We start from the raw sequence: 57,671 nt of genomic DNA, 5'->3' as shown, positions 1-57,671 counted from the left end.
AGGTGACTATTTTTATAATGTAAGGTATAATTTTCCTCAATCATATTTTTCTTTATACGTGATGTGAGGTGTTGTAATTCTAAAATAAAAGATGGGAGAGCGTATATCATTGGAAGCCGCCCCTTATGGCTGGAGAGCGAAAATAGGATTAATTTACATTGCTTCCGCTTACGCTATGGAAGTAGAGTTTAACCAGATGGCGCCGCCAGGAGTAACAACCCACACGACAAGAATAGCTTTATGCGAGCAGCCAGAGCAATTTACTGTCAGCGATTTGTCAAAGCTTGGCAAAGACGCCCTAGCAGCAACGAAACTGCTTGCACAAGCTCCGTTAAGCTCCATTGCTTTTGGATGTACGAGTGGAAGCTTTATAAATGGTTTTGCGTATGACAAAGCATTTATTCATCAGATGGAAGCAGTTGCTAATATTCCGTGTACAACGACAGCGAATGCAGCTCTAGAAGCACTTCAATCGCTTCATATCAAAAAAGTAGCCATTGCGACACCTTATGAAAAAGATGTCAATGACTTGGCATATCAGTATTTTACGGATGGTAACTTGCAGATCACCAACATGACAGGCTTAGGTATAACGAATGATTACCAAATCTCAACATTAGATACCAATGCAATATATCAGATGGCTATGAAGGTGAATACAGAGGATGCAGAAGCAGTATTCCTTTCCTGTACGGGTCTTTCGGCAGCCAATATCATTCATATGTTAGAAGAAGACCTTCAAAAACCGGTCATTACTTCTAATCAAGCGACCTTTTGGTATGCATTAAAATTGAGTAAAGTAAATGCCAAGATAAAAAACTTTGGACAGCTGTTTGAAAGCTAATAAGGAATATATTTTTGAAAGCGTATACAAGGGAAGGAGGCATGATGATGCGTATTTTACGCAGGATTGATGAGATTTGGGAGAAGATAGAGGCGGGAATATTAAGTATTACAATCATCTCCATTAGTTTGATGTTAGTAGGTAATACCATAAGTCGTTATTTTTTTAGCAAAAGTTGGCCATTCACGGAAGAATTGGGGAAGGTGGGAATTATTATACTTACATTCATGGGGCTCGGTTATGCTGCGCGGAAAGGGATGCATATCGAGATGTCCGGGTTTTATGATTTAATGTCTGAAAAGGCACAAAGAATTTTGGGAATATTCATTAATTTGATATCTGCTCTTGTATTGGTTTTTTGCACGTATTTAGGTATGAAGTATATTCAACATTTATATACATTAGGTCAAGTATCGACTATTTTAAGAATACCCTTGTATCTCACCATGATGTTTGTTCCAATCGGTTTCTTCTTAGCGAGTATCCGTTATTTTGTTAATTTTGGGAAACGGATGAAAGAAAACGTTCAAGATAGTGTATAACGAAGAGATGCTGAAATACTTTTGAAAAGGAACAATAACGGAGAACGGGGGTATAGAGAACCATGTGGCTTATTATCATCTTATTATTTATTATGTTATTTTTAAATTTCCCCATTATGATTGTTCTGCTCGTGCCTACTTTATTATTGATGCTGTTTTTTACGCCGAATATCGATATGGCTATGTTTGGCCAGGTGATGACAAGCAGTATTGAATCGTATGTATTACTGGCTATACCAATGTTTATATTTGCAGCAGATATCCTTGTTGAAGGGAAAACAGCGAATCGGTTATTAGATTTTGTTAAGGATATGTTCGGGCATATCCGTGGAGGAACGGGCATTGTTGCAGCAGCAACAAGTACGATGTTCGGATCCGTATCTGGTTCTTCACAGGCCACGATTGCTGCCATTGGAAAGCCAATGCGAAAAAGAGCTTTAGAATATGGATATAAAGACTCGCATATCACGGGCTTAATTATTAACTCCGCAGGCATTGCCATTTTAATACCGCCAAGTATCGTCATGATTTATTATGGCATGCTCACAGGAACATCGGTAGGTGATTTGTTCATCGCCGGAATTATTCCGGGTTTCATCATCTTTTTGAGTTTTTCTTTATGGGAGTTCTTTATTGCCATCAAAAAGGACATCCCGGTTGAGCCTAAAGCATCTTGGAGACAGCGCTGGTCTTCTTTCAAAAGCGCCATTTTAACATTTGGGTTCCCGATATTAATTTTGGGAGGCATTTATACCGGGATGTTTAGTCCGACAGAAGCGGCTGCGTTTTCCGTGCTTTATGCAGCTCTTTTAGAACGCGTTATTTACCGATCTATTCAATGGAAAGATATGTACCGAATTGCTGTATCAACTGGAATTGTAACGAGTATTGTATTTATTTTACTAGCAGTTGGCGGCGTTTTTTCTTGGATTATTTCTTATTTAAGAGTTCCGCAAATGTTAACAGAAACCGTATTGAGTTCCAACCCTTCTCAACTGGAAATACTACTCATTATGTCGTTGTTTTTCTTAGTATCTTGTATGTTTGTCGATTCATTGGTAGCCATAGCAATATTGACACCTATCTTTTTTCCAATTGCTGTGACGGCAGGGATTCACCCTGTAGCCATTGGAATCTTAATTACGATGCAAGCAACACTTGGTACAGTAACGCCTCCATTCGGGGTTAATATATTTACCGCTTGTGCTATATTTAAAAAACCTTATTTAGAAGTAGTTAAAGGCGTCATTCCGTATATTATTATCTTTATGGTGACCAACCTATTACTGATTTGTTTTCCGGAAATTATTATGATTTACCAAAATATTTTAGGCTTATCGGAAGGAGGTTCATGATTACCTTATTTACATATGGTGATGTTTTTTTTGAGAGGTATCTCAGTTTTGATGATAAAAGGAATACGTCAAAGGGAGGGGAAGTAATTTGGGTAGGAAAAAGAGATTCTATTTGCTTTTTTTCATCGTTATAACGTTTAGTATTTTAGCGGCATGCAACAAGGACGGAATGCGTAGTGAAGCAAGTTCGGGCGGTGAAGAAATGACATTAAAATTTGCCCATGAAGAAGGCCAGGGAGACGTGCAGGACTTATATGCCAATAAGTTTAAAGAAGTCATCGAGGAAAAAACAAATGGAAGAATAAAAGTGGATGTGTATACAGGAGGTACACTTGGAACAAGTATTGACATCTTACATTCCTTACAAACTGGTGCCATCGATCTAGCAATTACATCCCCTGGTTTCTCTGGAGATGTGATACCTGAATCTCAAATTATGTCTATTCCCTTTTTATTTTCTGATAACTTAGAGGTCAATAAAAAAGTATTAAAGGAAAGTGAAGCATTAAATGGTTTACTCGCAAATAAATATGAAGAAATCGGTATCATCCCTTTTCATTTCTGGCTGGAAGGATTTATGTATTGGTCTGCTAATCAAGCAATTACTGCTCCTGATGATATGAATGGAGTTAAGATGAGAACCATGCCAACAAACTTAATTATAAAGTCATATGAACTGATGGGAGCTACTCCGACAACAACGGATTCTGGTGAGATATATACAATGCTGCAAACAAATGGCATCGACGGACAAGAAAATCCGCTGTTTTATATTGTCAACGGTAATTTCCTGGAAGTGCAAGATTATTTAATGGATACGAAACATCATATTTATACAACGGCAACCGTTTCGAATCAAGCATTTTTTGAAGGCTTACCGGAAGAAGACCAACAGGTTATTCAGGAAGCTATCCATGAAGTGAACGATTGGTCTTTTGATATGCAGGATGAGGAAGCAGAAAAAGCACTTGAAGTAGCGGAGGAAGATGATATCGAAATTATGGAGCTGACATCTGAGCAAAGAGAAGCATTCAAAGAGGTATCATTACCGATTCGTGAGGCATATAAGGAAGAAAGTGATGACGCAAAAGAAATGATTGAATTGCTTGAAAAAGAAATAAAAGAAGCTGAAACGGAGTTGGCAGAATAAATCTATATTGAAAAATAATTGAAAATTATATTTTTTTCACACTTTGATAAGGAGTCTAATCTCATTGACTGCACCATTTGAATTGGGCTTCTTTTTTCGTGATTTGATTTTGTTTTTAGTACTTCTGTGAAATAGAAAATGATAAAAATCTTCATTGGAATTTTAGAAGGGACTGATAATATGTTAAACTTTGCGAAAACAGAATATCAAACAAGATTGAAAAAAACAAAGCAAAGCATGGAAAAGCAGGGAATAAATGTTTTGTTAATCACAGATCCGGCAAATATCAGTTATTTGACTGGGTTTAATGCATGGTCATTTTATGTACATCAATTGCTAATCATTATAGATCAAGAAACAGAACCCATTTGGGCAGGGCGGGGAATTGACGCCAGTGCAGCCAAAATCACTACGTGGTTAAGTGCGGATAATATTCTTCCTTATTCAGATGATCATGTTCAATCCACAGAAAAACATCCAATGGACTTTGTAGCCGGCATTTTAAAAGAAAAGGGCCAATCCAATAAGACGATTGCAGCCGAATTTGATGCATACTATTTTACTGCGAGAAATTATCTCCAACTTACGCAGCAGCTTCCTGACGCTACTTTTGTAGATGGAACAACACTTGTAAATTGGATTCGGATTATTAAGTCTAAACAAGAAATAGAGTATATTAAACGAGCTGCGACAATTGTGACAGAAACAATGTACAAAGGAATTGAGCGAATTAAAGCCGGCGTGAGAGAATGTGACGTCGTGGCAGACATTTTCCATAAACAAATTTCAGGAACAGAAGAATTTGGCGGTGATTATACGTCGATTGTTCCGTTATTACCTTCAGGCGAAAAAACATCTGCATGCCACTTAACGTGGACAGATGAAGTTTATAAAGAGGGCGATCCTGTTGTTTTAGAACTGGCCGGGTGCCATAAACGTTACCATTCTCCGCTTGCAAGAACTCTAGTAATAGGTAAACCGACTTCTGAAATGGAAGAATTAGCAGATGTAACGATAGAAGGGATAGAAGCGGCGCTTGATGTTATTAAACCTGGCGTTACATGTGAAGAAGTAGAACTGGCATGGAAAAGGTCGATTGAAAAAAGAGGCTTTGAAAAAGAGTCACGGCTGGGTTATTCGACCGGACTAAATTATCCGCCGGATTGGGGAGAGCACACAGCAAGTCTGCGATCTGGAGATCAAACGGTGTTACAACCAAACATGGTTTTTCATATGATTCCTGGAATTTGGATGGATACTTACGGGATAGAAATAAGTGAAACATTTCGTGTTACTGAAAACGGGGTAGAGGTGCTCGCGAATGTGGAACGAAAGTTATTTATTAATTAATAGGAAACATTTTCCTTATTGAAATGATCAATTTTAACAGCAAGGTATAAGGAAAGGAATCTTTGAGTGTACTTTCTTCATTCTTCAATCTTAGGAAGATTTTTAACGAATAAAAGAGCTTGCTAAAGATGTTTAGCAAGCTTTTTACATTAATGTATGTATTGATTAATTGGGTCAATAATGGTAAAATATAAAAGTTAAAGAGATGATTAACAATATAAATATATGCAGTATAATTATACACTTTAATAATGAGGTTGTCAATATATTTTTTTGGGGTTAAGGAGGAAGTTGATGGATAAGCAAAGTAATAGTCATGAATTTGAATATCAGCGACTGGAGAAGGTTTTAAATATAATTGATGAGAAACAAAATGCTTTGAAGGAACAATCCTCCAAGGTGAAAGAAGATGTCGTTGAATTACGTAAAACATTCTGGGATGATATTACGGTCAATATGGATGAAATGGACGACATTATTGAGACGCAAGAAAGTATTAAGCAGCAATCCAATATTCTTGCGCAAAAAGAACGCCATTATGGAAAGAATTATCAGCGAATGAAACAGTTGGAGCGGTTAAAAAATCAGCCTTATTTCGGAAGAGTTGATTTCCAGGAAGAGGGCAGTGAAGATATCGAAAAAATTTATATTGGAACTTCCTCTTTAATGGATGAAGAAGATAGAGACTTTTTGATTTATGATTGGCGTGCTCCGATTTCGAGTATCTATTATGATTATGCTCCTGGTCCGGTGGAATATCGGACAGAGGAAGAAACCGTTCAAGGTGACATGCGGTTAAAACGTCAATATATGATTCGTAATGGGAAGATGAAAGGCATTTTTGATACATCGGTTACCATTATTGATGAGATGCTTCAGGAAAGTCTAAGCGAGGCAGCTGATACGCAAATGAAATCGATCGTTTCGACGATTCAGCAGGAACAAAATGCAGTGATCCGTCACCGCGGCAGTAAAATACTTGTTGTACAAGGAGCGGCTGGAAGCGGAAAAACATCAGCAGCATTGCAGCGGATTGCGTATTTACTATATCATCACCGGACTAATCTAACCGCGAACCAGGTATTATTATTATCACCGAATGATTTGTTTACAAGTTATGTATCCAATGTTCTGCCTGAATTGGGAGAGGAGCCTGTGAACCAGCAGACGTTCCATCAATTTGTGGTAAATGGTATGGACAATGCATTGCATGTAGATACACCTTTTGAACAAATCGAAAAACTGATGCGTCTCGAGGAGAATGAGCAGCAAGCACAGATGGAAGCAATTCAGCATTTCTCCAGTGTTACTTTTATGGATGAAATAAAGTGGCATTTAGAGAAAATAAATCAATCCAATCTTACTTTCCGTTCCATCCGTTTTCGGAATGAATTGCTTATCGATAAGACAGAGATTGAAGCTTATTTTGCGTCTTTAGAAAAAGACATGCGGCTTCCCAATAAAATGGAACAGGTCAGAAAATGGCTCTTGCAGCGTGTCCGTGCATTTCAGAAAGAAGAAATGGAAAAAGACTGGGTTCTCGATCAGATGCAGCTGTTAAGTAAAGATGATTATGCGAAAGCTTATCATGAAGCAGAACAAGAACAGGGAGAAAGCAGTATACAGGATGAAGAAAAGGTATTGAGAGAGAAAATTATCCGAAAAGCATTTGCCCCTTTGCAAAACATGATACGTCAAAACCGTTTCGTCAATACGTTTAAAATGTATATGGATCTGATAGCGGAATTGAATGGCAGTGGTGCTGTTCAGGAGTATAAACTGAACGCTATTAAATTGCTCCGGAAAAAACAGCTTCCATGGGAACTGGCTACGGCTTATAACTTTTTCAAAGGGGAAATAATAGGGCATGAAGTCACCCGTCCTGTTCATTTAATTGTCATAGATGAAGCGCAGGATTATACGCCTTTTCAATTTGCTTATTTACGGCATCTTTATCCTTTTGCCAGCTTTACATTGCTTGGGGATGTAAACCAGGCCATTTATTCCTATGCGTCCAAGGAGAACCCTATTCAAGAAAATGTCTCGTTGGAAGAAAGTGTTGAGCGGATTGTATTAACGAAAAGCTATCGTTCTACAAAGCCAATTGCCGATTTCACAGCTTATTTTTCGCCAAGTGATCAACCGATAGAAGCCTTTGAACGCAGTGGTCCGCTTCCAGAGGTTATCCGTCTGACAAAGTCTATTTCTGAAAAAGATGCCTTGCTTCATAAAATAGAGGAGAAGCAGCAGGCAGGGCATGAAACGATTGCTATTATAGCGAAAACAGCCGATGCCTGTCGTAAGATATATCAGCAGCTGAACAAAGAAATAGATGTTAAACAGATTAATGAAAACACCAAAACATATCAAAAAGGTGTTGTCATCGTTCCGATTTATTTGGCGAAAGGAATTGAATTTGATGCGGTGATTCTTGCGGATGCTTCCAGTGAAGTGTACTCGCATCCAGCAGATAAATATTTGCTTTATACAGCATGCACCCGTGCGATGCATGATTTAACCGTGTTTTATACAGCAGAGATGTCGCCGTTCCTGAGCGATGTTCCTAAAGAGAAATATAGGTATGCGACGATTGTGGAACGGTGAGTGGAAGGAAGTAAATGTGTAATTATTATCTTCCTGATCAAAGAACGAAATGGAAAAGATGAACAGCAGAAAGAAGAGGATATGGAATTTATATCTTCTTCTTTTTGCTATTATTAATATTCAGTTTAATTTTTATCAATTTCAATGACTTTTACTGAAGTCTATACAGCATAGATGTACTAATTACCCCATGACAATTAAAGCTACTTCAGATATTTTAACAGTACGATTTTTAGTATTTTATTCAGCATTGAAACTATTTTTTACATTTTTTTAATGCTATTTGTCAAGATAAAAACGATACCGATAATGATACCGGAAATAAAACCACCAAAGTGTGAAGCTACACTAACACCTTTAGCAAAAAAAGTTAGTAAAAAGCCAATAGTAATAAAAACTAATAAAGCAGACCTTGATTGTTTATCTATCAGCTTTTTCTTGAAACAGATAATAGACAGGTATAGCCCAAAAATACCATAACCAAATCCTGAAGCGCCAACAACAGGGCCGCTACTCATTATTATAATTGCTATTGCACTGCCAATAATAGTAAAAAAGAATAATATGACATATTTGAGTTTCCCTACACTTTTCTCAATAGGCGGGTTTAGAATAATAATTGCTACCATATTAAAAGCGAAATGCGCAAATGAAACATGTAAAAATGCATAGCTTAACATACGGTAATATTCGTTTTGATGTATATATTCCAGTGATATTCCACCTAATCTATTGGATACTTCCCCATCTAATAAACCACCGATAAGGGATGTGTATATGAATGCAAGCGTATTTAATAAGACAATAAATGAGGTTATTGGATACTTTGATAAAAATTCTTTAAAACTTTCACTTCTAATGAAGATCATTATATACAATCCCTTACCTTTTGTTTTAAATAACTTTGTTTTAATGCTAATAAAAGGTGTGATATTAGATGCAGTAATTACTATTTCACGTATACATTAATAAAAATATAATCATTAAATAGCATTTTGTCTATATAATCGGAATATTCCGATTATATTTTTGGTAATTTCTCAAAAAATTAACAACCTAATAAAGGTGATTCTATCCATTTGGGAAATATATCATTATACTGAGATTCTTGTAATGAATGTTTGCTGTTATTTTATCAAAAACGGTTTTGTATTTGTAGTTTTCATTTTAAAGAAAAGAGACTGTTTCACAATGAATCACCTGATTGTGAAACAGTCTCTGCTTTTATTGAAAATCATTCGTTTCAAAAAGGTCAATCAACTCAACATCCGGATTTTTGTCCTTAAACCAGTTTAATGCAAATTCATTTCGGAACAGTACAAGCGGCTGATCATAACGGTCGCGGGCCAGTAAGTTCCCGGAATCAAATAGGGAAGGGTCTGCCTGTTCCGGCTTCAGCCATCTGGGTATACGTTCTCCGATAGGTTCCATGGTTACCTCGGCGTTGTACTCATTCTCCATGCGATACGTGAACACCTGATATTGGAGTTCTCCGACAGCGCCTAAAATAAAGGAATCTGTTAAATAATCCCGGAACAACTGAATAGCGCCTTCCTGAACAAGCTGTTCAATCCCTTTACGAAATTGTTTCGACTTCAGGGCATTTTTCGCCATTACTTTTTTGAAGATTTCTGGCGGGAACTGCGGCAATTCATCAAATTCATATTTTTCTTTGCCGGTAAGCAGGGTATCTCCAATTTGATAAGCATTTGGATCATAAATACCAATAATATCGCCGGCATAGGCTTCTTCGAGTGTTTCCCTGGAAGAGGCAATCATCTGCTGTGATTGCGCCAGCTTTAATTCTTTTCCGGTCCGGGCCAGTGTGACACTCATGCCGCGGGTGAATTTTCCCGAACAAACACGTAAAAAGGCAATCCGGTCTCGGTGAGCAGGGTTCATATTAGCCTGAATTTTAAAGATAAAGCCCGAAAAATCTTCTTCTTCCGGTTTCACGGCACCTTTCGTCGACTTACGTGGTGTCGGACTTGGCGCTAAGCGGATAAAAGAATCAAAAAAGGTTTGCACACCGAAAGGCGAAAGGGCGCTTCCGAAGAAAACGGGGGTTAATTCACCGTTTAAGATAGCCTCTTCAGAATACGTATTTCCAGCTTCTGCTACTAATTCGAGTTCATTCATCGCATCTTGGTACGTTGCGCTTTCCGTTAATTCCGGATGATTTTCTAAATCCGTATAAGGGATATAACTTTCTTCTTCACCTGGATGGTGCTGTACAAATTGCTCATTCTCCCGGTCAAAAATGCCGAGGAAGCCTTTGCCCATACCAGCAGGCCAGTTCATTGGGTACGTATCAATCTCCAATACTTCTTCCAGTTCTTCCAATAAAGCAAGCGGCTCTTTTCCTTCACGGTCCAATTTATTCATAAACGTAAAGATAGGAATACCGCGCATACGACAAACTTTGAATAGCTTGATTGTTTGTGCTTCAATCCCTTTCGTTGAATCAATAATCATTACCACACTGTCTACAGCGGTCAGGGTCCGATACGTATCCTCACTGAAATCTTCGTGCCCTGGCGTGTCTAAAATATTGATATGAAACCCTTCATATTGAAAGTTCATCACGCTGGATGTCACGGAAATCCCGCGCTGCTTCTCGATTTCCATCCAGTCAGATGTAGCGAATTTGCCAGATTTTTTTCCTTTTACGGTTCCGGCAGAACGAATAAGATTACCATATAATAGTAACTTCTCCGTCATGGTTGTTTTCCCGGCATCGGGGTGCGAGATAATCGCAAATGTTTTTCTTGTCTGTACTTCTTCTTGAATTGACATGGTGAAATCCTTTCTATAATAGACTGATTCACGATGAATAAACGATCCAGTAAGTTTATTATGGAATCAGGAACTATGTTTAAAATCCGCATTTGTTTATTAGATGTTCATGCGTTCTTGCATTATAATAGACAACAGTTATATCATACTACAAATGCACCTCTTTCGTGAAATGAAAATGGTGTATAAGCTGAAATAAAACAATGGCAGTATGAGAAATGAAAGAAAAGGTCGTGCGAAAAAATGGGATGGATATCCAGACAGGAAATCAAAGAACGATGCGGCGAATTATCGTATAAATATGGAGAACGTCTGTGGGAAAAAGGAAACGTGCAAATCACTTTTTTGGACCAGCAGATAATTGGAACAGTAAGATCAACAGATGATTTTCATATTACGCTGACATATCGGAATAATAAAATAGAGAGTGCTGCATGCAGCTGTCCGAAACTTGGTTCTTATCATTTGGACTGTCAACATATTGCTGCGGTTTTAATCAGTATCCATGAAACGGGAGAACCGGAAACTAATAACCAGGCGTTAACAGGAAAAGCAGATAGAGAATATCGGCATCGCGGCTACTTTGAAACAAGGCAGGCCATTCCGGTGCAATTTTATCTGCACATACCAGCGGAACAAGGGCGGAAAGCAATGCAAATGGCTGTGGAAATAAACGGGACATGGATGGATGACATCACTGTGTTTTTGGAAGCATTGAAGGATGGTACACGTTTTTCGGTTAAGGATGATATATACGATGCAGGTGCCTTTTATTTTGAAGATGACAGTAATCAAGTGTTAGAACAGCTGATTCATATTTATAAGGATCAGCAAATGATTGGAGCGGATTTTACAGAATATACAAGCTGGCTTCCTGTACCGGCAACAGCTTGGGAACGCATGGAAAAGTGGCTGTCTACAAGCGCATTTGTTTCTCTCTATATGGAAACATCTGCGTATCATAAGCAGCCATTATACTTTTATGATGCATTGCCGCCATTTTCGTTTCGAATCGATCAATCCGGAGCTTCTTATTCGATTACCTTTCAAGAAAGAAGTGAGACGATTTTCTTAATGCCCTATCAGTTGATTTATCAGAATGGATCGTTGTATTTATTGACGGAAGAAGAAAAAAAGCTGATAACATTATGTGAACAATTATGGAAAGGCCAAGCGCAAACCATTGATATCAGCAGAGAACAGATGGTTTCTATTTCAGCACTTTTAGAACGTGTTGGGGAAGTAGAAGATACCACTGGCATGCTAAAAGACTTACACCAGCCGCTCAAAGCAAGTATTTATATCGATCGTGTTCATAATCGGCTTTTAGCCGGGGTGGAATTTCAATATGGAGATAAAAAGATAACCCCATTTGAAAAAACAACGATGGTCCGCAGGGACAGAGAGCAGGAAGCAGAAATCGTTGCTTTTTTGGAAAAAAGCGGTTTTGTGAATGCTGAGGGCAGTTTTATCCTGCAAAATGAGCAGCTGGAATATGATTTTTTATACCATCAGTTACCTGCATTGTATCAGATGGCGGATGTTTTTGTTACCAATGCGGTGCGTAACCAAATCAGCAAGAAGCGTTTTCAGCCGACGATCCGTGTCAAACATAAACGGGACAGAACAAATTGGCTTTCTTTTTCCTTTCAGATAAAAGGGTTTTGGGAAGAAGAAGTTCGGCAGATTTTGGAAGCGATGGAAGAAAAACGACCGTATTATCGTTTGAAGGACGGCTCTTTTCTCACGTTAGAAACAGAGGAAATCAAAGAATTGGAAAAGGATCTGCTCTCTGTGTCTATGACGCCCTCTGAAATGCTGGAGGAAATTGAATTATCGCTGAAGGATGGGTTGTCTTTTGCCAACCGAATGGAAGATAACGGTTATATAGCAGATGGAACGGCCGCAAAGAAAATGATTCATGAGATTCAAATGCCGGCCAAGGAGAAATATCCAATCGCAGCGGAGATGGAGTCTGTGTTAAAACCATATCAACAGGATGGTGTCTGCTGGATGTTGGCGGTAGCTGAAGCTGGTCTGGGCGGTGTATTAGCAGATGAAATGGGACTAGGGAAAACCGTGCAGGCTATTGCTTTTTGTATAACAAAACATCGGCAGCAGACAGAGGGAAAAACACCAATTCTTATCGTCTGTCCGACGTCGTTATGTCACCAATGGAAGCAAGAATGGGAATGGTTTGCCCCGTCTTTTTCTGTTGGGATTATGGAAGGGACAGTCAAGGAAAGAAACCAGAAAAAGAAAATATGGCAAGCATGCGATGTATGGATTATTTCTTATGGGGTGTTGAAAAATGAAATCGATTGGTTGAAGAAGAAGGTTGCTTTTCAAACGATTATTTTTGATGAGGCGCAAACCTTTAAAAATCCGGCAACGCAGGTATTTCGTACAGTAAAGAAATTAACTGCCGATTATCAGTTTGCATTAACAGGAACGCCATTAGAAAATAAAATAGAGGATTTATGGTCCGTTTTTCATGTTGTCTTTCCGGAATTACTTGGCGGCTTAAAGGATTTTGCAGAGCTTACTAATCAGCAGGTGTTACGAAGAGTGCACCCATTTATGCTGCGGAGAGAGAAAAAAGATGTGCTGCAAGATATGCCGGCAAAAACAGAATATATTGAACGAGTGCCGTTAACGGAAGAGCAAAAACAACTTTATATCTCCTATTTGTCTAAATTAAAGCATCCGAAATGGAAACACCTGGATCAAGAGACCATTCGTAAAAACCGGATCCGGATACTGGCCGGATTGACAAGATTAAGGCAAATTTGTTGCGATCCGGGACTATTTGTCCGCGATTATCAAGGCGAATCAGCCAAACGCAAACGATTAATGGACATTGTGAAGGACGCTAAACGCTCCGGGAAACGCATGTTGATTTTTTCCCAGTTTACGCAAATGCTGCAGCGTATTGGTGAGGAATTAAGAATAGAAGACATTTCCTATTTCTATTTGGATGGACAAACTCCGGCAGAGGAACGGTTACAAATCTGCCGCTCATTTAATCAGGGGAAAAATGATATTTGTCTTATATCCCTGAAAGCAGGCGGAACTGGACTAAATTTAGTAGGTGCGGATACGGTTGTTTTATATGATACATGGTGGAATCCGGCCGTAGAGGACCAGGCGATTGACCGGGCACACCGGATTGGTCAGACTGAGGATGTTACTGTCATCCGTATGCTGGCAGAGGGAACCATTGAAGACAAAATGTATGAGCTGCAGCAGAAAAAGAGACAACTGATTGGGGAAATGATACAAACCAAAGATTTGTGGAATAATCAGCTCACAGATGAAGATGTCGTGCATTTATTACAGGGGGCGCTGGATTAAGGCTTTTCCTGCATAAAAGGAGATACGCCATCTTCTCCTTTTGTGTATTACAAGCTTGACGTTTTGCTGAATACATGATTATGTTTAAGAAGAAAGATTACATTTTGCATACAAGGGAGGCTGCTTTTAATGGTGACATCTAAAGAAATAATAGAACTCACCTCTGCTTATGGCGCAGATAACTATTATCCATTACCGGTTGTTGTTTCAGAAGCAGAGGGCGTTTGGGTGAAAGATCCTGAAGGAAATAAATACATGGATATGCTAAGTGCTTACTCCGCTGTTAATCAGGGACATAGGCATCCCAAAATCATTCAGGCGCTGAAAGATCAGGCAGATAAAGTCACACTTACTTCAAGAGCTTTTCATAATGAACAATTAGGGCCTTGGACAGAGCGCCTTGCCAAATTAACAAAAAAAGATAAAGTATTACCGATTAATACGGGAGTAGAAGCAGTCGAAACCGCGATAAAAGCTGCCCGCAGATGGGCTTATGAGAAAAAAGATGTTGATGATAACCAAGCAGAGATTATTGCTTGCAAAGGGAATTTTCATGGCAGAACAATGAATGCGATTTCATTATCGGATGATCCTGGTGCAACAACCAATTATGGTCCGTTTGTTCCTGGCATTTATAAAATCGATTATGGAGATATTCAGGTATTAAAAGAAACAATCACACCCAATACAGCAGCAATTATCATCGAACCTATCCAAGGGGAAGCGGGGATTCTGATTCCGCCGGATGGTTATTTGCAGGAAGTGCGGAAATTGTGTGATGAAGAAAACATATTATTTATTGCTGATGAAGTGCAGACTGGATTGGGTCGCACCGGGAAGATGTTTGCATGTGATTGGGAAAATGTGGAACCTGATATATACGTCATGGGAAAAGCGTTAGGCGGAGGCGTCATGCCGATCTCTGCCATTGCAGCGAATAAAGAGATTATGGATGTATTCACACCAGGTTCCCATGGATCGACATTTGGAGGAAACCCACTGGCTTGTGCTGTTTCCATGGCTGCTTTAGATGTGATTGAAGAAGAAGAACTTACTGATAAATCCCTTGAATTAGGCGAGTACTTTGCAATCGAATTAGCTGCCATCAAACACCCTGATTTAAAGGAAGTCCGGTCCAGGGGATTGTTTATCGGTATGGCGTTTCATAAACCTGTCCGGGCAATATGTGAAGCATTGAAAGAAAATGGTATCCTTTGCAAAGAAACACATGAAACCACCATCCGTTTTGCGCCGCCATTAGTTATTACTAAAGCAGAACTGGACTGGGCATTGGATAAAATTAGAAAAGTAATACGAGAAAATTAACAATTCGGAGCTCCAATGAGTATTCATTGGAGCTTTTATCTATGTTGAAAAACTCCTTTTTCACTATACCTCATGAATTCCCAGACAGTGCCAGTATGATAAGCAGGGATGGAGCAAAAGATAAGGTGTGAGGAGGTGAGAAGCAATGAAAACACTACACGCGATTGCAGTTACTTTATTGATTATCGGCGCTATTAACTGGGGATTAATTGGCTTTTTTCAATTTGATCTGGTGTCAGCTATTTTTGGTGGGCAGACCGCAGTCCTTTCTCGAATTATTTATGGGCTTGTTGGGATTAGTGCGATTTATTATCTTACTACGTTATTTTCCGGAATGGGAGACCCTGTGGAGGATACGGATAATTTACGACCAGGCTTCCAGACAGAATTTAGTGAGGAACATGGAATTGAAGAGGAAATTGAAGATAGATCGTAAAAGCAAACAAGGATGTCATTTTCTGCCTGCCAGGGTTTAAATAAAACAGCTGGTACCTGGAAAATACAAACGGCATTTCTGTGGAGGAGGGGAAGACTCCTTAGAAATGCCGTTTTTTCACAATGGGGAAAGGAGAACCCCAAGGAATGCCGTTTCACTTTATTTAAACTGTTATATGCTCTAAATCTGCTTTGGTCTCCACAAATTGTTTGCGTTCCTGAGGCGTAGGGAGACGACAGCTTTGCTTTTTGCCAAACCATTTATGCCTGTTGCGTGCTATAAAATCATACACTGCGTCCCGGATAGAATAAGGCAGCATTTTGCCGGCAGTCAGTAATTTCCAAGGTAGCGGCAGCTTTTGCAGTACGTTTAAAGCTGCATCTGACTTCATGCAAATTTTTTCGCCGTCAATAAACAGCACACTGTCGAGATCATCCGGAACACGGTACTTCTCTCTGATAAATTCCCCGGCTTCGCTTTGCAGGGAAGTAAAAAGAAATTGGTTTTCTTGATCTTTATTCAGGATAAACTGCACGAAACTATCGCATACGTTACATTCACCGTCAAATAAAATCATCTTCATGGTAATCACCTCAAAAAGAATCCTTTAACACCATCATACAACCTCATTTTTTGGAGAACAAGTTATGCGTTTACCTTCAACCTCAAAAGCAATCACAAGTCCTTTCTGTATAATCTGCGGTACGTGTATGATATGATTATCATTGTGTATTTTGAACGTACTGAAAGGGTAGAAACATTTTGGAAGGATTTCAACAGCAGTTTATTATTTCGATATGTATTATTTTACTTGGTTATTGTCTCAAAAGAATAAAGATTTTAAAGGAATCGGATGGACAAACGATCGCAAGAATTGTCTTTAATATCACTTTGCCGGCCTTGGTGATTGTCACCTTTGATCAGATGGAAATGACCTTATCACTGGTATCTCTGATTTTTATTGCTATTTTATTCGGGGTTGCTTTCGCTGTCATCGGTTATTTTTCATTTCGAAATGCCGAACCGGGCGTGAAGGGAATGGCCATCATGCTGGTTCCCGGTGTCAATGTCGGTTTATTCGCCTTCCCGCTGGTGGAAGCAATCTGGGGAAGCGAAGGGATACAGCATTTTGGCATGTTCGATGTCGGTAATGCGGTTATCGTGTTTGGATTATGTTATTTTCTCGCCGGTTATTTCGCCAAAGGAACGTCAACATTTTATCTGCGTGAAGCAATTGGGCCGTTATTCCGTTCCGTTCCGTTTTTAACGTATATGTTCGTTGTCGCATTAAATATATTTGATCTGCACTTGCCGGGATTCGTATTGGATACAGCAGAGATTATATCCGTAGCAAATATGCCCATGGCCTTGCTGCTGCTTGGTCTGTATTTGAATTTTTCGTTGGAAACATCATGGCTTCCATTTATAGGAAAGTATCTGATGGTCAAATATGGAGCAGGCTTAATACTCGGATTCACGCTTTTTTGGCTGTTTTCGGATTATCCGATGCTTGCTAATACGGCGTTAATTGGTTTTATTCTGCCGTCTTCCACAACAGCAGTGGTATATGCTATCCGATACAAGTATCAAACGCAAATCGTTGGGACGATTGTCAATATCACCATTATTATCAGTTTCATTTTGATATGGGTGCTGGCCAGTTTCGTGGCGTATCATTAGGGTATTATAGCGCTTTGACATCCAATGTCTGCACAAAATCAACAAATGCGCGGACGACATTCATCTGTAAGGTATCTTCCTGATAATACATCCAGGTTTGTCTTTTTAAAGGTTTCCCATCTGAATCTGTAATCGGCTTGATAAATAACGCAGGGTAGGGGCGGACAACCAGATTAGCAACAATGGCGTAACCGAGCCCGTGAATAACCATCTCTTTGCAGGTCTCTACCTGATTGACATGGATGGTAATATTCGGCTGCTCGATATAATTTTGGTGCCACCAGTCATCTAATAATATCCGCATATGTTCATCTGTGAAGTAGTCCACTCTGGGAAGATGAGGAAGTTGATCCCATGTAAAATCCCAAGGGGAGGCAACGCAGATTTCTTCTTCGTATAACAGCGCTTTCTTTTCTTTCCAGGCATAATTTCCTTTAATAAAACTGATATGCACGTCATGATTTAACAACAGACGATGCATGTCGCTGCTCCATCCCGTCACAACTTGACATTCTACATCTGGATATTTTTCCTTAAAACGCTGCAACAACTTCGGCATTTTATTAGCAGCAAAGAAGTTTGAAACGCCTACCCGTAGTGTTCCTCTTACTTCATCGCGCATATTGCTGAGTTTTTCTTCCATATGACGCTGTTCCTGTAGCATTCTTTTTGCATGTTTGGCCAATTCTTCCCCTTCTGGAGTAAATGTAATTCCCCGCTGTTTTCTTAAAATAATGGAAACGCCATAATGATTTTCGAGTTTTTGAATTCTTGCCGTTAAGGTAGGCTGTGATAAAAAAAGGCGATGGGCAGCCAATGTAATATTTTCGGTTTCATAAAGTGTTGAAAGCATTTTCCAATCCTGTAGATTCAAGGCTTTTCCTCCTGTATGTTAGATATAGAAAAAATCTATTGTTATTTATTAAAATTATATATTTTTCTAATTTTCGATGCAAGGTTATACTGAATATAGGAAAACATCCCACCACAATCTTATTTTGGGGAATACATCACGGAGGAAAATCACTTTTATTTTCGGAGATTAAATGATTGCGCTTTCATTTTAAAGGGGGAGATAGCATGCATACAAGTAAAAATTTTGTTCCTGGCTTGGATGGTGTGATTGCGGCTGAGACAGAAATATCGTTTTTGGATGTTGAAAAAGAAAAAATCGTTATCCGTGGAGAGAATTTAATAGCATTAGCGAAAGATAGAACGTACTTTGATGTTGTTCATTTATTACTGGAAGAGCGGATTCCAAGCGAAGAAGAAAGAAGCAGCCTGGAGGATTATATTAAACATTTTTATCGCTTGCCTGACGATATTTTGCCTTTATTTCAACTGTTGCCAAAAGGAATGCATCCAATGGATGGGATGCGTACGGTCATTTCTTTATTAGCCGGGTACGACAAGGATATAGAAAACCGTTCCATGCAGAAGAATAAGCAGCGTGCTTACCAACTGCTGGGACAGTTGCCTTTTATTACGGTGAACAGCTATTTTGCGACAGAAGGCAAAGCGATTGCCCGTCCGGATGAAAACCTCGGTTATAGTGCAAATTTTTTGTATATGATTACAGGGAAAAAGCCATCTGAATTGGAAGTGGCTATATTTGATCAATTATTATTACTCTATATTGAGCATGAGATGCCTAATTCAACTTTTGCTGGTCGTGTGATTGCTTCTACCAATGCAGATATGTATGGCGCTTTGTCAGGTGCTATTTCTTCCTTAAAAGGAAACTTGCACGGCGGAGCCAATGAAGCGGTGATGCATATGCTTCGTGAAGTAGATACCGTGGACGGCTTTGAAGCATTGATTCGTCATAAGCTCCAAAATAAAGAAAAAATCATGGGATTTGGACATCGGGTATATATGAAGAAGATGGACCCCCGGGCAACGATTATGAAAGAAGCATTGCGGAAACTATGTGAAAGAGATAAGGACTATACGCTTTTGGAAATGTGTGAAGCAGGAGAAGAAATCATGCGCGAGGAAAAAGGTCTATATCCGAATCTGGATTATTATGCTGCACCCGTTTATTGGAAGCTTGGTATTCCAATACCACTTTATACACCCATTTTCTTTAGTGCCAGAACGGCAGGACTTGCGGCACATATTATGGAGCAGCATGATAATAATCGCATTTTTAGACCAAGAGTGGCTTATACAGGGAAAAGTTATTCATAGGGAGGAAGAGGATAAATGGAATCTGTAAAAACAAATCAAACAGACCAACTTTTAGAAGATATTGCTGATTATGTATTAAATAAAAAAATAACGAATGAAGAAGCTTACCAAACAGCACATCATGTATTAATTGATACGATTGGCTGCGGTATTCTAGCGTTAAATTATCCAGAGTGTACGAAACTATTAGGGCCTATTGTGCCTGGTACAGTTGTTCCGAATGGAGTGAGAGTACCGGGAACATCCCATGTCTTAGATCCGGTACAAGGGGCGTTTAATATCGGTACGATGATACGCTGGCTGGATTATAATGATACATGGCTTGCGGCGGAATGGGGACATCCTTCTGATAATCTGGGCGGTATTTTAGCTGTTGCTGATTATGTAAGTCAGTTACGTCAGCAAAAAGGAGAAGCTCCTTTAACCGTGGAAGAAATGTTAGAAATGTCGATTAAAGCACATGAAATTCAAGGTATTCTTGCTTTAGAAAATAGCATGAACCGTGTCGGTCTGGACCATGTATTATATGTAAAAGTGGCAACGACGGCTGTCGTTACTAAAATGCTGGGCGGCGGCAAAGAAGAGATTATCAATGCGCTGTCTAATGCCTGGATTGATAATTCCAGTTTGCGGACGTACCGTCATTTCCCGAATACCGGGTCCAGAAAGTCCTGGGCAGCAGGAGATGCCACAAGCCGGGCCGTTCGTCTGGCACTCATGGCCATCAAGGGAGAGATGGGCTATGCTACTGCTTTAAGTGCAGAAGGATGGGGATTCCAGGATGTTCTATTCAATGGGAAAAAATTAGAATTAAGCCGGCCGCTTGATAGCTATGTGATGGAAAATGTCTTATTCAAAGTTTCTTATCCGGCAGAATTTCATGCGCAGACGGCAGCAGAAGCAGCTGTTCAATTACATCCAGAGGTGGTTGACCGTATCGATGAAATAAAAGAAGTGACAATATCTACACACGAATCGGCTATTCGTATTATTGATAAAAAAGGGCCGTTGTATAACCCGGCAGATAGAGATCATTGCCTGCAGTATATTACAGCGATTGGCCTATTAAAAGGAAATATTGTTGCGGAGGATTATGAAGATGATGTGGCAACAGACCCGCGAATTGATCAACTCCGTGATAAAATGATTGTAACGGAAAACAAGCGTTACACGGAGGATTATTTAGATCCTGAAAAACGTTCTATTGCGAATGCTGTGCAGGTCCATTTTAATGATGGCACAGCAACCGATTGGGTAGACTGCGAATATCCTTTAGGACACCGGTTCCGCAGAGAGGAAGCATTTCCGCAAATAATAAAAAAGTATGAAGCCAATTTGGCAACGCAATTTACAGTAAAACAATCTGCTCATATCAAGAAACAAAGTGTGGATTATGATAAGATAAAGGAAATGCCGATTACGGATTTTATCGAATTATTTTTAGGTTAGAGGAGTGAAAGAAAAATGGCTTGGATTGTAGACACGCCGGTACCGCAGCATGAACTAGCTGAGAAATTCCGGGAAATGGCAGCAGAAGAGGGGATTTTGCAAATTCCCGGGGCACATGATGCGATGGCCGGATTAGTAGCAAAACAGGCTGGGTTTCAGTCGTTATATCTATCAGGAGCTGCTTTTACCGCGAGCAGGGGGTTACCTGATTTAGGAATTATTAACTCTGATGAAGTGGCAGACCGGGCGAAGGAAATTACCAGAGCAACCAATTTACCATTACTTGTAGATATTGATACAGGCTTTGGCGGTGTTTTAAATGTTGCCCGGACAGCGAGAGAGATGATGGAAGCCAATGTGGCTGCCGTTCAGCTGGAAGACCAGCAGCTTCCTAAAAAATGCGGACATTTAAATGGGAAAAATGTTGTCAGCAAGGAAGAAATGATGCAGAAAATCGCTGCTATCAAAAAGGCAGCACCGACACTTTATGTGGTAGCGAGGACCGATGCCAGGGCAGTGGAAAGTTTGGACAGCGCTGTCGAACGCGCCAAAGGTTATGTGGAAGCCGGAGCAGATGCCATTTTCCCGGAAGCATTGCAAAACAATGAAGAATTCCAGACCGTGGCAAAAGCAATTGATGTCCCGTTATTAGCGAATATGACAGAGTTCGGAAAGACGCCTTATTATACAGCAAAGGAATTTGAAGACTTAGGATATAGAATGGTTATTTATCCGGTGACTTCTTTACGTGCCGCTGCAAAAGCTTATGAGCGTGTTTTTGGTCTGATTCGGGATGAAGGTACACAAAAAAATGCTCTAGCAGATATGCAAACACGAAAAGAACTCTATGAAACCATTCAATATGAAGAATTTGAGGAATTGGATCAGGGAATAGCGAAAACAGTAATAGAAGATTATTTTAAATAGGGAAGATACAAAGAATGCCGATGGTTATAAATTTTAAACCATCGGCATCCTTTTTTATCCATACCATTTTGTTTACGGGAATTATCCCAAAGCAACATCAAGCACCATCATAAGGGCAAAACCAATCATCAAGCTGATGGTTGCTAAATCTCTATTGTTATTTTCCTGGGAGCTTGGTATGACTTCTTCTGCAACCACAAAGATCATAGCACCTGCTGCAAAGCTTAGTGCATAGGGGAGCAGTGGTTCGATATGAGCGACTGCTAATGCGCCGATAACAGCAGCAATAGGTTCTACTAATCCTGAAAACTGGCCATACATAAAGCTTCTTGCGCGGGACATTCCTTCTCCGCGTAATGGCATCGCAACAGCAACACCTTCTGGGAAGTTTTGAATCCCAATCCCGAGAGCAAGCGTGATGGCACCGGCTAAAGCAGCTTCTGTACTGTGATTCGCCAATGCGCCAAAGGCGATACCGACAGCCAGTCCTTCTGGAATATTATGAATGGTGATCGCAAGCACCAGTAAGGTACTGCGTTTTCTTTTCGTTGGTGCGAGGCCTTCTGCATGTTTCTTTTCTGTATTCGGATGAAGGTGGGGGAGAATTTTATCAATAGCCCATAAAAATCCGCCTCCTGCTAAGAAACCAATCAACGCTGGAAACCAGGGACCAATTGCGTTATCTGTAGATGCTTCAATGGATGGTCCGAGCAACGACCAGTAGCTGGCAGCTATCATTACACCGCCTGCAAAACCCAACATGCTGTCTAACAGCTTTTGATGTACCGTTTTCGTAGCAAATACAATCGCAGCTCCTAATGCAGTCATTCCCCATGTGAAAAGTGTTGCTATCAATGCCTGCATGACAGGACTTAGGTTCTGAAAAAACTCTAACATAATGTATATACCTTCTCTTTCAATCTATTATTATCTATCGTATGCTAACTTCATTACTTTATCATTAAAAGGTGAAAAATTTCAACAATATACATTTGTAAGGAACTCAATTTTCAGTAACTTCCTTTCCATCGAAACAGGTGGTTGATTGTTTCTTCTGTACAGATGTGGGTAAAGAATAGAAGGTAAGGTGTAAGGCGACCGCTGATCCTTTGTCCAGCTACAAGCGTCAAAAACTAGACAACTTCCCGAAAGCGCCCTACGATACAGAAGACTTAGCGATTGGCAAGCCGACAGGCGCAGACAGAGCTAAAGTCGCGCTTATGCCCCGCGGGTGAAAGTCATCATCCGTTCGTAAACTCACGGTGATTCCTTTATCTCAGTTGCTTCGGTCCAGTTATTACGTTTTTAAACGACGCTTTCCGCTTTCCTCACAGGAGTCAAAACGGTCCGCCTCCGCTAGAAGAACGTTCTATGCGGTTGAAATAGCTGAACAAATAAAAGGTCGATCAGACAGAAAACATTTTTCGTGGTACATCGTAAAAATGTTCAGCTATCCTGTTCATCCTGGAACAACAAGGCAAGGGTTATATGCTTCTTCTTAGGTGCGATAGTTGAGTAAGGGGATATATAGAATCCGTTATGAATTTTAGGTGAAAAGCTGCATGTAATAGGTGTTTTCTCTTTGTTATTCGTTTTACTTAATTATTCCACACCTTACATGCATTTAGAAGGTATAATAGGGTTTAGAAAATGAAAGAACGATAAGGTTGGTGAGTTAAAATGTACGTCATTAGTCTTTTAGGAATGAGTAAAGTGATCCAAGCACCTATATATAAAATTTGGGAATGGCTAGACATCTTTAATGGGTATATACCAACAAAAACAATGGATCAAATAACCTATTTTGAAATTGAAGCAGTTGAAGTTTTGACATTTATAAAAGAAAAAATAGAAGAAGAATATGATTTGCTGGAGATAAGAGAATTATTGGGGAAAAAAACGGTGCATCCTTTCTAGTTAATAAACAGATGAATCGAATCAGCAATGTCATTGAACCAAAAGAAACATGGAGGAGGAAAACGTAGATAAACAATCTGTTTTCCTCCTCCATATTTCTTAAAAATACTTTATAAATCCATTAATGCTTCTGTTATGACAATCGAAATCATCGTATAAATATCAATAACCGGATCATCTGTTAAAAAAGACGTATCAAACATGTCTGCAGTGATATCGGTATTCGTATTCCAGATATCCTCTTCCTGTCCGGAATCTGCTTCCTCCTCGAGATCAATCTCTGAATCGGAACTTTCATCCGTCGATACATAATATTCCGCTGCATTTTCTACTTCAAACAGGGTTGTATAATTATTAATACTATCTTCATAAGCAGCGAAAACTTCCTCTAATTCTTCGATGGACTCAAAACCATAGTCTTGAGCAAGTGCTTCTAAATTTTCATCTGTAATTTCTTCCTCCATGGAACCGAAAGCATCCTCTGATCCTGCTTCAGGACCGCCTGAATCATCTGTTGAAATAAGATCGATGAAAATCTCGACATTTTCAATGAACATAAATACCATACTATCCATAATTTCTTCATCTTCTAAAAGCAGTTCTTCTTCACGAAATTGTTCATCTAATTCGTCATATGTTAAATCATGTTCATCAAGGAGTTCATCTAACGCTTCTTCGGTCGTTGGTGTCCCAAGTTCTGTGACGTCATCAAAATCAGCTAAGCTGTAATCGTATTCTTCCAAGTGATCTTCATAATCGTCTACTTCCCAATCAATCGATTCTAAAAATGCTTCTACTTCCGGGTCATCTGCTTCAAGAGCAAAAGCATGAGAAGGTAAAAAGCCGACCGTAAGTATCAGTGCAAAACAAATAGATAATAATTTCTTTTTCATCCCTCATCCCCCATTCTCCAATTATAGTATGCATTTAGTATATAGGTTTTTCTTATAAAATTCCATGAATATAAAATAGACGGGAAAATAAACGGTAAATGACAAGTCAAGGCTGAAATCTCATGTTCAACAAATTGACACAAATTTATTGACAAATTATTGAACAAGATGCATACTATAATTAAAAGGAGATGAGATAAATGAAAACAAATCAAAAATTATTAAAAGGCTTGTCTCTATTATGTGGGACATTAATTACGATTGGCGCATTGATGTTTATATACGGTTATTTTGTAAGCGCTGTACCTATTGTGACAGCAGTGGGTATCGGCTTAGCAAGGGGAGCAACATTGATTTTTATTATGGGACTGTTCCTGGTTGCAGTAGAGGATAATACTGGTAGTAAGAAACAAAAGCAGTCATAGCCGATTCAAGGCAGGCAGGTAAATAATAAAATAAAAAAAGCTCAAGCAGCAAAATGGCTGCTTGAGCTTTTTTTATCTTTTAAATCATATATCCCCATATCATTGCAAGCATCGAACCAAGAATAGTTAAAATGGCAATCACGACGCCATAAATTGTATGGAGATAAATACCGGCTTTATCTTCACTTTCTCCGGCATGCATAAATACTACGAGCTGCACCCCTGCTTGAATAAATGCTGTAACAATAAGAATGGTTAATCCCATTGCAAAAGACATGTCAAAGAAATAGACACTCAATGCAATAACAGTCAGGAGCAGTGAAAAGATATATCCATTAATCTGCTTTAGTGGAAAAAGTTCTTTCATGTTACATCATTCCCTTCAAGTAAATAAAGCTGAAAATGAAGATCCATACAACGTCTAGGAAGTGCCAGTAAAGAGAGAATATAAATGATTTATTCGCTGTCTGCGCATTTAAACCGCCACGCAGGATTTGAATAATAATCATAAGCCCCCAGAACAGTCCGAAAGTTACGTGCGCTCCGTGTGTTCCAAGCGTTGTTAATAGTGTTGCGGTAAAGCCGCTGGTCTGTAATGTTGCGCCAACATGGTAATAATGAATAAATTCATATATTTCTACGCTTAGGAATCCTGCACCTAATAGAAGCGTAATTACCATGAACACGATCATTGCTTTTACACGTTTAATACGCATCGCATGGACGGCTAATCCAATCGTAAAACTACTTGTTAAGAGAACAAATGTCTCGATCAATACCGGTGGCAATTCGAAAATCTCTGACCCGGCAGGACCGCTGCCAACGCCACGGTCTACATAAACAAAGTAAGTGGTAAACAGTGTCGCAAACAGCATGATTTCCGCACTTAGGAAAATCCAGAATCCCAGGATATTCATTTTATTCGTTTCGGTGCTATATTCAAGAGGCAGATTTTGAGAATCTTGTTTCATTATTTAGCACCTCCAAATTTATTTTCAGTTTCCTCGATTTCTTCTTTATGAATGTGATGTCCGTCATCTTTTTCGAATGAACGGAAAATCAGACAGGCAATGATTCCTAAGAAGGAGATAATGACCCCGACCCATACATGGAATACAAAGAAAAAGCCAAAGACAAAGAAGATACCGGCCAGAATAATGGACCAGCCGCTGTTATTCGGCATGTGAATGTCCTTAATACCGCCTTTAAACAGGTCATGTCCGTTTTTCTTATAATCCCAGAATGCTTCGCTTGAGTTAACATTTGGTGTAATCGCAAAGTTGTATTCTGGAACAGGGTTATGCGTAGCCCATTCAAGTGAACGAGCGTTCCAAGGATCATCGCCAACATTTCTTGGCGCATGACGGAAACTGTAATACACGTTATATACGAGTATGATGAATCCAATTGCCATTAGTAATGCTCCGAAGAAGGATAACATGCTTAATGGTCCGAAACCTGCTGATTCAGAGTACGTATACATTCTCCGTGCTTGTCCGTTTAACCCGGTAATATACATCGGGAAGAAGGCAAGACAGAAACCAATAACGATATTCCAGAATGCCCATTTACCGATTCGTTCATTTAACATGAAACCGAACATTTTCGGGAAGTAGTAAATGAATCCGGCAATCATTGCAAATACCACACCAGGAATAATCACGTTGTGGAAGTGCGCTACTAGGAACATGGTATTGTGATATTGATAATCGGCGCTTGCCATTGCGAGCATAACACCAGTAACCCCGCCAATGGTAAACAGTGGAATAAATGCCACAGAATACATCATTGGGGTGGTGAATCTGATCTTACCTCGCCACATCGTCAACAGCCAGTTGAATATCTTAATCCCCGTCGGCACAGCAATTGCCATCGTCGTAATCGAGAAGATACTGTTTGCCATTGCGCCTTGTCCCATTGTAAAGAAGTGGTGAACCCATACAACGAAGGACAGCAAGGAAATAATAACCATCGATGCCACCATCGATTTATACCCATATAAATTACGCTGTGAGAACGTAGAGATAATTTGTGAGTAAATCCCGAATGCAGGGAGTATTAAAATATACACTTCAGGGTGTCCCCAAACCCAGAACAGGTTCGCCCACATCATATCCATACCGCCATCTCCGGTTGTGAAGAAGTTCGTAAAGAATTGACGGTCCAGCGTTCCCATTAATAAAGCAATGGTTAGTACCGGGAAAGCAAATACAATAATCAGGTTTGTGATTAATGCAGACCAAGTAAACATTGGCATTTTCATTAGTGTCATACCCGGTGCACGCATTTTCATAATCGTAGCAATAAAGTTAATACCTGTCATTAGCGTTCCGATACCGGAAATTTGCAGTGCCCAGTTGTAGTAGTTTACCCCAACATGTTCACTAAATTCTGTACCTGCTAATGGGTAATAGTTTGTCCATCCGGCATCCGGAGAACCTCCGACGACGAAGGACAGGTTAAACAGCATTGCTCCGGCAAAATATAACCAGAAGCTGAGTGCGTTTAAGCGCGGAAAGGCAACATCTCTAGCTCCGATTTGCAACGGAACAACAAAGTTCATCATACCAATAATAAAGGCCATTGCCATGAAGAAAATCATAACAACACCATGGGTGGTAAAGATTTCGTTATAATGCTGTGCATCTAAGAATGAATTATCTGGAACAGCCGTTTGTAGACGCATCATAACGGCGTCCGCGCCACCTCTGAAAAGCATCAGTAACGCTGAAATAATATACATCATCCCGATGCGTTTGTGGTCGACAGTTGTTAACCACTCATTCCATAGATAACCCCATTTTTTGAAATAGGTAACTCCTGCTACAATTGCAATACTGACGAGTGCAATGGCAACCATGGATGCATAAATCATCGGGTCATCGCTGGGTGGAATAGAAAATCTATCTAAAAAATCCATTGTATTCGTAACTCCTTTCTAGAGCATAGATATTTGAAACACCTAAAGAAAAAGCTGTATCCGCTAATTCCTTAGCAAATTTGCTTTTTTCATTATCGGAGTCATTCTTCGTGCTAGTGACGTCCTTAGTGGTCATGACCTCCGTGGCCGCCGTGACCACCATCACCATGATCGTGAGGACTGTTTTCTCCTTCAGGTGCAGGTTTGAATTCTTGGTGTGTACCAGTAAACGTCTGTTGACCTAAATGTCCAGGCTCTAATAATTCTTCAAATGTTTCTTCCGTTAACGGGTCAGCAGTATTATGAACATCTTCTACCCATGAATCAAAATCACTTGGAGACATGGCTGTTACTAAAAATTCATTTTCTGCAAAACCTTCTCCATTAAAGTTGGAGTTTCTTCCAATATATTCTCCCGGCTCTTCTGCCACAACGTTTAAGTAGTTTGTCATATCAGCCATAGCGTATTTCTGTCCTGCCAGCTGCGGCACCCAAAAGCTTGAAATAGTACCGTGTGAATATAAGCGAAACTCAACATTTTGATCCGTAGGAATGTAAGCATAGTTTACTGTTTCAATATCCTGTTCCGGATAACTGAAATGCCACTTCCAATTGGAAGACGACGCATAAATAACAAGAGGTTCATCTTCTTCATATCCTTCTGGTGCGCTTTCCACCGAATAGATGGACATGGCGGAAACAATGGATAAGAAAGCAACAATAAGAATTGGAACCGTAACAATGATTCCTTCCACATATTTATTTCCTTCAATATGGGGCGGCTCATAGTCAGGATCTTGTTTTGATGCTCTGTATTTAAATAAAATAACTGCAAGCATTACTAAAACAACAATCACAATGAAAGACATTGTAATGATTGATATCCAAATCACTGTTGCAGTTGTATCTGCTTGAGGACCCTTTGGATCAAGTACGAGTAACGGTTCACAGCCTGCAAGAAAAGCGGTAATAGCTGTTAAAAATGCTAAATAGGTCCACTTTAATTTCATGTTGATACCCCTTCCTTTGATGTTGTATTTCGTTTGATATCTTTTAGAGGGTGTTCAAAAAGGTAATAAACGATAAACGGCGAGATAATGACTTTTTTGTCAAAATCGCCTTTATTGCGATTGTTCATCCTGTTAAAAACATGTAACAACTTTTTGAACATCCCCGTTTATTAAGAGGTTGTCCAAATTTTGAATGAACACACAATTAATTTAGTATTGCTTTATGGCAGGAATAATATTAATACGCATGTAGACAAATTACAAGAGATTGAAAAACACTTCACAAAATGTTCATGAAAACTTCTACATATTTTTGAAAAATGTCGAAACATGCCAAAAAAAGCTTGACAATGATTTCAAATAGTAGTATTAGGAAAAATTTAAAAAATATGTTGCTGTGTAAAGAAAATGAAATACAATCAAGTCCAAATGAGAATATGCTATAATGAAAGGAAGGGGGAGTCACCATGGATCCATTAGATATTTTGATAGATTTAGAACAATTACTTCCTTATTATAAACCGATTATCCGTGCAGACAAACAACTTGTGAGCGGCTATGAAGTAATTGCTTATTTCTTAGATGAAAATAACAAAGAGCAGCGTTTAGACTGGCTTTTCGATGACCCTTCTATTCCGGATGAATTTCGGTTGGAAGTAAATCAATATATTCATCAGAAAGCGATTGAGAAGAAATTACAAGACGGTTTTTCAGGACATCTTACTTTATATTATGATGCAGCATTATTCGTTCGTGATAACGGGGAAGCATTCATTCATTTATTACACAGCTATCAGGAACAAGGGTTAGACTTAAATAACATTATTCTTGAAATCAAGGATACCTGCTTACCGGAAAACACAGGCCAATTGAACCATATCATAAAATATTTAAAAACAATTGGTGTTAAAATAAGTATTGAAATGGCAAATCCCAGTGGCAGTTTAAATCAGCTGGCTGTTCTGCATCCTTCTTTTATTAAGGTAGATACATCCTTTTTGAAAGATGATTTGCTGCCGCATTTATACAAAGACGTTTACTTTGGTGTATCCATGTTATCCAGAAAAATTGGCGCATCCTTATTATTCAAAGGAATACGTTCTTATAAACAATTGAATTTTGCCTGGCAAAGCGGCGGGGAATATTATCAGGGAAGTTATCTGACGAACCCGCAACAGGATTTTATAGAAGAAGATTTCTGTAAAAATGATTTAACCGAGTATTTTAGAGAATTTGTGACTTATGAACAACAGAAAGCAAAAGCGCAGTATGAATTATTGGATACCGTTTATGGGAAAATTGATGAGTTGCTTTCCCGTACGAAACGGACGAATGATGATACATGGTTGTTAAGACTTGGAGAGGGATGTGAAAACTTTGTCTTCCGCATTTATATCTGTAATAGTGTTGGATTGCAGGTATCTGCAAACGTGGAGAAAGATGAAGAAGGAAATTGGATATTGATGGAGGAAGGAATGCATAAGAACTGGAGCTGGCGACCATACTTTTTTGAGAATATCATGCGGATGAACATGGAGAAAAAAGGCATTATATCCGATTTGTACACAGATATTGCTCGTTCAGAGCTGATTAGAACATATGCTTATCCATTGTCCCAAGAACGCTATATATTTTTTGATATTCCTTATAGTTATTTAATAGAAAAAGAGGGGTTGCTGTAATAGGTACGCATATATTACAGCAACTTTCAGAATAAGGTGGTTTTTTTAATGAAATTTATTCATACAGCAGATTGGCATTTAGGTAAGCTGGTTCAGGGCCTCTATATGACAGAAGATCAGGCTTATATTCTGAATCAATTTGTTGAAGCGGTGGAGCAGGAAAAACCGGACGCTGTTATTATTGCCGGAGATTTATATGATCGCGCTGTTCCGCCGGTAGAAGCAGTTGATTTGTTAGATAAAACATTGGATCGAATTGTCAACGAGTTAGGTATTCCGGTATTAGCAATCGCCGGTAACCACGACAGCCCGGGCAGACTGCATTTTGGCAGCAGGCTGATGAAGGAAAAAGGGTACCATATTATTGGCCAGCTGTCAGAAGATATAAAACCTGTTGTCCTTGCAGATGCATTTGGAGAGGTTCATTTTCATCTGATTCCCTATGCTGATCCAAGTGTAGTAAAAACATTGTTTCAAGAAGAGGATATTCGTACGCATCAGGAGGCGATAGCTTTTTTAGTTGGGCGGATAAAAGAGAAGATGGATAAAGACGCACGACATGTTTATGTTGGCCATGCTTTTGTGACTCCTTCCGGCGGAACAGAAGAAAATACAAGTGATTCGGAACGTCCATTATCTATTGGCGGTGCGGAGCATGTAGATGCCCACTTATTTGAAGACTTTCATTATACAGCGCTGGGACATCTTCATCAGGCTCATCATGTACTGGATGAAAAAATACGCTATTCCGGTTCTATTTTGAAGTATTCTTTATCTGAAGAACATCATCAAAAAGGGTTTATCGTTGTGGAAATGGATGGAAAAGGCGAGATGCAAGTTGAGAAAAAAAGGCTTATTCCGAAACGTGATATCCGTTCTGTCAAAATGGAAATGGAAGAAATCTATAAACAGCCTCGGAGCGAAGACTATGTATTTGTGCAATTACTTGATGAACTGCCGGTTTTATCACCAATGGAAAAAGTACGATCCATTTTTCCTAATGCCATGCATGTGGAAAGAGTAAGAACAACGGTAGAAAGGAATCATCATGATGAAAAGCAGCCTTCTAAAACAGGGTTGAGTGATATGGAATTATTTGATGCTTTTTATCAGGAAGTGGCAGATAAAGAAGCGTCTGAAGAAATGAATACGTTGATGAAAGAACTATTTCAGGAAATCCAGGATGCCAAACAGTAAACGAAAAGCATCCAGATAAAAAAGCAGGTGAGAAGAGAATGCAGCCATTACGTTTAACATTAAATGCTTTTGGACCTTATAAAGAAAAAGAGACGATTGATTTTTCCGAGCTTCAAGGAAATACATTGTTTGTTATCTCCGGGAAAACAGGAGCAGGAAAAACGACTTTATTTGACGGAATTGCCTTTGCGTTATATGGCAGAGCGAGCGGATCTGACAGGGAAGATCAGCGTATGCTGCGCAGTGACTTTGCAGATGAAGAAATACATACTTCAGCAGAACTGATTTTTCAAATCCAGGATAAAACGTATCGTATTTTCCGGCAGCTTGGTCATATTAAAAAAGGGAATAAAAGTAAAACAGGAGATAAATGTGAATTTTATGAAGTGCGTGCAGACGGCGAAGTCCCTTGTGTGGACAGACAAATGGTCAGTGAAATTGATCAGAAGGTAGAAGATATTATTGGGCTGACACCGGATCAATTTAAACAAATTGTGATGCTTCCCCAAGGTGAATTTCGAAAACTGCTTACTTCCGGTACAGAAAATAAGGAAGAAATTTTGAGACGCTTGTTCAAAACGGAACATTATAAATATCTCAATGAATTACTCCGGCAAAGAAAAGCAGCCATAGAGACAGAAAATCAGCGTATTCTTAACCGGATGGAACAGCTGCGGACACAAGTTTTTGCTCTGGAACTCGCGGAAGATTCTCCCATACGTGAACTGGCAGATCGGGACCATGTCAACACGAGTCAAATAATGGAAGCTTTGCAAACGGAATTGAAACAGCATGAAGACATCATCACAAAAGTGGATACCCAATATAAAGAGGCGTCCAAACAACAAGAACGTACGCAAAATCGATTATTTCAAGTGAAACAGATAAATGAACGTTTTTCGGAACTGGAGATGTATCAAAAGAACCTGACAGCTTGGAAAGAACAAGCAAAAGAAATGGATACCCTCAAAAAAGGGTTGTTTTCAGCTGAACAGGCAAAATTAATCTTTCCGTATGAACAGCAGCGTAACGAAGCAAGTAAAGAGTTTCAAGAAGCAAGCAAGCGGCTGCAACAGCTGGAAGCGCAGCAAGATACGATGGAAAAACAAAAATTGCAGGCGGAAGCTGATTGGAAAAAGGAACAGGAAAATACAGAAAAACGAGACAACATTTCCATAGAAGTAAATCGGCTCGAAGGGTTTTTACCTGTTGTTAAAGAACTGGAAGTAAAGAAACAAGCAATCAAAAAGCTGGGAGAAGACGTCAAACAAGAAAAAGAACAGCTTGAAAAATTAAAAAGTTTCCGGGAAGAACAAAATAAAAAAATCGAACACTTAGAAAAAGAAGAGCAGGAATTAGACAACGAGGCAGAACAGCTGAATACAGTCAAAGAAGCATTAACTGTTCTGCGTGAACAAGCTATGCTGATGAAAAAATATCGAGATAAATTAGCGCAAATACAAAAAGGAGAAACGGACCAAAAGGAGAAAGAAGCTGTTTATCTGCAAAAAAAAGAACATTATACCCGGTTGGAACAGGCTTGGTTTGCCAATCAGGCGCATGTATTGGCGACCCATTTACATGAAGGGGAAGCATGCCCGGTTTGCGGCAGTTTGGAACACCCGTCTCTAGCAGCAACACAAGAGGCAGAAGTCAGTAAAGAAGAGCTGGAACAGGCGAAAAAGCAGATGGAGCAAAATGAGTCGGTCTGGCGGGAACAGCATGCGAATTTAAAGTCGCTTCAAGCTGAAAGAAAAGAAATGGAAGAAGAACTCGACCATCATCAGTTAGATTATGCCGCCCCGGAACAACGTTATCAGGAAATCGTTGAAAAAGGGAAACAGCAAAAAGCGGAAGAGGACCGTTTAAACCGCTCCAAAGTCCGTTTAGCTGAATGCAAAAAAGAATTGGCTAGCGAGCGGCAGGATCAGAAGAAAAGGGAGAGGGAATGGACTGAAAAAAGTAATCAGGTCAATCAGCTGCAATCGGATTATCAAAGTAAAGAAGCGGTCTATCAGCAGCAATTAACACAGATTCCTGAAACTTTACGTGTTCTTTCTGAATTGGAAACGGAAATCAATAAGTTAAAAGCGGAAAAACAGCAGCTTGAACAGCGCTGGAAAGAAGTTCAGGAAAATTATAAAAACGTTCATGAAGCTTTTACAAAATGGACAGCGGACGTCTATCATCTCAAAGAAAATAAAACGAAAATGAAGCAGAAAACAGAAGCGCTGGAAAAAACGTTGCAAGAGAAATTGGAACAGGCAGATTTTACGGAACAGGCTTATCAGGAAGCGAAATGGGATGAAGCAACCTATCAATCAGTGAAACAAAAAATCGCGGATTATGAGAAACAGGGTTATCAATTGGAAAAGCAAATTTCAGAGCTGGAGAAAAAATTAGAAGGCCAACCCAAGCAGGATGAATCCGAGATAGAAGCTGTTTTAGCGAAATGGAAGCAAGAAACAACATCCAGTCTTGAAAAATTACAGCAGCTGCAGCAGGATAAAAAAGATATGACATTCTATATCAATCAGCTGCAAGAGTTCCATCTTCAGGCAGCGGATTTGGAAAAGAAAAGCGGGCTTGTTACAGAATTATATGACACACTGCGGGGTCAGAATCCGAAGAAGGTATCTTTTGAAAGGTATTTGCAAATGGAATATTTGGATCAGATTATTGAGGCTGCCAATTTACGTTTACATGATCTTTCGAATGGCCAATTCTACTTGATAAGAAGTGACCGTCAGGAAGCACGCGGAAAACAGAGCGGTTTAGGATTGGACGTATATGACCAATATACAGGCCAGACACGGGATGTAAAAACCTTATCTGGAGGAGAGAAATTCCATGCCTCCCTTTGCCTTGCTCTGGGAATGAGTGATGTTATCCAAAGCTTTCAAGGAAATATTGTGATTCAAACCATGTTTATTGATGAAGGATTCGGCTCATTGGATGAAGAATCCCTCCGTAAAGCTATTGATGCGTTGATACAACTACAGCAATCCGGACGAATGATTGGTGTTATTTCCCATGTTCAAGAACTCAAAGACGTCTTTCCGGCAGCTATTGAGGTGCATAAAACAAAAGAAGGTTATAGTAAAACAGAAATTGTCGTGAAATAAGAAAGAAGCTTTTCACTAATGGTGCATTCCCTAAAAATTCGTTATATTGTTTGCTATTTAAATAGCCCGTGTATTATCATTTAATTATTGTATTTTTCGACAGATATTTTAATGTGTAATCAAGACGCTTAGAAGTCTTTATTATAGTCAGGAGAAGGGTAGGAATCATTGTGAAGATTGGTATTGATAAGCTGGGATTTTATGCACCGCATCTATATGTAGATATGAACGATTTAGCGAAAGAACGTGGAATTGACCCGGGCAAATTCACGATTGGTCTGGGGCAGGACGAAATGGCTGTTCCGCCGATTACGCAGGATCCTGTTTCATTGGCAGCCAATGCAGCAGAACAAATCTTAGACGAAGAAGATAAAAATGCGATTGATTTAGTACTGTTTGGAACAGAATCTGGTGTGGATCATTCCAAATCGGCTGCTGTATATGTCCATCAATTATTAGGACTGAATCCTAAAGCACGTTCTGTAGAAATAAAACAGGCTTGCTATGGCGCGACTGCAGGCATACAAATGGCCAAAGGACATATCGCGCTTCATCCGGATAAAAAAGTACTTATATTGGCATCTGATATTGCACGCTATGGTTTAAATACGCCCGGTGAATCAACACAAGGTGCTGGTGCGGTTGCTATTTTAGTCAGTGCCTCTCCAAGATTACTTGAATTGGAAAAGGAAAGCACGTATTATACAGACGATATCATGGACTTCTGGAGGCCGGTCTATTCTTCAACGGCTTTTGTAGATGGCAAGTACTCCAATGAACAATATATTGCTTTCTTCCAAAAAGTATGGAAAGACTATCAGGAGCAGACAGGAAGAAATTTAGCAGATTTTGCTGCGATTGCTTTCCATCTCCCATACACGAAAATGGGCTGGAAAGCATTACGTACCGTGATTGAAGATGCCCCTGAAGAAGAACAGGAACGGTTAAAAAATAATTATCAAATCAGTACAAAATACAACCGTCATGTTGGAAATATCTATACAGGTTCGCTTTACCTCAGTCTGATTTCCTTATTAGAAAATCAGGATGATTTAAAAGAGGGCGATACAATCGGCTTGTATAGTTATGGATCTGGAGCTGTCGGTGAATTCTTATCCGGAAAACTTCAGACCGGCTTCAAAGCACACCTGCTAACCGCAGAGCACCAGTCTATGTTTGAAAACAGAGAACGTATCTCTGTAGCAACATACGAAGAAGTATTTGAGGAAACATTGCCGACAGATGGCAGTGAAAAACAGCTGAATACAAACGAAGACCCGGCAAAAATTTGTTTAGCGGGTGTAAAAGACCATATCCGCAGCTATACGGTGAAATAATTTGAAAAACTCCTGGACAATGTGTACCGTCCAGGAGTTTTTTACATGTTATTTTGATTCGACACCGGAATCTATGGTTGATATTATGTCATAAATACGTTAATGACACTGGCTGGCGCAGTGTTTTTTCCGTAGCAGTTGCTACTATCCAAAATATAGCCATTTGTCACCTGTAGATTTTGATGAAGAGCCGTTATTTTCGTGATATAAATGATTTTAAGATGTATAATCGGGGTATAGTCAAACATATCATAAAAGTTGGAGGGTGTTCGAATGACAAAAAGGAAAGAAGTTATTGAAGTAACAAATCCAGCAACAGGTGACATCGTGGATACAGTTTTAAAAGGAGGGAAGGAAGAAGCAGCGCAGGCCGTTGATAAAGCCTACCAAGCTTTTCAGGAATGGTCTAAACAATCTGTCTATGAAAGAAGTGCTTTGTTAAACAAATGGTTTGCGCTTGTAGAAAAGCATGAAGCAGAATTAGCCAGAATCATGACCATTGAGCAGGGAAAACCGTTGAAAGAAGCAACGGGTGAAATTCGGTATGCCAACAGTTTTATTTCCTGGTATGCAGAAGAGGGAAAAAGACTTTATGGTGAAACGATTCCAGCCACTGCCAGTGATAAGCGTATTGTTGTTAATCGGCAGCCGGTTGGCGTCATTGCAGCGATTACGCCATGGAATTTTCCGGCGGCTATGATTACCCGGAAAGTTGCGCCAGCACTGGCAGCGGGATGTACAGCTGTTGTAAAACCCGCCAGCGCTACCCCTTTAACAGCTATCCGGCTTAGGGAACTTGCCGTAGAAGCAGGTATTCCCGAAGGTGTGCTGCAAATCGTTACAGGAAGCTCCGGGGAGATTAGTGATGCATGGATGGAAGACGAACGTGTCCGAAAAATTTCATTTACAGGTTCTACAGAAGTCGGAAAATTACTCATGCAAAAATCGGCAGATACAGTAAAGAAACTCTCATTGGAACTAGGCGGTCATGCCCCGTTGATTGTTATGGAAGATGCAGATATTGAAAAAGCCGTCAAAGGAGCGATTGCTTCCAAATATCGTAATGCGGGCCAAACCTGTGTATGCGCTAATCGGATTTATGTACATGAATCCATTGAACAGGAATTCGCAAAGGCTTTTAAGGAAAAAGTTGCACAGCTTAAGGTGGGAGACGGTTTGGAAGAAGGCGTAGATATTGGTCCTTTAATCGACCAATCTGCCGTTGAAAAAGTACAATATCATATCGAGGATGCGCTTGACAAAGGGGCGGAGAAACTGTTAGGAGACGAAACAGCAAATGAAGATTTATTTTTTAGTCCAACGATTTTAACGCATGTGAATGACGATATGATATGTATGCAGGAAGAAACCTTTGGACCATTAGCTCCTATTGCAACTTTTCAAACCAAGGAAGAGGCGATAGCACGTGCGAATCATTCTCCTTATGGATTGGCATCCTATTTATTTACAGAAAATCTGACGACAGCAATAGAAGTCAGTGAACAATTAGAGTATGGCATTGTCGGTATTAATGATGGAGCGCCAACAACAGCACAAGCCCCATTCGGAGGATTTAAAGAAAGTGGTCTTGGCCGGGAAGGCGGTCATCATGGCATCGATGAGTATGTGGAGATACAATACTTGTCGATTCAACTGTAAAGGTTTCAGAGGAGAGAATTGCTCAAGAAGCTTTTAACTGGCAATATGTATACGTGATATTAAAAATATCCTGGGGCAGAGCTGGGACTGCTTGCAATGTCGTCAGGTTAATATGATCGCTACGGAAAAACACTACGCTTTCCGTGGGCTTGTCCTCAGCCTCCTCGAAAAAAGAAGTTCACTTTTTTCTGCGGGGTCTTCACACTGCGCATTCCCACAGGAGTCTCCGTGTTTTTCCTTCGCTAGATAGTTTTATTGCTAACTATCCGTATCGAATATAATTTTTATAAAATTCATTAACCTGATGACATTGGGACTGCTTGTCCCACCCACGAAAACATGTGCAGCTTATCGATATAAGGTAAGAGCCGGGGCGCATCAACTGCTTGCGTTTTCTGATGACATGTTTGCAGGAAAGCTGTATACTACTTCTAGAGAGGTGCAGATAAATGGAATTTAATATCGGTCCCAGGATGTTAAAAACAGGGCTGGCAGTAACGTTGACGTTATTAATTACCAGTATCTTTGATATGCAATATGCAGTTATTGCAGCGATTGCGTCTGTTATAGCGATGCAGCCTTCTATCATGCGGTCTTTTAATTATATAAAAGAAGTCGTTATTGGTAACTCGATAGGAGGAACACTAGCCATTTTAGGCGTATTTTTACTTGGCAGTCATCCGATATCGGTCGGGGCAGTCGTTATTTTATCAATTGCGATTAATATCAGGCTGGGGTTAACCAAGACAACCAATTTAACGGTCTTAACCATTGTCAGTATGATGGTGGCGAGCCAAGGCGATCATATTAATTTCGTATATATTTTATCGCGTGTATCGCTTGTCGCAATAGGGGTTGTTTCTGCATTTATTGTGAATGTATTCGTTAATCCGCCCAACCATCAAAAGATTTTATTTCAGATGATTAAGGAAGCCAGTGAAAGTTCTCATTTTCTACTGCGTGTTATTCCGAGCAATACGATGAGTGTTCCGCAAATCCGTGATGAAGAAAGAAATGTAGAAAAACAAATCAATAAGATAAGGGACTATTTTGATATTATTACGGATGAGAAAAATAGGCTTTTTATTCGAAAACGCCGTTCTTTTTTCCGGAATATCGTGATTTACAAGCAAATGATACAAGTATTGCGGAAAAAACATACGCTGATTGTTGAGCTGGAAAAGAATTTAAAAGAAATTGAACAAATGGCTGCCGGCAAGTCGTTCTTAATTAAAAAGCTGGTGAGTGAAATTAATAACTATAGTGAAAATGTCTTTCTGATGTATGAAGATCGCATTGTCCTGGATAGAGACTTGCAAAAAGAGACAAAGCAAGCAATGAGTGTAACAATCAATAATCTAATTGAAGCATTGCAAGGTACAGATTATGAAAAATGGCATTATGTCTTTCCAGTTGCCAACAGTATTGTAGAGCTCTTTTATGAATTGGATAAACTGGAGAAGTATGTGCGAAACAAAGAAAAAAGAGAAGAAGAATAACAGAAAAGGCAAAGCCATATGAAAACATTGGCAAGAATTTTTCATGGTGCAGCATTGATTTTCATTGTGCCTATAATTGAAAAAACAGGTATAACATGCCCTTCCTTTGCATATAGTAGTAATACTATGTAACGAAAAGGAGAGGATGGAATTGGTTCGTTTTTTGTCGCATCATGAATTAGAAAACCTATATTATATATACGGAAAGTATGAGGACGCCTATCAAACGCTGCTGGAAAGAAAAGAAGACCATGTAAGGGAAGAAACACAAAGACAATTGGAAGAACAAATGGAAATGGTTAAGAAACAACAGCGTCAAATACTAGCTTCTTTAACATAAAACAGCGTGCAGTTGAATGGCCTGCACGCTGTTTTTTAATATTATTTTTTAAGATGAAGATTTGCATTAATATATCCAATAAATTCATTTGCTTTCTCTGCAGGAGGTTTCGTAAACAAACTGACAGTGATAAATAAGAATGCAGAAAGTATCAGACCCCATAAACCGGAAGCCAGACCAAGCGGCTTTGCTTGGAGCAGCTCCAGGAGTAAGACAACAGCACCGGGAATGATGGTGCTTGCTAATACAGCAGCTGCTGTTCCTCTTTTCCAAAAGAAAGTTCCGATAATTGTCGGGACAACAACAATCAAACCGGCAGAAGAAGCAACGGATAAGACCGCTATTAAATCCAATTGTAATTCTGCAAATAAATAAGCCAACAGGGCAATAACAGGAATAATCCATTTACCAATCTGAAGCTGAACCTGATCTGTTGCACTTTGGCGGATATTTCCATAGACATCTTTTGCAAACATAGATGATACAGTCAGCAGAATAGAATCGATGGTGGATACAGCAGCTGCAATAATACCTATCATCACAATAACCGCTAAAACAGGGGGTACTCCCGTTGATGTCAGTACGACCGGCGTCGCTAAATCGGGATTATCTAAACCGGGTTCTAATAAGAATGCGGAGTAACCCCAGAATATAGACACGAGTGTATAGACAAAACCAAAAATCATAAAACCTAACAACATATGCCGCATGCTTTTTAATGAAGCTGGCATAAACAGTCGTTGACTGACTTGCGGATTGGAAATGCTAAAGAAAAACCACGGTATGGTTAATCCGATAAAAGATAGAAAGCTGAAATATCCATTACCTGGTACCGTCAACATCTCCGGATGGTGATTTTCCAACTGCTGGAAAAAACCTGTCAAACCGCCAATTTCACGGATTAAAAAGAGGACGACGAAGATAGACCCGATAATCATAAACAGGGACTGCAAGGAATCTGTCCAGGCAACGGAACGTATTCCGGCTATGTATGCAAAAAAGATGGCTAAGACGACAGCGATGATAACCCCGGTGCTAAAAGAAATTTGCTGGTTGGAGACACCTTGTAACAGATACCCGACACCCGCCAGCTGTACAGCACTATATGGAATTAAAAACAGACAGTTGCTAACAGCGATGGCAATCGCAGCTGCTTTACTTTGATAGCGGTCCCCAATCATTTCAGATGGTGTAATATAACCGTATTTTTTTCCGGCAATCCAAAAACGGGGACCAAAAAAAGCAATCAGTGAAACGCCCATTAAATAAATAAGTTCAAAGCCAAGAGCACCAATCCCGCCCTGATAGGTAAGACCCGCTAATCCCACCAGCATAAATGCGCTATATGTTGTAGCGCTATAGCTTAATGCAGAAACAAAACCGCCAAGTTTACGGTCTCCAAGAAAATAGGCGCCCATATTTGTCTGTTTGCCGGTTCGTGATAAAAATGCGACGACAAGGGCTATAACGATATATATTCCCAAACCCCACCATATAAGCGAAACATTCATTCTTCATCGCTCCAATCTTTTGTCAATATTGCGTTGAAAACGATAACAATAAAAGTTAATATCAACCAGAAAAGAAAGCTTCCATACCATTTTTCAATATTGTTAAGAAGTGTAAAAGGGACAATAAAAGCGCATAGAATGATGATGCTGATAATGATTGCTGCGTTTTTTTCCTTCATACATCTACCTCCAAATTACAATGTGATATTATTCACAATAAAAATTATGTGAATTCGCTAACAATCATAGCAGAATGTTCATCAATTTGCCACATTATTTAAGTTGTGAATAATAACCTGTTTTTGGGAGTGACGCCAACAATGTAATAGGTTCGTGAAGCATAGGGAAGGTGCGAGAAGGAGTTTACAGCTTGGCATTGTATCTTTTTTAAGATGAAACAATTGATATTATGATGAACAATCAAAGCAAAACATGTACAAATCCTGTCGATCGGATTGTTTAAAAAACCAAAGAAGGCAGCATGTCTCTGAAATGAGGATGCTGCCTTCTGAAAAAAACATATTAAACTGCTGCTTCTGTATCTATAACGGCACCAGTTGCTGTGTCTACATAGAAATCGTATTGCTTATTCGTTCCATCAATGTTTCTGGTTACTCCTCCACGATATACATCGTAAAGCAGACCGTTTCTTTCTAATTCTTCCGGTTTCATATAAATCCAGGAACCACTGATAGGCCCTTTACGTTTAAACATTTCTTTAGCATGATTTAATGCTTTTTCTGGAGTGACTTTGGTTTGATTGTTTACTTGTTCACGTGCAATATAACCGATTGCAATACCGAACGCTGCAGCAAGTAATACTTTCTTTTTGCTCAATTTATTCACCTCTGTTTAGTAAGATTCAATGTCTGCTATATGTGTAGTATATCGTATAGTGATTGGGAAATACAAATAATTGAACATTGTGGCTGGAAAGTGTTGGACTTTTTCAAGTATACTTGCAGTAGTGATATATATACTGAGGATGTATGAATTGAATAGGAGGCTTTTTTTATGAACAAAGAAACACTTGCGTTATTTAAGCATTTAACGGAATTGCAAGGAGCTCCGGGAAATGAACATGCCGTCCGGAATTTCATGAAACAGGAACTAAATAAATATTCCGATGAAATCGTCCAGGATAATCTGGGCGGTACATTTGGAGTGAAGCATGGCAAAGGGCCGACTGTGATGGTAGCAGGACACATGGATGAAGTCGGCTTTATGGTGACACAAATTACAGATAATGGAATGATTCGTTTTCAGACCTTGGGAGGCTGGTGGAGCCAGGTAATGCTCGCACAACGTGTTCAGGTGATGACAAAAAATGGACCGGTAACAGGTGTGATTGCTTCGATTCCGCCGCATTTATTAACGGAAGCACAACGTGGCAAGCCAATGGAAATAAAAAATATGTTAATTGATATTGGAGCAGATGATCAAGAAGATGTAAAAAATATTGGCGTTCGTCCAGGGGATACCATTGTTCCAGTTACCCCGTTTGAACCAATGGCAAATGAGAAAAAAATTCTGGCAAAGGCTTGGGATAATCGTTACGGATGCGGATTGGCCATTGAACTATTAAAGGAACTCCAAGGGGAAACACTGCCCAACCAGCTTTATTCTGGTGCAACGGTTCAGGAAGAGGTTGGTTTGCGCGGGGCACAGGTAGCGGCTAATATGATTAAACCGGATATTTTTTATGCGTTGGATGCTTCGCCGGCAAATGATGCATCGGGTGATAAAAAAGCATTCGGCCAACTAGGAAAGGGTGCTTTATTGCGTATTTTTGATGGCACAATGATTACACATAAAGGCTTACGTGAATTTGTTCTGGATACAGCAGAATCAAACGATATTCCTTATCAATACTTTGTCTCACCAGGCGGTACGGATGCCGGGCGTGTCCATCTATCCGGTGACGGCGTTCCATCTACCGTTGTTGGTATTTGTTCCAGATATATTCATACGTCGGCATCGATTATTCATATAGATGATTATGCAGCAGCGAAAGAAATGATTACGAAGCTTGTCAAATCAACAGATGAAACGGTTGTTTCCAAGCTGCATCAAGGGTAACAGGATGGAAAAACGGATTACAATCGGCTCGGAAAACCCGACCAAAATAGCAGCTGTAAAAAATATCTATCATGATTTTGAAGTGAGGTCACTTCAGGTGCCTTCGGGTGTTTCTGCGCAGCCTTTTTCGGATGAAGAAACACAGCTTGGTGCGATGAATCGTGCAAAGGCCTGTGCCGCAAGCAGTGCTGACGGAATCGGGATTGGTTTGGAAGGAGGGGTAATGTATGTCGGCGATACATTATTTCTCTGTAACTGGGGCGCACTGGCAACGGAAGATGGTAAACTGTACACAGCCAGCGGAGCAAGAATAGCCCTTCCTAAAGAAATTGAAGATGGACTTCAAACAGCTGGAGAGTTAAGCGTTGTGATGGATGAATATACAAAAAAAGAAAATGTTCGCAGTCAGGAAGGTGCGATTGGTATCTTTACCAATAACCTTGTATCCAGAGAAAATATGTTTACACATGTTGTGCAGCTTTTGAAAGGGCAATACGACTTTGCGAATTTTAATTATTAAGTAACGAAACAAAAAACAGGCTTCTATGCCTGTTTTTTGTTTTGAAATCATCATTCATAAATATATCCGATAACATCCAATGCCTGTTCTACAGATTCCACGGTAATATTTGCTTTGTTGGAAAGTTCTTTTAACGGATGAATTAATTTTTCCGGACGAATAATAATTGTTGGTTTTCCTAAAGCAATGGCTGTGCTTGCATCCATCGCTGTATTCCATTGTTTATATTCTTCTCCAAATAGAGCAATCACAATATCGGATTTTTGCATCAATACCTGTGTTCGAAAGTTATTGACACTGGAAGCAGCATCATCACGATAAAAATTTCCAGGTTGTTTTCCTAAAATCGCCTCGCCAATATCATCGGAACGATCATGATTTGTTTGCGGAGAAACAAATGTCAGGGGCAGCTTTTTTTCTTCAGCAAGCTTTTTTACTTCGTCCCTCCAATTATCATGAATTTGTCCAGCTAAATAAACAGTTAAATTCATTCCAATCCCTCCCAATCAATGTTATTTTTAATATAAATGTTTTTCTTCATCTTGTTAAGTCATTTGATTGTTGTATCCATGATTGTTTTTGGATGACAGACGTTTGGTTATGACTCAACTTTCGCACCTTAAAAGTAACTTCCATTCCATCGAAACAGGGGTTGATTATTTCTTCCATACAGCTGTTGACAAAGAATAGAAGGTAAAGTGTAAGGCAACCGCTACGTCGGAAAGCGTAGTGGTTGGCCGGAGCAGAAGCTACACACCATATCCTGTTCAAAAAACGAAGGATGATTTAACGAAAAGCAAGCATGTTCATCCTGGAACAGCAAGGGTTATATGCTTATTTTTGGATGCGAAAGTTGAGTTATGATAATAAAGACTTACTTTGAGGAATCATGTAAACTGGTGCTTAAAATGCTTCAACCAAGGTGGCAGGATTGAAAGAAAATGCGCAACACGCTATGATAGAGGAAGAGAAAGGGTGTATGAAAATGAAAGAATTACAAAATACAGAAGCATTTAATACGTATATGCAAGAAGGGCCTGTTGTCTTTTTATTTACCGCTGGATGGTGCCCGGATTGTCGTGTAATTGAGCCGGTACTGCCTGACATTGAAGCGAAATATACGCAATTTGATTTTGTTGAAGTAAATCGGGACAACTTTATCGAACTATGCCAGGAATATGATATCTTTGGTATACCAAGCTTTCTGGCGTTTGAAAACGGCGAAGAACTCGGCAGATTTGTGAGCAAAGATAGAAAAACACAAGAAGAAATCGAATCCTTTTTAGACGGGCTTGCGAAATAAGTAAGGAGGCACCTGTATGGCAAAAATGACGAGCATCCAGATGAAGCGCCTGCTGGAGGACGAATTAAACAATCCTGATTATCGTGTCGTGTACAAGCGGGACGATGACGCTGTACGGATTGAATGGAAAGATACGAAAAAAGGAATGACAATTTCTTTGCCCAATTTAATTGCAAAATATAATGAGCGGGGCAAAGAAGCTGTCGATGAAATTGTGGAGCATGTGAATGAAGCTTTGAAAATTATGAACCAAACGCAGCATTTAAAGGGAATGGAGAAACAAATCTTTCCTGTACTGCGCTCCCCTTCTTTTCCGACAGAAACCAAAGCTGGAAAACAATTAATTTATAAAGATCATACTGCAGAAACCCGCGTTTTCTATGCGCTTGATTTAGGAAAATCCTATCGCTTAATCGATGAGGAATTGTTGGAGGAAGAGGATTGGTCTAAGGAAAGATTGGATGAAATAGCAACATTTAATATCCGCTCCTTGACTTACGAACCGAAAATGGACCAGGTTGCCGGTAACGATTTCTATTTCTTAGCAACACAGGATGGTTATGATGCAAGTCGTATTCTTAACGAAGCCTTTTTAGAAGAAAAGCTTGCCAATGCAAAAGGGGAATTAACCGTTGCAGTGCCGCATCAGGACGTCCTTATTTTAGGGGATATCCAAAATAAAGCAGGATATGATATTTTAGCACAAATGACGATGAAATTTTTTGCGGATGGAAGAATCCCGATTACTTCATTGCCTTTTGTTTATGAAAATAAAAAATTAGAGCCGGTATTTATATTGGCAAAAAACAGACCTGAGAAAAAATAGGAGTGAAAGAGATGGATGTTTTTTATAACCGTCAAGGTATTGGGGATGTATTGGTTCTCCCAATTAAAGAAGGAAATCGTTATGAGCTGAAGGAAGAAAACCATCATGATATTACAAAAATAATGTCAACGGATGGAGAAGTGCTTGGTTATAATATTTTTCATGCTTCTCAATATTTTCATTTAGATGGAAAAAATGGCGCGATTCCTTTAACAGAAGCCTTCTTAGCAGAAATTCGTACGCTGTTTCATAAAAATGGAATAGATGACCCCCTTGAATTTGATTTACGTCCGAAATTTGTAGTAGGATTTGTAAAGTCAAAACAGCCTCATGAAAATGCAGATAAATTAAGTGTATGTCAAATCGATGTTGGAGAAGAAACCTTACAAATTGTTTGTGGCGCTCCAAATATTGATGAAGGCCAAAAGGTCGTTGTAGCAAAAGTAGGGGCAACCATGCCGTCTGGAATGAAAATCAAAGCATCTGAACTAAGAGGTGTGCCTTCCAATGGAATGGTTTGTTCTCAAAAAGAGCTTGGTTTGCCTGATGCCCCGAAAGAAAAAGGCATTTATGTATTAGAGGACACGTACCAAATTGGTGAAGAATTTACATTTTAACTTTTCAAATCCCTTGTGAGAGCAGGGGATTTTTTAACAGAAAAAGAAGCAAGAAAATTTATTGCAGTAATCATGTAAATCCCCGTAAAAAACTGCTAAAATGAACAGTATGAACAATTAAGGAAATGAGTGAATGCATATGTGGTGGGAGCAATGGAAAGAACGGCTCAAAAACATATTTACAAAAGAAGTAGAAATAGAGGTAGAGGAAGAACCTGTTACGTTTGAAAAGGAAAACGATGAAAAACAATCGAATATACAGGCGAAAGTGACATACCATTATCCTTCCGGACGATCATTTAAGTTTCCGGTAATTCCAGATACTGCTGATCAAAAGAAAGAAACCACAATCGATAACCAGCCAAGCTATAAAAGAAGAAACCAAGACACGGTAAGTGAACGCAGAAACAGACGAACGAATAGAGAAACTAACGACAGAAGAGAAACAGCGGCTGATAAAAAGCCGGAAACACATCACCCATTACCAAATCAAAAAAGAAAAACAACGTCATATCGTCAAACGAATCATAACCGAAGTACATCACACGAAGTCAATAACGAGGGCAGAAAGGTATACAAGAAAAATCCGGATGTTCCTTTCCAACCTACGGAGGTACCTTCTCCGATTTACGGTTTTCAGCCGAGAAAGTCAAAAATAATAGATGATGTACCAGCATATCAAAGAAAAGAAACAACCGATTCAAAAGATAAAGAAGCTGCAAGCAGTCTGGAAGATACGATGATTTCATCTGCATCCCTGTTAAGGGAGAAGGAAGAGGTATCCAGGCTGACACCGGATGATACCGAAAATGATTGTTCTGAAGAGGATGAAACAGATGTATCCGAATCGGAAGATACATCAGATAATCAGAAGGATGCTTCTTCAGAAGAGAGATTATTACAGGAAGAAACGATATTCGAACAGCCCGAAGAAATACAACAGGATAACGATCGTACAACAGAAGCACCAGGAAGAGAGGAAGTCCCGGCACAAGAAACACCTTCAGAGCCGGAAAAACAGGAACCGGAAGAACAGGAAAAAGAGAATATAACGGAAAAAAGAAATCCCATTCACACTACAACTGGAAGACAAAATCAAGATAATACTAAAAAAAACAACAAGACGACAGCTTTTAATGTCATGATGACGCCACGTGATAAGAAAAATTTACAAGAGCAGCAAAAAAGAGAAACAACACTCCAACGATTGCAGCAAGCACATGAAAAACGTGAAGACGAGCAGCGTAAAGCTGAGGAAAGAATAAACGAAAAATATGCCGAAAAACAAGCAGCAGAAATCACTTCTTTGGAAACGGCAGCTACGGTGGATGAACCGCAATCCAAAGAGGTTCCTCTGCACTTATTAAACGACCCGGTCACTAAGTCAACAGAAGAGGATGAAGAGTGGCTGCAAGAACAGCAAGATTTACTGGAGGAGACATTAAAGCATTTCCAGGTAAAAGCAAAAGTGGTAAAAGCAACACAAGGGCCATCTGTAACGCGCTTTGAAGTACATCCGGAAATGGGAGTGAAAGTCAGTAAAATTAAAAACTTAGCTGATGATCTTAAACTGAATATGTCAGCGGAGGATATCCGCATTGAGGCGCCGATTCCAGGGAAAAACACGGTAGGCATCGAGGTTCCCAATCGCCATCCGGAAATGGTAGGGCTTCAGCGCATTATTGAATCGGATGATTTTAAAGACAGCAGCTCTTCTTTAAATGTAGCTCTCGGACTCACTATCGAAGGAATGCCAAAAGTAATCGATATTAATAAAATGCCGCATGGTTTAATCGCTGGGGCTACCGGATCTGGAAAGAGTGTCTGTATTAATACGATTTTAGTGAGCTTAATTTACAATGCCAGTCACGAAGATGTCAGGATTCTTTTAATTGATCCTAAAATGGTTGAACTCGCTCCATATAACGGTATCCCGCACCTTGTTTCACCTGTAATCACAGACGTGAAAGCTGCTACGCAAAGTCTAAAATGGGCTGTAGCAGAAATGGAAGACCGTTATGACCGTTTTGTCAATGAAGGTGTCAGAGACATAGGGAAATACAATCAGAAAATGCTGCGAGAAGGCAGGAAAGATAAAAAAATGCCATATATCGTGATTGTCATTGACGAGTTAGCAGATTTGATGATGATGTCTCCGCAAGATGTGGAAGATGCTATCAGCAGAATTGCCCAAAAAGCCAGAGCATGTGGTATTCATCTTCTGCTGGCAACACAGCGTCCATCTGTGGATGTCATCACTGGTTTGATTAAAGCGAACATTCCTACAAGAATTGCGTTCAGTGTGTCTTCTCAAGTTGATTCGCGTACCATTATTGATTCCAGCGGTGCAGAAAAATTACTCGGCAGGGGAGATATGCTCCTTATCGAAAATGGGGCCGGGAAAAGTGTCCGTCTGCAGGGACCGTTTGTTTCTGATGAAGAAATAGAGCGTGTTGCAAATTATGCGAAGTCAATGGCCGAGCCGCAATATCTGTTTGAACAGGAGGACTTATTAGAACAGATACAAGTAGATGAAGAGGAAGACAATCTCTTGGAAGATGCTATCGAATTTGTACTGGATCAAAATAGTGCAAGTACATCTTCTTTACAAAGACATTTTAAGATAGGCTATAATCGAGCAGCGAGATTAATTGACTCTCTGGAACAAAGGGGGATTATCTCGGGGCAGAATGGCAGCCGGGCGCGGGAAGTATTAATTACAAAAGCGCAGAGAGACAGTATGTAAGCTGTCTCTCGTTTTATGGTGTGGAATAATAGGGGACAGGCAACTTTTTAAACATATATGAAGCTAAAAGAGTTGCTATAATTCCTGAAAGTTACTAAAATATAAAAGGAGCTTTCCAAAGAAGGAAAGAAAATTTAAGGCAAAAGCACATATGATACATATTCTGTATAGAATGGGGTATAGGCGCTTTAACTGTACAGAAATGGACATTTTTTTAAATATATTCAATTAAACTTGAATTTACTTACAAAAACGTTGAAATTATAAATTTTGCTTTAAAATAAGTTATTTATTTGTTATAATCCACTGAACGGCTTTGCACCAATTATTTGGAATGCAATGACGCTGATGACAGATAAAATAACGTAAAAATGAATAGATGAAAAAACGTTGGAGGTTCGTTTTATGACAACTTACCATTTTATAGGTATTAAAGGAACAGGAATGAGTGCACTGGCACAAATTCTTTATGATTCCGGTGAGAGGGTGCAGGGTTCAGATATTGATAACCGTATCTTCACACAAATTGCATTAGAAGAAAAAAATATTCCTATTCTATCTTTCTCAAAAGAGAATATTCAATCAAATTACACAATTATAGCAGGAAATGCTTTTTCAGAAGACCATGAAGAAATAAAACAAGCAAAAGAACTGGGCTGTAAGTTTTACTGGTATCATGAATTTTTAGGTGAATGGTTAAAACAATATACAAGTATTGCTGTTACAGGCGCACATGGAAAAACAACAACGACTGGTTTATTGTCGCATGTTTTGGAAAGTGCTTATCCAATCTCTTATTTAATTGGAGACGGGACAGGGCGTGGACATGTTGACAGTAAATATTTTGTGTTTGAAGCATGTGAATACCGCCGGCACTTTCTAAGTTATGAGCCGGATTATGCGATTATGACAAATATTGATTTTGATCATCCGGATTATTTTACCAGCCTGGATGACGTAGTAGATGCTTTTCAATCTATGTCTGACCGTGTGAAAAAAGGAATTGTTGCATGTGGCGATGATGAGCAGCTGCAAGGTATACACACTAAAGTTCCGATTATTTATTACGGGTTTAATGAAACGAATGATTTTCAAGCAAAAAATGTCGCAGAGACAGAGCAGGGGACGGAATTCGATGTATATGTCCGAAGCACGTATTATGAGCATTTCTTTATCCCTACATTTGGAGATCATACCATTTTAAATGCACTTGCTGTGATTGCAATTTGTCACTATGAAGGTATCCCGGTTGAATGTATGAAGGAATTAAGCTCTTTTAAAGGAGTGAAACGCCGCTTTACGGAGAAAACCATCGGTTCGCAAGTAGTGGTGGATGATTATGCCCATCATCCTAAAGAAATTGCTGTGACAGTGGAATCAGCTCGAAAAAAATACCCGGATAAGGAAGTGGTTGCTATTTTTCAACCACACACTTTTACGCGCACCAAAACATTTTTACAGGAATTTGCTGATAGTTTAAATCAGGCTGATAAAGTGTATTTATGTGATATTTTTGGATCAGCTCGTGAACAATCCGGTCAATTAACAATTGAAGATTTACAAAAACTGATTCCTGAAAGTGAAATTTTAGATTTGGAACATACAGATGTATTACAAGCGTATAAAGACAGTGTGCTAATTTTTATGGGTGCAGGAGATATTCAAAAGTTCCAGAAATCCTATGAAGAAACGCTTGTCTGAGCAGGAAAAAAAGCAGTGAAAAAGTGGTTCACTGCTTTTTTTCATTCAAAATTGCCAGGCAGGTCAGCGGAGATGGGGCAGTAAGCTTCATAAACGCTGCTCTCTGTTTGACGAATAATCAAATGCGAACAGTTTAAGAACGTTGTGTTTCACGGGGCTGCTATTATTTCATTGCTAAAAATTGCTGTAATGATGATAGGAGCTTTCTTTGTTTCTCCCCTTTATTTAGATTGATGTTGTATTTTAACAGAAAAATAAGATACAATAGGAATACGGATTAAATTTTTTAAGGGAATTGTGGTTTATTCTTAGAAAAGGAAGGGTAAGAATAAATTATAGTTCGTGCTCAGCTTATGAAACAGGGTGAACTTAGGGTAATACGAACAGGCAGGGTTTATAAACGCATGCAAATAGGATGAAGATGTGTTTAGGCTCTCAGGCAATACATTTTATTTTGGTAGCATGTTATGTCAGGATGTTTGGACAACCCTCTGTTTAAAAGTACATACTCTCCCTTAAAAAGCATTTAACCTTTCTCTCGAATATGGATACAAAGGAGTGATATAAGATTATGGAAGTTATCCTCTATAGTGCGCTGGGAATTGCTATAGCAGCCTTGCTCATATTAATTATTTATATGGTTATTTTATTGTTTAACACCAAGAAAACCATGGATGAGGTCCTGCAAACATTAGGTAAGATTGATCATCAAGTGAAGGATGTCACTGGAGAAGCAACGGAGGTTGTTCAGAAATCAAAAGGCCTGGTAGATGATTTAACACAAAAATCAAACCAGCTCGATGGTATAATCCAGGGAGCAAGAGGGATAGGTGATACAGTAGAGGACTTTAATAAGTCATTACAGCAATTATCTAATATTATTTCAAAGCACTCAAAAGAGGATCAGGAGAAAGCCGCCCAAGCAGTAAAATGGGGTGCTTCATTCTTTGAGTATTGGAATAAGCGAAAACAGGAGTCTAATTAAATCTCAGGAGGTTATAAGTATGGCAGACAATCAAATTAACACGAAGGATTTTATTATTGGAACACTTGTAGGCAGTTTTGTAGGAGCTGCAACAGCGTTATTGCTTGCACCTAAATCTGGTAAAGAACTTCGCGGTGATCTTAATGATGGAGCTGTTCAAGTGAGAAATCGCGCATCAGAATTAGCAGGAGCTGCTCAGGAAAAAGGGGAAGAACTAAAAGATAAAGCATACTCAGCAACTTCTGATTTAACGAAGAAAGCTGTAGACGCGACTTCTGATTTTTCCAAAACAGTTGCTGATAAATCACAAGAACTTACAGAAAACGTAAAGCAGAAAACAGCGGATTTAAAAGACACCGTAGATGACAAACTGAATAATGCTCAGGATAAAGCAGAAGATTTGAAAGATACCGCTGAAGATAAGCTGGATGATGTAAAAGATAAAGCATCTGATGTAAAAGATAACGTCTCGGATAAAATAGAAGACGTCAAAAAAGAAGCTGGCGATAAAAAAGCGGAAGCAGAAGAAACTGCTACTAAAAAAGCTGCCGAAGTAAAAAAAGAAACTAAAAAAGCAGCTAATGAAGTGAAAAAAGAAGCAAACAAGAAATCATAATACTTAAAAACATTGATGAGTACCATACTCATCAATGTTTTTTTTCGCAGTGCAACTGGCTGGGATGGTACGAATGGTTCAATGATTAACGGTTTTCGCGGCGGAAGTAAGCGCAATCATATTTTCATACTGTGAGGGATGAAAAGCCCTCTACTGAAATGAAATTCCCATTATTATCCGATTTTCATTAAGAATTATAATTTTACATTAATTAAGTGGTGACAAATAGAAAAATCTTAGCTATAATGGTCTCTAATTATTCTAAAAGATTTATAATAATTAAGCGATTTGAGGAGCGTGCAAAATGAGTAACGAAATGGAGCAGTTAAGAGAACAGATGGACAAGGTTAATCTGGAAATATTGGAACTGATTAACAAGAGAGCAAGTATTAATCAAGAGATTGGTGATTTAAAAACCAAACAAAGCATTAAACGTTTTGATCCGGTCCGGGAACGTGAAATGCTGGATAAAATTAAAAATAATAATAGTGGACCTTTTCAGGATTCAACACTTGAACATATTTTTAAAGAAATCTTTAAAGCAAGTCTTGAGCTTCAAGAAGAAGATAATAGTAAAGCGCTCTTGGTATCAAGAAAAAAACAGCCTGAAAATACAGTGGTTGACCTTAAAGGAGAAGCAGTCGGCAATGGCGATATCAGCTATGTATTTGGCCCTTGTTCTGTTGAAGGATATGAGCAAGTTGCTGCAGTAGCGGCTTCTGTAAAAGAAAAAGGGTTAAAATTACTTCGCGGTGGTGCATTTAAACCAAGAACGTCACCATATGATTTCCAAGGACTTGGAATTGAAGGTTTAGAAATTTTGAAAAAGGTAGCAGATGAATACGATTTGGCTGTAATCAGTGAGATTGTAAATCCTGCCGATTTAGAACAGGCAGTTGACTACATCGATGTTGTTCAGATTGGCGCCCGAAATATGCAGAACTTTGAACTATTAAAAGCTGCAGGGGATGCTGGAAAACCGGTATTGTTAAAACGGGGTCTATCAGCAACGATTCAGGAATTCATCAATGCAGCAGAGTACATTATGTCCCGGGGAAACAAAAATATCATGCTATGTGAACGCGGAATTCGTACATACGAAAAAGCAACGCGTAATACCTTGGATATTTCTGCTGTACCTATTTTAAAACAAGAAACCCATTTACCTGTTTTTGTGGATGTAACGCATTCGACAGGCAGAAGAGATTTACTACTGCCAACAGCTAAAGCAGCAATCGCAGTTGGAGCAGACGGTGTGATGGCTGAGGTTCATCCAGATCCTGCAGTTGCTCTATCCGACTCCGCGCAGCAAATGGATATTCCAACATTCGATCAGTTCTTCAAAGAAATTAAAGATGTGGAAAATCGTTTAGGAAAATAATAAAGACTGTCTCAAAAATTAGTGGTATAATTTTTGGGGCAGTTTTTTAGTTTTAGAAATATACAGGATGAGCGCAAAAAATCAATCCTTGAAAATGTTTTCAAAGTTTCAAGTTTGGATATAATGATATAAAGGTATATTATACTTATAGTGTATGTATGAAAATTTTCATTTTGTTTTCATGAAAACTTTGTAATTTTTTTCATGGTAGCGTATGATATATAAATAGATGCAGCATTAGTTCTTGTATAAAGTGAATTTTAGGAGGTATATAAAACATGACTGTGACAATTTATGATGTAGCAAGAGAAGCAAATGTTTCTATGGCAACCGTATCGCGTGTTGTTAACGGAAACCCGAATGTAAAACCAACAACAAGAAAGAAAGTATTAGCAACGATTGAACAATTAGGGTATCGTCCTAACGCTGTTGCGCGCGGGCTGGCAAGTAAGAAAACAACGACCATCGGCGCTATTATCCCGGACATCTCCAATATTTTCTTCTCCGAACTTGCCCGGGGAATTGAAGATATTGCTACGATGTACAAGTATAATATTATTTTGAGCAGTTCCGACCAAAATAAAGACAAGGAATTGGAATTAATTAATACCATGCTGGAAAAGCAAGTGGATGGCATTCTTTTCATGGGCGGGAACATATCAGAAGAACATATTCATCAATTTCAGACAAGCTCTGTTCCGGTTGTTCTTGCTTCTACGTATGATCCGACAGATACCATTCCTTCTGTTAATATCGACTATGAGCTGGCTGCATATGAAGCTACCAAGTCGTTAATTGATAAAACGAACAAACAGCCTGCATTAGTAGGAAGTGAATCAGATACCAGTGTTAATGCATTGAAAACCAATGGTTATATGCGTGCTTTGAAAGAGGCTGGAATAGAGCCTGACGAAGAATATATCTACAAAGATGCTTATGCTTATTCAACCGGTATAGAAGCGATGGAATACTTTTTGAAATTAGAAAACCGTCCGGCTTCTGTATTTGTCATGTATGATGAAATTGCCTTAGGTGTTATCCATGGCGCACAAGATAACGGTTTAAATGTACCAGATGATATCGAGGTATTCGGATTTGATAATATTCGTCTGGCAAGTATGATACGTCCGAAATTGACAACGGTTGTTCAACCGACGTATGATATCGGAGCAGTAGGTATGCGACTTCTGACAAAATATATGAACGATGAAGAAGTAGACGAAAAGAATGTTGTCTTACCACATCGTATGGAGTACAGAGAGTCCACAAAATAAATAGGAATGTGATGAAAACCAAAGACAAGATGAAATACAATCTTGTCTTTGGTTTTTTTATGATAAAACCCGGTTAGAAAAAGGAACAGATTATTGAATCATCGCAGTATATTTAAGCATATCTTTTAATAGTAATTTGTTTCTTTCTGTAATCTCTGCTTTTCTCGGGATAACTGGCTGTAAGTCTGCAGTGTCCTGCCAGCTTGAAGGAAGAGTGACTGGAGCTTCTTTTTGCCACTTTTTCAGCCAGTTTGCAGGTAATGGGCCTTCGCAGAATGTACCTGTTTTCATCACATTCCATACCTGCCCCCAAGCGCGTGGAACGACACGCCACATATCATAGCCGCCGCCGCCGACAGCCAGCCACCTGCCGTCACAATATTCATCCGCAATTTCTGCAGCAAGCAGGGGTATTCTTTCATATATCTTCATGGTTCCGCACAGATGTGTCAGAGGATCCAGACAGTGGCTGTCCGCTCCATTTTGCGACACGATGATGTCCGGCTTGAAGAATGCGGCAATTTTTCGTAGAGCTGTTTCATATAGCTCCAAAAAAGAGTCATCTTCTGTAAAAGCATCGACTGGCAAATTAAAACTATAGCCATGTCCACTTTTTATTCCTCTTTCATTCACATTTCCCGTACCTGGAAAAAGATAACGGCCCGTTTCATGAATGGAAAAGGTGCACACATTGGGATCATCATAAAATCCTGCTTGTACGCCGTCGCCATGGTGTGCATCTGTATCGACATAAAGCACTTTCAAATCTTCTTGTTCCCGTAGATACTTAATAGCTATTGCACAATCATTATAAATACAGAAACCGGAAGCTTTACGCTGAAATCCGTGATGCAACCCGCCGCCGATATTTGTTATTTTTTTATAATCTCCATTTAATATTTTTTCAACAGCTGTCAGACTTCCTCCAACCAAACTGGAAGAAGCTTGATGCATATTTGGAAAAATAGGTGTATCTTCTGTTCCTATGCCATATTCCTGTGCCCGATCTTCTTTTAAAGCCCCGTTGCCGGCTCTTTTGACTGCTTCAATATAGGTTGTATCATGAAACAGGGCAATCTCTTCATCTACAGCCATTCGCGGCGTAATGAGATCCGATTGTGTTAATGTGGATTGCCCCTCCAACAATTCTTTCGTAAGTTGCACCCGCTTATGGTTAAAAGGGTGGTCTTCTGAGAATTGATAATTTAAAAACGCAGGAGTATAAATAAAACCAGCTTGCTTCGTCATCTTTTTGGCTCCATAATATTATTTGGCCAGAGCAGCGTATAGCCGGCATTGCGAAGATCGTTAATAATGGGCATCGGATTTAATGTTTTGACACGAAATACGAGTACTTTATAGTCCGGGTCTTTGTAAGGATACAGCAACACAGATACAATGTTGACGTTATGATTGCCGAAAACACCTGCAACTCTGGGCAGCTCGCCCGGCTGGTCAGGAACTTTCACTTCAATAAGGGAGCTTTGTTCATGTGTCCCGGTTAATTGAATTAATTTATAAAGCATATCTTTTTCTGTTACGACTCCAACCAGTTTGTCCCTGCTGACAACTGGCAAGCAGGCAATCTCTTTATCATAGAAAATATAAGCAATCTCTTCTACAAAGTCCATGGGATGAATGGTGATAACAGGGCTTGTCATAATGGTTTGGATTTCTTTATTAAGAATATAAAAATCACTCGTATCCAGAAAAGTGGATGGACTTGCATCTCTCACGTCGCGGTCGGAAACAATACCAAGAACGTACATGTCTTTATCAACAATCGTAATATGCCTGATTTTATGTTTTTCCAATAGTTGTAACGCTTCATTAATTGTTGCAGTTGGTGGAAGCGTTATCATATTTCTGTTCATTAATTCTTCGACTAACATAATAGAATCCCCCTTTAGTTATATCTCTGTTAATAATGATTTGGGCCTAAAAAACGTAATTTATCAAATAACTCGATGGATTTTTGCGGCACGTTACTTCCGATTCGCACCATTAAACAGTTAGCCGGATGAGAGTTGATCTCAGGCTCATCTGTTGGAGCTGGAAGAAGGCCGCCTGCTGCCATCATTTTTTCCATCACTTTACGATAATCC

General features: G+C 39.3%; 50 protein-coding genes (1 of these 50 running past the window's edge). 33 read left to right on the top strand and 17 right to left on the bottom strand.

The features are described 5' to 3' along the window. The first annotated feature begins 109 nt into the window (after nucleotides 1–109). From B7E05_RS15435 to helD, 6 genes are all read left to right on the top strand, one after another. Nucleotides 110–844 (top strand): maleate cis-trans isomerase family protein, encoded by a 735-nt coding sequence (locus tag B7E05_RS15435; RefSeq protein ID WP_080875046.1) that lies wholly within the window; start codon nucleotides 110–112, stop codon nucleotides 842–844. A gap of 47 nt (nucleotides 845–891) precedes the next feature. Next, the gene (locus B7E05_RS15430; RefSeq protein ID WP_179134553.1) at nucleotides 892–1,386 is read left to right on the top strand and encodes a TRAP transporter small permease; all 495 of its coding nucleotides are present in this window, start codon (nucleotides 892–894) and stop codon (nucleotides 1,384–1,386) included. A gap of 62 nt (nucleotides 1,387–1,448) precedes the next feature. Continuing rightward, a complete protein-coding gene (locus B7E05_RS15425) occupies nucleotides 1,449–2,741 on the top strand; it encodes a TRAP transporter large permease (RefSeq protein WP_080875044.1) in 1,293 nt (430 codons plus the stop codon). A gap of 88 nt (nucleotides 2,742–2,829) precedes the next feature. Then, nucleotides 2,830–3,891, top strand: a complete 1,062-nt coding sequence (gene dctP, locus B7E05_RS15420; protein WP_143833241.1) for a TRAP transporter substrate-binding protein DctP — start codon at nucleotides 2,830–2,832, stop codon at nucleotides 3,889–3,891. A 180-nt stretch (nucleotides 3,892–4,071) separates the two neighbouring features. After that, nucleotides 4,072–5,241 carry a M24 family metallopeptidase gene (locus B7E05_RS15415; RefSeq protein ID WP_080875042.1) on the top strand — a complete coding sequence of 390 codons (1,170 nt, stop codon included), beginning with the start codon at nucleotides 4,072–4,074 and terminating at the stop codon, nucleotides 5,239–5,241. A gap of 294 nt (nucleotides 5,242–5,535) precedes the next feature. Then, the gene (gene helD, locus B7E05_RS15410) at nucleotides 5,536–7,845 is read left to right on the top strand and encodes an RNA polymerase recycling motor HelD (protein ID WP_080875041.1); all 2,310 of its coding nucleotides are present in this window, start codon (nucleotides 5,536–5,538) and stop codon (nucleotides 7,843–7,845) included. A gap of 263 nt (nucleotides 7,846–8,108) precedes the next feature. Here helD and B7E05_RS15405 read toward each other — a convergent pair whose 3' ends face one another. Together B7E05_RS15405 and B7E05_RS15400 are read right to left on the bottom strand one after the other, a co-directional pair. Then, the gene (locus tag B7E05_RS15405) at nucleotides 8,109–8,714 is read right to left on the bottom strand and encodes a rhomboid family intramembrane serine protease (RefSeq protein WP_080875040.1); all 606 of its coding nucleotides are present in this window, start codon (nucleotides 8,712–8,714) and stop codon (nucleotides 8,109–8,111) included. 355 nt (nucleotides 8,715–9,069) lie between these two features. Continuing rightward, complete coding sequence (locus B7E05_RS15400; protein ID WP_080875039.1) at nucleotides 9,070–10,641, bottom strand: peptide chain release factor 3; 1,572 nt, start codon at nucleotides 10,639–10,641, stop codon at nucleotides 9,070–9,072. Nucleotides 10,642–10,884: 243 nt separating this feature from the next. Between B7E05_RS15400 and B7E05_RS15395 the strand changes: the two genes are divergently transcribed. The 3 genes from B7E05_RS15395 to B7E05_RS15385 all read left to right on the top strand — a co-directional run bounded on the left by B7E05_RS15395 (nucleotide 10,885) and on the right by B7E05_RS15385 (nucleotide 15,757). Beyond that, complete coding sequence (locus B7E05_RS15395) at nucleotides 10,885–13,995, top strand: DEAD/DEAH box helicase (RefSeq protein WP_080875038.1); 3,111 nt, start codon at nucleotides 10,885–10,887, stop codon at nucleotides 13,993–13,995. Nucleotides 13,996–14,124: 129 nt separating this feature from the next. Beyond that, nucleotides 14,125–15,321 (top strand): ornithine--oxo-acid transaminase, encoded by a 1,197-nt coding sequence (locus B7E05_RS15390; RefSeq protein ID WP_080875037.1) that lies wholly within the window; start codon nucleotides 14,125–14,127, stop codon nucleotides 15,319–15,321. 145 nt (nucleotides 15,322–15,466) lie between these two features. After that, complete coding sequence (locus tag B7E05_RS15385; RefSeq protein ID WP_080875036.1) at nucleotides 15,467–15,757, top strand: DUF378 domain-containing protein; 291 nt, start codon at nucleotides 15,467–15,469, stop codon at nucleotides 15,755–15,757. A 163-nt stretch (nucleotides 15,758–15,920) separates the two neighbouring features. Here B7E05_RS15385 and B7E05_RS15380 read toward each other — a convergent pair whose 3' ends face one another. Beyond that, nucleotides 15,921–16,340, bottom strand: a complete 420-nt coding sequence (locus B7E05_RS15380) for a thiol-disulfide oxidoreductase DCC family protein (RefSeq protein WP_080875035.1) — start codon at nucleotides 16,338–16,340, stop codon at nucleotides 15,921–15,923. A gap of 179 nt (nucleotides 16,341–16,519) precedes the next feature. Between B7E05_RS15380 and B7E05_RS15375 the strand changes: the two genes are divergently transcribed. Continuing rightward, on the top strand, nucleotides 16,520–17,437 hold the full coding sequence (locus tag B7E05_RS15375; RefSeq protein WP_179134552.1) for an AEC family transporter: 918 nt from the start codon (nucleotides 16,520–16,522) through the stop codon (nucleotides 17,435–17,437). 4 nt (nucleotides 17,438–17,441) lie between these two features. Here B7E05_RS15375 and B7E05_RS15370 read toward each other — a convergent pair whose 3' ends face one another. After that, nucleotides 17,442–18,311: a LysR family transcriptional regulator gene (locus B7E05_RS15370; protein ID WP_080875033.1), complete on the bottom strand. Its 870-nt coding sequence runs from the start codon at nucleotides 18,309–18,311 to the stop codon at nucleotides 17,442–17,444. 206 nt (nucleotides 18,312–18,517) lie between these two features. Here B7E05_RS15370 and mmgD point away from each other — a divergent pair, with 206 nt between their 5' ends. The 3 genes from mmgD to prpB are packed head-to-tail and all read left to right on the top strand — an operon-like array spanning nucleotide 18,518 to nucleotide 22,003. After that, the gene (gene mmgD, locus B7E05_RS15365; protein ID WP_080875032.1) at nucleotides 18,518–19,627 is read left to right on the top strand and encodes a citrate synthase; all 1,110 of its coding nucleotides are present in this window, start codon (nucleotides 18,518–18,520) and stop codon (nucleotides 19,625–19,627) included. 15 nt (nucleotides 19,628–19,642) lie between these two features. Beyond that, nucleotides 19,643–21,076: a bifunctional 2-methylcitrate dehydratase/aconitate hydratase gene (locus tag B7E05_RS15360; RefSeq protein WP_080875031.1), complete on the top strand. Its 1,434-nt coding sequence runs from the start codon at nucleotides 19,643–19,645 to the stop codon at nucleotides 21,074–21,076. Between the two features lie 15 nt (nucleotides 21,077–21,091). Further along, on the top strand, nucleotides 21,092–22,003 hold the full coding sequence (prpB, locus tag B7E05_RS15355) for a methylisocitrate lyase (RefSeq protein ID WP_080875030.1): 912 nt from the start codon (nucleotides 21,092–21,094) through the stop codon (nucleotides 22,001–22,003). Between the two features lie 81 nt (nucleotides 22,004–22,084). Here prpB and B7E05_RS15350 read toward each other — a convergent pair whose 3' ends face one another. Then, nucleotides 22,085–22,900: a ZIP family metal transporter gene (locus B7E05_RS15350; protein ID WP_080875029.1), complete on the bottom strand. Its 816-nt coding sequence runs from the start codon at nucleotides 22,898–22,900 to the stop codon at nucleotides 22,085–22,087. A gap of 783 nt (nucleotides 22,901–23,683) precedes the next feature. Between B7E05_RS15350 and B7E05_RS15345 the strand changes: the two genes are divergently transcribed. Next, nucleotides 23,684–23,920, top strand: a complete 237-nt coding sequence (locus B7E05_RS15345) for a hypothetical protein (protein WP_179134551.1) — start codon at nucleotides 23,684–23,686, stop codon at nucleotides 23,918–23,920. Nucleotides 23,921–24,030: 110 nt separating this feature from the next. Here the strand turns inward: B7E05_RS15345 and B7E05_RS15340 are convergent, their stop codons facing one another. Continuing rightward, on the bottom strand, nucleotides 24,031–24,813 hold the full coding sequence (locus B7E05_RS15340) for a processed acidic surface protein (RefSeq protein WP_080875027.1): 783 nt from the start codon (nucleotides 24,811–24,813) through the stop codon (nucleotides 24,031–24,033). 200 nt (nucleotides 24,814–25,013) lie between these two features. Here B7E05_RS15340 and B7E05_RS15335 point away from each other — a divergent pair, with 200 nt between their 5' ends. Further along, nucleotides 25,014–25,238 carry a hypothetical protein gene (locus B7E05_RS15335; protein WP_080875026.1) on the top strand — a complete coding sequence of 75 codons (225 nt, stop codon included), beginning with the start codon at nucleotides 25,014–25,016 and terminating at the stop codon, nucleotides 25,236–25,238. Nucleotides 25,239–25,317: 79 nt separating this feature from the next. Here the strand turns inward: B7E05_RS15335 and qoxD are convergent, their stop codons facing one another. The 4 genes from qoxD to qoxA form a co-directional block, all read right to left on the bottom strand. Continuing rightward, a complete protein-coding gene (gene qoxD, locus B7E05_RS15330) occupies nucleotides 25,318–25,605 on the bottom strand; it encodes a cytochrome aa3 quinol oxidase subunit IV (RefSeq protein WP_080875025.1) in 288 nt (95 codons plus the stop codon). 1 nt (nucleotide 25,606) lies between these two features. Then, nucleotides 25,607–26,209 carry a cytochrome aa3 quinol oxidase subunit III gene (gene qoxC, locus B7E05_RS15325; RefSeq protein WP_080875024.1) on the bottom strand — a complete coding sequence of 201 codons (603 nt, stop codon included), beginning with the start codon at nucleotides 26,207–26,209 and terminating at the stop codon, nucleotides 25,607–25,609. Beyond that, nucleotides 26,209–28,158, bottom strand: a complete 1,950-nt coding sequence (gene qoxB, locus B7E05_RS15320) for a cytochrome aa3 quinol oxidase subunit I (protein ID WP_080875023.1) — start codon at nucleotides 28,156–28,158, stop codon at nucleotides 26,209–26,211. The genes qoxC and qoxB overlap by 1 nt, the downstream gene beginning before the upstream one ends. 125 nt (nucleotides 28,159–28,283) lie before the next feature. Beyond that, nucleotides 28,284–29,168 carry a cytochrome aa3 quinol oxidase subunit II gene (qoxA, locus tag B7E05_RS15315; RefSeq protein WP_080875022.1) on the bottom strand — a complete coding sequence of 295 codons (885 nt, stop codon included), beginning with the start codon at nucleotides 29,166–29,168 and terminating at the stop codon, nucleotides 28,284–28,286. Between the two features lie 467 nt (nucleotides 29,169–29,635). Here qoxA and B7E05_RS15310 point away from each other — a divergent pair, with 467 nt between their 5' ends. The 7 genes from B7E05_RS15310 (at nucleotide 29,636) to B7E05_RS15280 (ending at nucleotide 40,007) form a co-directional block, all read left to right on the top strand. Then, complete coding sequence (locus tag B7E05_RS15310) at nucleotides 29,636–30,850, top strand: EAL domain-containing protein (protein ID WP_080875021.1); 1,215 nt, start codon at nucleotides 29,636–29,638, stop codon at nucleotides 30,848–30,850. A gap of 48 nt (nucleotides 30,851–30,898) precedes the next feature. Then, on the top strand, nucleotides 30,899–32,047 hold the full coding sequence (locus B7E05_RS15305) for an exonuclease SbcCD subunit D (RefSeq protein WP_080875020.1): 1,149 nt from the start codon (nucleotides 30,899–30,901) through the stop codon (nucleotides 32,045–32,047). Nucleotides 32,048–32,085: 38 nt separating this feature from the next. Next, nucleotides 32,086–35,172 (top strand): AAA family ATPase, encoded by a 3,087-nt coding sequence (locus B7E05_RS15300; RefSeq protein WP_080875019.1) that lies wholly within the window; start codon nucleotides 32,086–32,088, stop codon nucleotides 35,170–35,172. Between the two features lie 170 nt (nucleotides 35,173–35,342). Further along, nucleotides 35,343–36,509, top strand: a complete 1,167-nt coding sequence (locus B7E05_RS15295; protein ID WP_080875018.1) for a hydroxymethylglutaryl-CoA synthase — start codon at nucleotides 35,343–35,345, stop codon at nucleotides 36,507–36,509. 273 nt (nucleotides 36,510–36,782) lie between these two features. Beyond that, entirely contained in the window at nucleotides 36,783–38,168 is a 1,386-nt protein-coding gene (locus B7E05_RS15290; RefSeq protein ID WP_080875017.1) for an NAD-dependent succinate-semialdehyde dehydrogenase, read from the top strand. 449 nt (nucleotides 38,169–38,617) lie between these two features. After that, entirely contained in the window at nucleotides 38,618–39,667 is a 1,050-nt protein-coding gene (locus B7E05_RS15285) for an FUSC family protein (RefSeq protein WP_080875016.1), read from the top strand. Nucleotides 39,668–39,818: 151 nt separating this feature from the next. Further along, on the top strand, nucleotides 39,819–40,007 hold the full coding sequence (locus tag B7E05_RS15280; RefSeq protein ID WP_080875015.1) for a hypothetical protein: 189 nt from the start codon (nucleotides 39,819–39,821) through the stop codon (nucleotides 40,005–40,007). Between the two features lie 41 nt (nucleotides 40,008–40,048). Here B7E05_RS15280 and B7E05_RS15275 read toward each other — a convergent pair whose 3' ends face one another. The 3 genes from B7E05_RS15275 to B7E05_RS15265 all read right to left on the bottom strand — a co-directional run bounded on the left by B7E05_RS15275 (nucleotide 40,049) and on the right by B7E05_RS15265 (nucleotide 42,355). Then, complete coding sequence (locus B7E05_RS15275; RefSeq protein ID WP_080875014.1) at nucleotides 40,049–41,518, bottom strand: sodium:solute symporter family protein; 1,470 nt, start codon at nucleotides 41,516–41,518, stop codon at nucleotides 40,049–40,051. Beyond that, nucleotides 41,515–41,697 (bottom strand): hypothetical protein, encoded by a 183-nt coding sequence (locus B7E05_RS15270; RefSeq protein ID WP_080875013.1) that lies wholly within the window; start codon nucleotides 41,695–41,697, stop codon nucleotides 41,515–41,517. The genes B7E05_RS15275 and B7E05_RS15270 overlap by 4 nt, the downstream gene beginning before the upstream one ends. Nucleotides 41,698–42,040: 343 nt before the next feature. After that, nucleotides 42,041–42,355, bottom strand: coding sequence for a PepSY domain-containing protein (locus B7E05_RS15265; RefSeq protein ID WP_080875012.1), 315 nt, complete (start codon nucleotides 42,353–42,355; stop codon nucleotides 42,041–42,043). Between the two features lie 177 nt (nucleotides 42,356–42,532). On the opposite strand from B7E05_RS15265, the gene B7E05_RS15260 reads away from it, so the two are divergent. Together B7E05_RS15260 and B7E05_RS15255 are read left to right on the top strand one after the other, a co-directional pair. Then, on the top strand, nucleotides 42,533–43,597 hold the full coding sequence (locus B7E05_RS15260; RefSeq protein ID WP_080875011.1) for a M42 family metallopeptidase: 1,065 nt from the start codon (nucleotides 42,533–42,535) through the stop codon (nucleotides 43,595–43,597). Nucleotides 43,598–43,601: 4 nt separating this feature from the next. Continuing rightward, nucleotides 43,602–44,117, top strand: a complete 516-nt coding sequence (locus B7E05_RS15255; protein ID WP_080875010.1) for a DUF84 family protein — start codon at nucleotides 43,602–43,604, stop codon at nucleotides 44,115–44,117. A gap of 50 nt (nucleotides 44,118–44,167) precedes the next feature. On the opposite strand, the gene B7E05_RS15250 is transcribed toward B7E05_RS15255, so the two are convergent. Continuing rightward, nucleotides 44,168–44,608: a YtoQ family protein gene (locus tag B7E05_RS15250; RefSeq protein ID WP_080875009.1), complete on the bottom strand. Its 441-nt coding sequence runs from the start codon at nucleotides 44,606–44,608 to the stop codon at nucleotides 44,168–44,170. A 494-nt stretch (nucleotides 44,609–45,102) separates the two neighbouring features. Here B7E05_RS15250 and B7E05_RS15245 point away from each other — a divergent pair, with 494 nt between their 5' ends. From B7E05_RS15245 to ccpA, 9 genes are all read left to right on the top strand, one after another. Continuing rightward, nucleotides 45,103–45,420 carry a thioredoxin family protein gene (locus B7E05_RS15245; RefSeq protein WP_080876329.1) on the top strand — a complete coding sequence of 106 codons (318 nt, stop codon included), beginning with the start codon at nucleotides 45,103–45,105 and terminating at the stop codon, nucleotides 45,418–45,420. 16 nt (nucleotides 45,421–45,436) lie between these two features. Beyond that, the gene (locus B7E05_RS15240) at nucleotides 45,437–46,246 is read left to right on the top strand and encodes a DUF1444 domain-containing protein (protein ID WP_080875008.1); all 810 of its coding nucleotides are present in this window, start codon (nucleotides 45,437–45,439) and stop codon (nucleotides 46,244–46,246) included. Nucleotides 46,247–46,257: 11 nt separating this feature from the next. Then, nucleotides 46,258–46,863: a YtpR family tRNA-binding protein gene (gene ytpR, locus B7E05_RS15235; RefSeq protein ID WP_080875007.1), complete on the top strand. Its 606-nt coding sequence runs from the start codon at nucleotides 46,258–46,260 to the stop codon at nucleotides 46,861–46,863. Nucleotides 46,864–46,996: 133 nt separating this feature from the next. Further along, nucleotides 46,997–49,609: a DNA translocase FtsK gene (locus B7E05_RS15230; protein WP_245833111.1), complete on the top strand. Its 2,613-nt coding sequence runs from the start codon at nucleotides 46,997–46,999 to the stop codon at nucleotides 49,607–49,609. Between the two features lie 405 nt (nucleotides 49,610–50,014). Then, entirely contained in the window at nucleotides 50,015–51,310 is a 1,296-nt protein-coding gene (gene murC / locus B7E05_RS15225) for a UDP-N-acetylmuramate--L-alanine ligase (protein WP_080875006.1), read from the top strand. A 571-nt stretch (nucleotides 51,311–51,881) separates the two neighbouring features. Further along, complete coding sequence (locus B7E05_RS15220) at nucleotides 51,882–52,295, top strand: DUF948 domain-containing protein (RefSeq protein ID WP_080875005.1); 414 nt, start codon at nucleotides 51,882–51,884, stop codon at nucleotides 52,293–52,295. A gap of 19 nt (nucleotides 52,296–52,314) precedes the next feature. Continuing rightward, complete coding sequence (locus B7E05_RS15215; protein ID WP_080875004.1) at nucleotides 52,315–52,911, top strand: YtxH domain-containing protein; 597 nt, start codon at nucleotides 52,315–52,317, stop codon at nucleotides 52,909–52,911. Between the two features lie 304 nt (nucleotides 52,912–53,215). Then, on the top strand, nucleotides 53,216–54,292 hold the full coding sequence (locus B7E05_RS15210; protein ID WP_080875003.1) for a bifunctional 3-deoxy-7-phosphoheptulonate synthase/chorismate mutase: 1,077 nt from the start codon (nucleotides 53,216–53,218) through the stop codon (nucleotides 54,290–54,292). Nucleotides 54,293–54,570: 278 nt separating this feature from the next. Further along, complete coding sequence (gene ccpA / locus B7E05_RS15205) at nucleotides 54,571–55,566, top strand: catabolite control protein A (RefSeq protein WP_080875002.1); 996 nt, start codon at nucleotides 54,571–54,573, stop codon at nucleotides 55,564–55,566. A 90-nt stretch (nucleotides 55,567–55,656) separates the two neighbouring features. On the opposite strand, the gene B7E05_RS15200 is transcribed toward ccpA, so the two are convergent. The 3 genes in view from B7E05_RS15200 to B7E05_RS15190 are tightly spaced (at most 29 nt apart) and all read right to left on the bottom strand, a layout consistent with a single transcriptional unit that may run on beyond the window. Continuing rightward, entirely contained in the window at nucleotides 55,657–56,814 is a 1,158-nt protein-coding gene (locus tag B7E05_RS15200) for an acetoin utilization protein AcuC (RefSeq protein ID WP_080875001.1), read from the bottom strand. Beyond that, on the bottom strand, nucleotides 56,811–57,458 hold the full coding sequence (locus tag B7E05_RS15195; protein ID WP_080875000.1) for an acetoin utilization AcuB family protein: 648 nt from the start codon (nucleotides 57,456–57,458) through the stop codon (nucleotides 56,811–56,813). The genes B7E05_RS15200 and B7E05_RS15195 overlap by 4 nt, the downstream gene beginning before the upstream one ends. Nucleotides 57,459–57,487: 29 nt before the next feature. After that, a protein-coding gene (locus B7E05_RS15190) for a GNAT family N-acetyltransferase (RefSeq protein ID WP_080874999.1) crosses the window boundary here: on the bottom strand, nucleotides 57,488–57,671 show its 3' end. It continues 449 nt past the right edge of the window; the window shows 184 of its 633 coding nt (coding positions 450–633); its start codon lies off the right edge, out of view; its stop codon occupies nucleotides 57,488–57,490.

Origin of the sequence: Oceanobacillus timonensis, assembly GCF_900166635.1 — a bacterium.
GTDB lineage: Bacteria > Bacillota > Bacilli > Bacillales > Amphibacillaceae > Oceanobacillus > Oceanobacillus timonensis.
The sequence above is the reverse complement of the archived record's forward strand: the minus strand, read 5'-3'. Positions and strand labels throughout refer to the sequence as shown.

Coding starts and splice junctions, on each gene's coding strand:
- B7E05_RS15285 (WP_080875016.1), top strand. CDS start 38,618: ATGGAATTTAATATCGGTCCCAGGATGTTAAAAACAGGGCTGGCAGTA.
- B7E05_RS15230 (WP_245833111.1), top strand. CDS start 46,997: ATGCATATGTGGTGGGAGCAATGGAAAGAACGGCTCAAAAACATATTT.
- B7E05_RS15310 (WP_080875021.1), top strand. CDS start 29,636: ATGGATCCATTAGATATTTTGATAGATTTAGAACAATTACTTCCTTAT.
- qoxC (WP_080875024.1), bottom strand. CDS start 26,209: ATGAAACAAGATTCTCAAAATCTGCCTCTTGAATATAGCACCGAAACG.
- B7E05_RS15245 (WP_080876329.1), top strand. CDS start 45,103: ATGAAAGAATTACAAAATACAGAAGCATTTAATACGTATATGCAAGAA.
- ccpA (WP_080875002.1), top strand. CDS start 54,571: ATGACTGTGACAATTTATGATGTAGCAAGAGAAGCAAATGTTTCTATG.
- B7E05_RS15335 (WP_080875026.1), top strand. CDS start 25,014: ATGAAAACAAATCAAAAATTATTAAAAGGCTTGTCTCTATTATGTGGG.
- B7E05_RS15255 (WP_080875010.1), top strand. CDS start 43,602: ATGGAAAAACGGATTACAATCGGCTCGGAAAACCCGACCAAAATAGCA.
- B7E05_RS15215 (WP_080875004.1), top strand. CDS start 52,315: ATGGCAGACAATCAAATTAACACGAAGGATTTTATTATTGGAACACTT.
- B7E05_RS15415 (WP_080875042.1), top strand. CDS start 4,072: ATGTTAAACTTTGCGAAAACAGAATATCAAACAAGATTGAAAAAAACA.
- murC (WP_080875006.1), top strand. CDS start 50,015: ATGACAACTTACCATTTTATAGGTATTAAAGGAACAGGAATGAGTGCA.
- B7E05_RS15220 (WP_080875005.1), top strand. CDS start 51,882: ATGGAAGTTATCCTCTATAGTGCGCTGGGAATTGCTATAGCAGCCTTG.
- B7E05_RS15275 (WP_080875014.1), bottom strand. CDS start 41,518: ATGAATGTTTCGCTTATATGGTGGGGTTTGGGAATATATATCGTTATA.
- B7E05_RS15385 (WP_080875036.1), top strand. CDS start 15,467: ATGAAAACACTACACGCGATTGCAGTTACTTTATTGATTATCGGCGCT.
- prpB (WP_080875030.1), top strand. CDS start 21,092: ATGGCTTGGATTGTAGACACGCCGGTACCGCAGCATGAACTAGCTGAG.
- B7E05_RS15350 (WP_080875029.1), bottom strand. CDS start 22,900: ATGTTAGAGTTTTTTCAGAACCTAAGTCCTGTCATGCAGGCATTGATA.
- B7E05_RS15360 (WP_080875031.1), top strand. CDS start 19,643: ATGGAATCTGTAAAAACAAATCAAACAGACCAACTTTTAGAAGATATT.
- B7E05_RS15210 (WP_080875003.1), top strand. CDS start 53,216: ATGAGTAACGAAATGGAGCAGTTAAGAGAACAGATGGACAAGGTTAAT.
- B7E05_RS15395 (WP_080875038.1), top strand. CDS start 10,885: ATGGGATGGATATCCAGACAGGAAATCAAAGAACGATGCGGCGAATTA.
- B7E05_RS15290 (WP_080875017.1), top strand. CDS start 36,783: ATGACAAAAAGGAAAGAAGTTATTGAAGTAACAAATCCAGCAACAGGT.
- B7E05_RS15200 (WP_080875001.1), bottom strand. CDS start 56,814: ATGACGAAGCAAGCTGGTTTTATTTATACTCCTGCGTTTTTAAATTAT.
- qoxB (WP_080875023.1), bottom strand. CDS start 28,158: ATGGATTTTTTAGATAGATTTTCTATTCCACCCAGCGATGACCCGATG.
- qoxA (WP_080875022.1), bottom strand. CDS start 29,168: ATGAAATTAAAGTGGACCTATTTAGCATTTTTAACAGCTATTACCGCT.
- B7E05_RS15345 (WP_179134551.1), top strand. CDS start 23,684: ATGTACGTCATTAGTCTTTTAGGAATGAGTAAAGTGATCCAAGCACCT.
- B7E05_RS15340 (WP_080875027.1), bottom strand. CDS start 24,813: ATGAAAAAGAAATTATTATCTATTTGTTTTGCACTGATACTTACGGTC.
- B7E05_RS15425 (WP_080875044.1), top strand. CDS start 1,449: ATGTGGCTTATTATCATCTTATTATTTATTATGTTATTTTTAAATTTC.
- B7E05_RS15270 (WP_080875013.1), bottom strand. CDS start 41,697: ATGAAGGAAAAAAACGCAGCAATCATTATCAGCATCATCATTCTATGC.
- helD (WP_080875041.1), top strand. CDS start 5,536: ATGGATAAGCAAAGTAATAGTCATGAATTTGAATATCAGCGACTGGAG.
- ytpR (WP_080875007.1), top strand. CDS start 46,258: ATGGATGTTTTTTATAACCGTCAAGGTATTGGGGATGTATTGGTTCTC.
- B7E05_RS15250 (WP_080875009.1), bottom strand. CDS start 44,608: ATGAATTTAACTGTTTATTTAGCTGGACAAATTCATGATAATTGGAGG.
- qoxD (WP_080875025.1), bottom strand. CDS start 25,605: ATGAAAGAACTTTTTCCACTAAAGCAGATTAATGGATATATCTTTTCA.
- mmgD (WP_080875032.1), top strand. CDS start 18,518: ATGCATACAAGTAAAAATTTTGTTCCTGGCTTGGATGGTGTGATTGCG.
- B7E05_RS15390 (WP_080875037.1), top strand. CDS start 14,125: ATGGTGACATCTAAAGAAATAATAGAACTCACCTCTGCTTATGGCGCA.
- B7E05_RS15195 (WP_080875000.1), bottom strand. CDS start 57,458: ATGTTAGTCGAAGAATTAATGAACAGAAATATGATAACGCTTCCACCA.
- B7E05_RS15300 (WP_080875019.1), top strand. CDS start 32,086: ATGCAGCCATTACGTTTAACATTAAATGCTTTTGGACCTTATAAAGAA.
- B7E05_RS15305 (WP_080875020.1), top strand. CDS start 30,899: ATGAAATTTATTCATACAGCAGATTGGCATTTAGGTAAGCTGGTTCAG.
- B7E05_RS15400 (WP_080875039.1), bottom strand. CDS start 10,641: ATGTCAATTCAAGAAGAAGTACAGACAAGAAAAACATTTGCGATTATC.
- B7E05_RS15240 (WP_080875008.1), top strand. CDS start 45,437: ATGGCAAAAATGACGAGCATCCAGATGAAGCGCCTGCTGGAGGACGAA.
- B7E05_RS15380 (WP_080875035.1), bottom strand. CDS start 16,340: ATGAAGATGATTTTATTTGACGGTGAATGTAACGTATGCGATAGTTTC.
- B7E05_RS15260 (WP_080875011.1), top strand. CDS start 42,533: ATGAACAAAGAAACACTTGCGTTATTTAAGCATTTAACGGAATTGCAA.
- B7E05_RS15405 (WP_080875040.1), bottom strand. CDS start 8,714: ATGATCTTCATTAGAAGTGAAAGTTTTAAAGAATTTTTATCAAAGTAT.
- B7E05_RS15430 (WP_179134553.1), top strand. CDS start 892: ATGCGTATTTTACGCAGGATTGATGAGATTTGGGAGAAGATAGAGGCG.